The 57,671-nt window shown below is 53.5% G+C and carries 41 protein-coding genes (1 of these 41 running past the window's edge); 26 read left to right on the top strand and 15 right to left on the bottom strand.

Translation table 11 applies throughout. The features are described 5' to 3' along the window. The 10 genes from A6X21_RS12935 to A6X21_RS12885 all read left to right on the top strand — a co-directional run. Positions 1-281: the end of a GspE/PulE family protein gene (locus tag A6X21_RS12935; protein ID WP_068848521.1), read on the top strand. 1,417 nt of this gene lie to the left of the window's left edge; only the last 281 of its 1,698 coding nucleotides appear in the window; the start codon falls outside the window, past its left edge; it ends in the stop codon at positions 279-281. An 821-nt stretch (positions 282-1,102) separates the two neighbouring features. Beyond that, positions 1,103-2,215, top strand: a complete 1,113-nt coding sequence (locus tag A6X21_RS12930; RefSeq protein ID WP_068848519.1) for a type IV pilus twitching motility protein PilT — start codon at positions 1,103-1,105, stop codon at positions 2,213-2,215. Between the two features lie 185 nt (positions 2,216-2,400). Continuing rightward, positions 2,401-4,113: a GspE/PulE family protein gene (locus A6X21_RS12925; RefSeq protein WP_068848517.1), complete on the top strand. Its 1,713-nt coding sequence runs from the start codon at positions 2,401-2,403 to the stop codon at positions 4,111-4,113. Positions 4,114-4,265: 152 nt separating this feature from the next. Beyond that, the gene (locus A6X21_RS12920) at positions 4,266-5,525 is read left to right on the top strand and encodes a type II secretion system F family protein (protein ID WP_068848515.1); all 1,260 of its coding nucleotides are present in this window, start codon (positions 4,266-4,268) and stop codon (positions 5,523-5,525) included. Positions 5,526-5,712: 187 nt separating this feature from the next. Next, positions 5,713-6,771: a type II secretion system protein gene (locus A6X21_RS12915; RefSeq protein ID WP_068848513.1), complete on the top strand. Its 1,059-nt coding sequence runs from the start codon at positions 5,713-5,715 to the stop codon at positions 6,769-6,771. Between the two features lie 89 nt (positions 6,772-6,860). Beyond that, a complete protein-coding gene (locus A6X21_RS12910; protein WP_068848510.1) occupies positions 6,861-7,973 on the top strand; it encodes a hypothetical protein in 1,113 nt (370 codons plus the stop codon). Between the two features lie 24 nt (positions 7,974-7,997). Further along, positions 7,998-9,080: a pilus assembly FimT family protein gene (locus A6X21_RS12905; RefSeq protein WP_068848508.1), complete on the top strand. Its 1,083-nt coding sequence runs from the start codon at positions 7,998-8,000 to the stop codon at positions 9,078-9,080. Continuing rightward, positions 9,077-10,483 carry a type IV pilus modification PilV family protein gene (locus A6X21_RS12900; RefSeq protein ID WP_068848507.1) on the top strand — a complete coding sequence of 469 codons (1,407 nt, stop codon included), beginning with the start codon at positions 9,077-9,079 and terminating at the stop codon, positions 10,481-10,483. The genes A6X21_RS12905 and A6X21_RS12900 overlap by 4 nt, the downstream gene beginning before the upstream one ends. After that, a complete protein-coding gene (locus A6X21_RS12895; RefSeq protein ID WP_068848504.1) occupies positions 10,484-12,193 on the top strand; it encodes a prepilin-type N-terminal cleavage/methylation domain-containing protein in 1,710 nt (569 codons plus the stop codon). It begins immediately after the preceding gene. A 335-nt stretch (positions 12,194-12,528) separates the two neighbouring features. Next, the gene (locus A6X21_RS12885) at positions 12,529-17,328 is read left to right on the top strand and encodes a hypothetical protein (protein WP_131818326.1); all 4,800 of its coding nucleotides are present in this window, start codon (positions 12,529-12,531) and stop codon (positions 17,326-17,328) included. A 536-nt stretch (positions 17,329-17,864) separates the two neighbouring features. On the opposite strand, the gene A6X21_RS12875 is transcribed toward A6X21_RS12885, so the two are convergent. From A6X21_RS12875 to A6X21_RS12865, 3 genes are all read right to left on the bottom strand, one after another. Continuing rightward, positions 17,865-19,265 (bottom strand): DUF11 domain-containing protein, encoded by a 1,401-nt coding sequence (locus A6X21_RS12875; protein WP_068848496.1) that lies wholly within the window; start codon positions 19,263-19,265, stop codon positions 17,865-17,867. A 74-nt stretch (positions 19,266-19,339) separates the two neighbouring features. Beyond that, entirely contained in the window at positions 19,340-20,272 is a 933-nt protein-coding gene (locus A6X21_RS12870; RefSeq protein ID WP_240490257.1) for a hypothetical protein, read from the bottom strand. A 67-nt stretch (positions 20,273-20,339) separates the two neighbouring features. Continuing rightward, positions 20,340-21,596 (bottom strand): hypothetical protein, encoded by a 1,257-nt coding sequence (locus tag A6X21_RS12865; protein WP_068848495.1) that lies wholly within the window; start codon positions 21,594-21,596, stop codon positions 20,340-20,342. Between the two features lie 66 nt (positions 21,597-21,662). Here A6X21_RS12865 and A6X21_RS12860 point away from each other — a divergent pair, with 66 nt between their 5' ends. Further along, complete coding sequence (locus A6X21_RS12860) at positions 21,663-23,078, top strand: hypothetical protein (RefSeq protein ID WP_131818325.1); 1,416 nt, start codon at positions 21,663-21,665, stop codon at positions 23,076-23,078. Positions 23,079-23,141: 63 nt separating this feature from the next. Beyond that, complete coding sequence (locus A6X21_RS12855) at positions 23,142-24,014, top strand: NAD-dependent epimerase/dehydratase family protein (RefSeq protein WP_068848491.1); 873 nt, start codon at positions 23,142-23,144, stop codon at positions 24,012-24,014. Positions 24,015-24,850: 836 nt separating this feature from the next. On the opposite strand, the gene A6X21_RS24370 is transcribed toward A6X21_RS12855, so the two are convergent. From A6X21_RS24370 to A6X21_RS12845, 3 genes are all read right to left on the bottom strand, one after another. Then, on the bottom strand, positions 24,851-25,114 hold the full coding sequence (locus A6X21_RS24370) for a hypothetical protein (protein ID WP_131818324.1): 264 nt from the start codon (positions 25,112-25,114) through the stop codon (positions 24,851-24,853). 24 nt (positions 25,115-25,138) lie between these two features. Continuing rightward, on the bottom strand, positions 25,139-27,304 hold the full coding sequence (locus tag A6X21_RS12850; RefSeq protein WP_068848488.1) for a putative glycosyltransferase family protein: 2,166 nt from the start codon (positions 27,302-27,304) through the stop codon (positions 25,139-25,141). 66 nt (positions 27,305-27,370) lie between these two features. Next, positions 27,371-28,435, bottom strand: coding sequence for an Mrp/NBP35 family ATP-binding protein (locus tag A6X21_RS12845; protein WP_068848486.1), 1,065 nt, complete (start codon positions 28,433-28,435; stop codon positions 27,371-27,373). A gap of 193 nt (positions 28,436-28,628) precedes the next feature. Here A6X21_RS12845 and A6X21_RS12840 point away from each other — a divergent pair, with 193 nt between their 5' ends. Then, positions 28,629-29,645: a DUF1559 family PulG-like putative transporter gene (locus tag A6X21_RS12840; RefSeq protein ID WP_068848484.1), complete on the top strand. Its 1,017-nt coding sequence runs from the start codon at positions 28,629-28,631 to the stop codon at positions 29,643-29,645. A gap of 38 nt (positions 29,646-29,683) precedes the next feature. After that, positions 29,684-30,709 (top strand): DUF1559 family PulG-like putative transporter, encoded by a 1,026-nt coding sequence (locus A6X21_RS12835; RefSeq protein ID WP_068848482.1) that lies wholly within the window; start codon positions 29,684-29,686, stop codon positions 30,707-30,709. A gap of 73 nt (positions 30,710-30,782) precedes the next feature. Here the strand turns inward: A6X21_RS12835 and A6X21_RS12830 are convergent, their stop codons facing one another. Together A6X21_RS12830 and A6X21_RS12825 are read right to left on the bottom strand one after the other, a co-directional pair. Next, positions 30,783-31,622 carry a sugar phosphate isomerase/epimerase family protein gene (locus A6X21_RS12830; RefSeq protein ID WP_068848480.1) on the bottom strand — a complete coding sequence of 280 codons (840 nt, stop codon included), beginning with the start codon at positions 31,620-31,622 and terminating at the stop codon, positions 30,783-30,785. Positions 31,623-31,690: 68 nt separating this feature from the next. After that, the gene (locus A6X21_RS12825) at positions 31,691-32,641 is read right to left on the bottom strand and encodes a hypothetical protein (protein ID WP_083233589.1); all 951 of its coding nucleotides are present in this window, start codon (positions 32,639-32,641) and stop codon (positions 31,691-31,693) included. On the opposite strand from A6X21_RS12825, the gene A6X21_RS12820 reads away from it, so the two are divergent. After that, positions 32,599-33,771, top strand: coding sequence for a hypothetical protein (locus A6X21_RS12820; protein ID WP_131818322.1), 1,173 nt, complete (start codon positions 32,599-32,601; stop codon positions 33,769-33,771). The two genes, A6X21_RS12825 and A6X21_RS12820, sit on opposite strands and share 43 nt — an antisense overlap. 163 nt (positions 33,772-33,934) lie before the next feature. Beyond that, the gene (locus tag A6X21_RS12815) at positions 33,935-34,915 is read left to right on the top strand and encodes a hypothetical protein (protein WP_131818321.1); all 981 of its coding nucleotides are present in this window, start codon (positions 33,935-33,937) and stop codon (positions 34,913-34,915) included. Positions 34,916-34,941: 26 nt separating this feature from the next. Here the strand turns inward: A6X21_RS12815 and A6X21_RS12810 are convergent, their stop codons facing one another. From A6X21_RS12810 to A6X21_RS12800, 3 genes are all read right to left on the bottom strand, one after another. Further along, positions 34,942-35,274 carry a hypothetical protein gene (locus A6X21_RS12810; RefSeq protein ID WP_068848474.1) on the bottom strand — a complete coding sequence of 111 codons (333 nt, stop codon included), beginning with the start codon at positions 35,272-35,274 and terminating at the stop codon, positions 34,942-34,944. A 26-nt stretch (positions 35,275-35,300) separates the two neighbouring features. Then, positions 35,301-36,608, bottom strand: coding sequence for an outer membrane beta-barrel protein (locus tag A6X21_RS12805; RefSeq protein ID WP_165603789.1), 1,308 nt, complete (start codon positions 36,606-36,608; stop codon positions 35,301-35,303). A 386-nt stretch (positions 36,609-36,994) separates the two neighbouring features. Further along, positions 36,995-37,597, bottom strand: a complete 603-nt coding sequence (locus A6X21_RS12800) for a hypothetical protein (protein ID WP_131818320.1) — start codon at positions 37,595-37,597, stop codon at positions 36,995-36,997. Positions 37,598-37,934: 337 nt separating this feature from the next. Here A6X21_RS12800 and A6X21_RS12795 point away from each other — a divergent pair, with 337 nt between their 5' ends. From A6X21_RS12795 to A6X21_RS12780, 3 genes are all read left to right on the top strand, one after another. Then, complete coding sequence (locus A6X21_RS12795; RefSeq protein ID WP_068848468.1) at positions 37,935-38,810, top strand: deoxyribonuclease IV; 876 nt, start codon at positions 37,935-37,937, stop codon at positions 38,808-38,810. Between the two features lie 120 nt (positions 38,811-38,930). Continuing rightward, positions 38,931-39,380 carry a GNAT family N-acetyltransferase gene (locus A6X21_RS12790; RefSeq protein WP_013108664.1) on the top strand — a complete coding sequence of 150 codons (450 nt, stop codon included), beginning with the start codon at positions 38,931-38,933 and terminating at the stop codon, positions 39,378-39,380. Between the two features lie 680 nt (positions 39,381-40,060). Further along, positions 40,061-41,722: a sigma-70 family RNA polymerase sigma factor gene (locus tag A6X21_RS12780; RefSeq protein ID WP_240490256.1), complete on the top strand. Its 1,662-nt coding sequence runs from the start codon at positions 40,061-40,063 to the stop codon at positions 41,720-41,722. 184 nt (positions 41,723-41,906) lie between these two features. Here the strand turns inward: A6X21_RS12780 and pnp are convergent, their stop codons facing one another. Both pnp and rpsO read right to left on the bottom strand, forming a co-directional pair. Then, the gene (gene pnp, locus A6X21_RS12775; RefSeq protein WP_068848461.1) at positions 41,907-44,018 is read right to left on the bottom strand and encodes a polyribonucleotide nucleotidyltransferase; all 2,112 of its coding nucleotides are present in this window, start codon (positions 44,016-44,018) and stop codon (positions 41,907-41,909) included. A gap of 886 nt (positions 44,019-44,904) precedes the next feature. Continuing rightward, entirely contained in the window at positions 44,905-45,174 is a 270-nt protein-coding gene (gene rpsO, locus A6X21_RS12765) for a 30S ribosomal protein S15 (RefSeq protein ID WP_013108661.1), read from the bottom strand. A 444-nt stretch (positions 45,175-45,618) separates the two neighbouring features. Here rpsO and A6X21_RS12760 point away from each other — a divergent pair, with 444 nt between their 5' ends. Beyond that, positions 45,619-48,825, top strand: coding sequence for a DUF1553 domain-containing protein (locus A6X21_RS12760; RefSeq protein WP_068848457.1), 3,207 nt, complete (start codon positions 45,619-45,621; stop codon positions 48,823-48,825). A 211-nt stretch (positions 48,826-49,036) separates the two neighbouring features. After that, positions 49,037-50,086, top strand: coding sequence for a DUF1559 domain-containing protein (locus A6X21_RS12755; RefSeq protein ID WP_068848455.1), 1,050 nt, complete (start codon positions 49,037-49,039; stop codon positions 50,084-50,086). A gap of 157 nt (positions 50,087-50,243) precedes the next feature. On the opposite strand, the gene A6X21_RS12750 is transcribed toward A6X21_RS12755, so the two are convergent. Beyond that, entirely contained in the window at positions 50,244-50,675 is a 432-nt protein-coding gene (locus A6X21_RS12750; protein WP_131818319.1) for a hypothetical protein, read from the bottom strand. Between the two features lie 249 nt (positions 50,676-50,924). Then, on the bottom strand, positions 50,925-51,911 hold the full coding sequence (locus A6X21_RS12745; protein WP_013108657.1) for a DUF1559 domain-containing protein: 987 nt from the start codon (positions 51,909-51,911) through the stop codon (positions 50,925-50,927). 184 nt (positions 51,912-52,095) lie between these two features. Here A6X21_RS12745 and A6X21_RS12740 point away from each other — a divergent pair, with 184 nt between their 5' ends. From A6X21_RS12740 to A6X21_RS12715, 5 genes are all read left to right on the top strand, one after another. Next, positions 52,096-54,207 (top strand): histidine kinase, encoded by a 2,112-nt coding sequence (locus A6X21_RS12740; RefSeq protein WP_068848452.1) that lies wholly within the window; start codon positions 52,096-52,098, stop codon positions 54,205-54,207. A 30-nt stretch (positions 54,208-54,237) separates the two neighbouring features. Further along, positions 54,238-54,900, top strand: coding sequence for a response regulator (locus tag A6X21_RS12735; RefSeq protein ID WP_068848450.1), 663 nt, complete (start codon positions 54,238-54,240; stop codon positions 54,898-54,900). A 535-nt stretch (positions 54,901-55,435) separates the two neighbouring features. Further along, positions 55,436-55,858, top strand: a complete 423-nt coding sequence (locus A6X21_RS12725) for a hypothetical protein (protein ID WP_131818318.1) — start codon at positions 55,436-55,438, stop codon at positions 55,856-55,858. Positions 55,859-55,980: 122 nt separating this feature from the next. Then, entirely contained in the window at positions 55,981-56,289 is a 309-nt protein-coding gene (locus A6X21_RS12720; RefSeq protein WP_068848444.1) for a hypothetical protein, read from the top strand. A 350-nt stretch (positions 56,290-56,639) separates the two neighbouring features. Further along, complete coding sequence (locus A6X21_RS12715) at positions 56,640-57,431, top strand: phosphoadenylyl-sulfate reductase (RefSeq protein WP_068848442.1); 792 nt, start codon at positions 56,640-56,642, stop codon at positions 57,429-57,431. Positions 57,432-57,671: the final 240 nt, after the last annotated feature.

The raw sequence follows: 57,671 nt of genomic DNA, 5'->3' as shown, positions 1-57,671 counted from the left end.
TGACGCCAGAACAAGTTGCGGCGGCAAACTTTATGCGAGGCAAGGGGTGCAATCACTGCCAGCAATCGGGTTATCGAGGTCGTGCCGCTGTGTTCGAGCTCATGATGATGAACTCCACATTGCGTGAAATGACATTCAAGGGAGAACCTTCCCAGTCACTGCGGAGACAGGCACGTCTGTTTGGTATGAAGACCCTTGTTGAAGATGCTGTCGATAAGGCATTAATCGGAAAGTCAACCCTGCTTGAGGCTTACAAACTCGACAAGGGGAGTGGCCACTAGACGAAACGGGGAGATTTCGGCGCCGAAAATAGCGCTGTTACAGATTTACACTGCACGCGAAGTAAATTTCTGTGGCTTGGGGTTTGGTGGGGAGTCCCCACGACTGAACCTGACGGGAACTGACACCTCAGTCCCAACCTTAAAGTCAAAAGTGAACACACGATCTCCCTGGAGTTGCCTGCCGACTTCCCTCCCATGCAACGACTTGAGTGTTGCAAAAATGAGCACATACTTTGGAGGAACTGCTCATACTGCAACACTCGCGTGGGCGTGACCGGAGATTGACAGAACAGTCAACTTGCCTGATGGGAGATCCAGATCGGCGGAAGCGTGCCGACTGTGTGCTGATGCTTCCCCATGAACTTGAATGCAAAATCAGGGGCTTTTGATGCGATGGCTTGAGATCGCCAGGAAGCGATGAATAATGTGTCCAGCGGGCCATCGATCCATCGCAGTTTATTCACAATCTTTGTTCGATTGTTCGCAACAGAATTTTGACCTGGTTCGCAGGTCGCTCTCAGTCATTCAAATCATTTTGCTTTTCAGGCGCCAGTTCGACATTCCTTTCGTCTTGTTTTCCTTCTGATTCGATCTTCACCGAAAACTGATACGGATTCACGGAAATCTGGCAGAGAGATCTCATAGTACTGATTTCACTTTCACATTATTTCTGGCCACACGAAGCCTTCCGGAAAGGCCCAGTGAGTTCCGCCAATTTGTGTGGTTGATCAGACAATTGAACAGCATTTGATCTCCAAAATCTGTAATTTCTCCGTGTGCGATTTCTTGATCTGTGAACTATCGACGGAAACTTGGGTGCCATGGCTTTTCTGCAAATCGACAAACTGTTGGAGACAGTGGTTCGCGAGCGCGTCAGCGACCTGCACATCACGACTGGTCAGCCTCCCGTGGTGCGTGTCAGTGGTCACATGGTGCGACTCGACACCAAATCGCTGGAGCCTGAAGATACAGTCGCTCTGATGAAAAGTATCACTCCTGAGCGTAATCAGCAGGAACTCCAGGAGGTTGGTGGAACTGACTTCGGGTTTGCGTTTGGCGATAAGGCTCGATTTCGTGTGGCGGTATTCAAGCAGCGCGGCCACATCGGCATGGTGCTGCGACGAATTCCCAATGAGTTCCTCTCGTTCGAACAACTTGGATTGCCCCCGATCATTCGTGATCTGATCCGCAGGCCGCGAGGTTTGTTTCTGGTGACCGGGCCCACTGGTTCCGGCAAAACCACCTCATTGGCGAGTATGATTAACTTCCTGAATGACAACGATGATGCGCACATCATCACGCTGGAAGATCCGATCGAGTATTACCATCAGCATAAAAAAGCGACGATCAATCAGCGCGAAATCGGTGTCGATGTGCCTGATTTTCCAGAAGCACTCCGACGTGCGCTGCGTATGGATCCGGACATTATTCTCGTGGGTGAAATGCGTGACCTGGCGACGATTTCTTCTGCGATTACCGCAGCCGAAACAGGCCACGTGGTTTTTGGAACTTTGCACACCACGGGTGCCCAGGGGACGGTGGATCGAATTATCGACGTGTTCCCGACGAACCAGCAGGAACAGATTCGCACCCAGCTCTCGACTTCGATTATCGGGATTCTTTCACAAGCGCTGTTGCCGCGAAAACCCAAGGGTGTGGTGGCTGCTTATGAGCTTCTTGTGGTGACTCCTGCCATTGCGAACCTGATTCGTGAAGCAAAGACTTACCGTATTAACTCAGCCATTCAGACAGGGCGCAAGTTCGGGATGCAGCTCCTGGACGATGCACTCTTCAATCTGTGGAAGAACCAGATCTGCGAAGAGGACGACGTGGTGGTTCGTTCGAATCAGCCGGGCGAATTGAAAGCCCGTATTGCCCGGGCCAAGAAGGGTTTACTGGATGATGAACCTGAAGACGAAGAGGAAGAGGAATAATCTTTCCTGGCGGGAGACGGCTTTTTCGCTCAAGGGATGTGCCAACTTCAGTTGACCAGGTCCTGGACGTCTGCATGTCGTGATGCTCACCTCGAGCGACTGGGTGCTGAGTGCGGGTTTAAGTTTGAGAGTTCGTTTCAACGGCAAACAAATCTGTTGGCCAGTTGTTAGATAAAGTTGGATGTATGGCACAGCGTAAACTCGGACAGATTCTGGTCGACCTGGGGTACATTTCAGAGGATCAGCTCTGGGATGTGCTGGAGGAGCAGAAGCGCAGTCCGGGCGAGATTATCGGCCAGGTAGCAATCCGCATGGGTCTGGTGACCGAAGCACAGGTCACGGAAGCTCTGGCGGAACAATGGGGGATGCCAGTCGTCAATCTGGGAGAAACAACAATCCCACCCCGCGCCATTGAAATGGTGCCCCAGACGATGGCTGAACTTTACAAGATCATGCCCATTTCCCTGAAGGACAATGTGCTGACAGTCGCCATGGCCGACCCCCAGAATGTGGCGGCTCTGGATGATTTGCGGAACTTTCTGGGAGCCGAAGTCCGCGGTGCGATTTCGAACTTGAAGGATGTCGAAGCGGCGATTGCCCGCTACTACGCGGATAAGCAGGATAGTATTGAAGATCTGATTACCTCGATGGAGGAATCTTATGGAGAGTCCGGCAGCCTGAATAGCCGTGAATACAATCTCGACGAAGCCGAACTGGCCGATGCCGCACCCATTCGTAAGCTGCTGAATATGATTCTGCTGCTGGCCATTAAGGATCAGGCCAGCGACATTCACTTTGAGCCGTTTGAAGACGAGTTCAAGGTGCGTGTGAAAGCGGACGGGATGCTCTATGAAATGGTGCCTCCTCCGCGTCACCTGGCCAATGCCATTGTCAGTCGTATCAAGATTATGAGTGATCTGGATATTGCTGAACGTCGGCTCCCCCAGGACGGTCGAATTGAATTGAACGTGGGTGGAAACAGTGTGGACTTGCGAGTCAGTATTCTACCCACACTCTTTGGTGAGGCAGTCGTTATGCGAGTGCTCGACCGCACCGTCGTGCAGCTCGATCTGAATAAAATCGGGATGGACGCCAATACGCTGACTCGCTTTCGCAGCATGATCAAGCGGCCGAACGGAATTGTGCTGGTGACGGGGCCGACAGGTTCTGGCAAAACAACCACACTGTATTCGGCCTTGAATGAACTCAATGACGTTGAAACCAAGATCATTACGACAGAAGACCCGATTGAATATGAAATTGAGGGTCTGCTGCAGGTCCCTGTGAACCATGATATTGGAGTAACTTTCGCGACAGTGCTGCGGGCAATTTTGCGTCACGATCCTGACACGATTCTCGTGGGTGAGATTCGCGACTACGAAACGGCTGAAGTTTCTGTTCAATCAGCACTGACTGGGCACCTGGTCTTCAGTACGCTGCATACCAACGATGCTCCATCGGCGATTACTCGATTGCGAGATATGGGTGTCCCACCCTTCCTGATTACGGCCTGCGTTGAAGCGGTACTGGCACAGCGACTGGTGCGGCGAATCTGTACAGAATGCCGTACGAAGTTTGATCCGAGCGATGAATTGCTGATGGAATTACAACTGCCGATTCAGCAGGCTCGTAAATATAATTTTTACTACGGCAAAGGTTGCCAGCGATGTAACAACTCGGGCTATAAAGGCCGTTGTGGAATTTACGAACTGCTGGATGTCACCGACGATATTCGCGATCTGATTGCGGCGAATGCTTCTGTCGACGACATCCGTAATTTTGCCCGCTCGCAGGGGATGACCACTCTGCGAGAAGCGGGATTAAAGCTGATTTTTGACGGTGTAACGACGATTGATGAAATTGTGAGGGAAACCATTACGGAAGATGGTGAAGGCTAAAGATCATTGGCTCTTCGCTGGTTTTTCATGATTCCCTCGACGGGATTTGATGACGTTCTGGACACTTCACGATCAATCGATCGATTGAAACAGGTTTGTTTGAGCTCGTAGAGTCGACTACTTCTGCATCTTTTTCAGATAAGGAACTGATAATGCCCACCTTCATGTACGAAGCGATGGACAACAAGGGCATGGAAGTCAAGGATACGATTGAAGCCGCCACCGAACAGGAGGCTCAATCGAAGATCCGTGAGCGTGGCTTCTATGTCACCAAGATCTCTGAAAAAGGTCGCACCAAGAAGAAAAAAGACACAAGTCCTGCTAAGGATGGGAAGAAAAAACCCAACGCCCGCAAGAAGGGAACCTTCACGATTGGCGGGGTCGGTGCCAAGCAGCTTTGCACCTTTACACGGCAATTGTCGACACTTCAGGATGCAGGCCTACCCATTCTTCGAAGTCTGCGAATTCTGGAAGTGCAGGCCAAGCCTGGTGCCCTGAAGAACTCCCTGATGGGTGTTATTGAAGATATTGAATCTGGTAGCACTCTATCGGAAGCCATGGGTAAGCAACCCAAAGCTTTTGATAATCTCTACGTCAACATGGTGCGGGCCGGTGAAGCCGGTGGTGCACTGGAAGTGATTCTCCAGCGTCTCGCAGAGTTCAAAGAGCGGCAGCAAAGTCTGAAGCGTAAAGTTCAGGGGGCCATGATCTATCCGGCGGCGGTGATCACCGTGGCCACGCTGATCGTGGGCTTCATTATGTACTGGATTATCCCGAAGTTCAAAAAGATCTTCGACGACTTCGGTACCAAACTGCCACTTATGACGACTGTCCTCATCGATACAAGCAGTGCCGTCGTCAACTACTGGTACCTGGGGCCCGTCATTCCGATTTCGATCTGGCTGCTGATCAAGATTATCAAAAAGAACAAAACCGGCGCGTTCGTTATCGACTGGATCTCACTCCGCATTCCGATGTTGGGGCTGATCTTGAAAAAGTCGATTATCGCGAGAACGTGCCGTACGCTGGGAACACTCGTGGCCTCAGGTGTACCCATTCTGGAAGCGCTTTCGATTACGCGTGATACCGCTGGAAACGCTGTGTTCGTGAAGGCTTTCGAGCATGTCAATGCGGCGATTCGCGAAGGGGAATCGATGGCTGTTCCTCTCCGAGAAACAAAAATTTACGACGAGATCGTCGTCAATATGGTCGACGTCGGTGAAGAGACGGGAGCACTCGACAACATGCTCTACAAAGTCGCTGATGTTTATGACGAAGAAGTGGGCGTGCTGGTCGAAGGTCTGATCAACATGCTCGAGCCACTCATGGTCGTGGTGCTGGGCTTGATTGTGGGTTTCATTGTGATTGCCCTCTTCATGCCTCTGATTCAGTTGCTCAACGACCTGTCCTGAACCTTGTGGAAACTGACACAGGTGCCACTCGCCCGTCTGGATAAATCAGAGAAATCTCTGATTTCGCGGGCGAGGTGTTTCCAGAGTCTGAGCAGAGCACCGCGACCTTCGCCTCGAACGATTTGTTGACAACCCGAGAAATTCATCCATCGACAACCGGCTCTCATCGCTGCGACTGGAGTTCATCATGTTCCTGAAAACTAGCCCCTACAGCCTTCGTTATGCCGGGCGCGGATGCGATTCCAGTACACAGCCAGAAGGTGCCTCTTCAGGGCCTCGTGCGGGCTTCACACTGATTGAATTGCTCGCTGTCATTGTGGTGATCTCGATACTGATCGCTCTCTTACTACCAGCCATCAACGGCGCCCGCCGTAGAGCAACCATTGCTCAGGTACGTACTGAAATCAGCGCGATCGAATCGGCCTGCGTCGCCTTTGAGAAAGAGTATGGTATCCATCCTCCCAGCCGTATTGTGATTCCACAGACAGCGGCACTCTGGGCCACTCCGGCGGATGGTGGGGTGGCACCGAATTTGTACACGGCTCAAGAGATTCGTGAATCCAAAGCCATAATCCGCCAGTTCTGGCCACAATTTGACTTTGCCTATACTGCGGGTGCTCCAGATATCGATGGCGATGGGACTGCTGGTGGGAGCGCAATCGTACTCTCCAATGCCGAATGCCTGGCCTTCTTCCTCGGTGGTTTACACGAAAAAACCGTTGAAGGTTCGACCACTTTATGGCGGGCCATTGGTTTTTCCAAAGACCCTGCTGCTCCATTCCGACGTGGAGCAGGCCCACGCACTACTCCTTTTTACGAACATCCAGCAAGTCGCTATACCGATCTTGATGGCGATAATCTGCCAGAATTTGTCGATCCCATTTCAGGGCAGGGGACTCCCTATTTTTACGCAGCCACCACGAACGGTAAGTATGGCATTTTAACTTACGGACCTCAGGGGAACTCAGCGAATTACCCCATCCTCCCCTATGCACAAGATAAAGGCAATAAATCCGCCTGGAACGCCAAGTCATTCCAGATCATCTCCCCTGGGTATGACCAGACTTTCGGGCCGGGCGGACCATTCCAGCCGGAAGTCGCGACACCATTGCCAGGTTACGCTTCCACCGATATTCCTTCGGCTGTCTGGGCACCGGGAATCACCGGGGCTGTGAGTGTGGCAGACCGCGAGGCGGAATTTGATAACATTACTAACTTTTATTCAGGAACGCTGGGTGGTCGCTAGGCGTTTAGTAGAACCTCTCTCTATTAAGTTCAAGATTGATATTTAGCTTGCTTCTAGTCATAGCCACGGGGCGATCGCGGGATGCTCAGATGATCCATCCGTTTCACCAATTCGATTTTCGTAGTTCGCCAACTGGCGCTATTGCCCGTTGCGCGAACAGAATTTCGTCGAATTCCAGCTTCCCGCCTCGTCGTCGCGATTCGCAAAATCGCCGGGCAGGTTTTACCGTCATTGAATTGCTGGTGGTGATTGGCCTGATTCTGCTGATGATTTCGATATTTGCGGCTGTTTTTGGGAATACGATTCTCACAGCACGTGAGCGGGCGACTCAGGCCACAATTCTCAAGATTGATGGCCTCCTGCAACAGCGGCTGGAATCGTTTAATCGCGCGGTTGATAAAGCACTCGAACAGGGAACGAATAACCAGAGATACTTCCGGCAGGTACGGGCTGATCTGGGGATCAGTAATGCGAACACCAACAACTACATCCCGGCGATGAAAGTCCTGGCCCGGAAGATGCTGCTGAAACAAACGTTTCCCCAGTCGTTCAGCGAATTGCCCTCGAGTCATCCCCTGTTGACATCAACAGCCTATATCAGTGCCAACCATAAGGTCGAAACCGAATCATCAGCACTCCTTTATTACGCCCTCACTCAAGCCCAGGTCTTTGGATTACCACCTGTCAGTCCCGATAATTTTTCGAGTAACGAAATCCGGGATACCGACGGCGATGGTCACCTGGAGTTTATTGATGCCTGGGGAGAACCATTGCGGTTCTATCGCTGGCCAACGGCTCTGGTCCGCAATACGACCAGTGGCACGACAGCCACCTTGGCAACAGCCAGCAATTCCAACCCGCCACTCACTTACCCCAACGGCACAATCGATCGCCAGTATGGCCTTGTATTGATTCCTGATCTGCCGGCATCGACCGGCACAAATCTCGATCCCTTAGGTGTTGATCCTGATGATGGCTACGGCCGAATTCAGTCGATGCTAGTGGGGCTGAGTCAAAGCGATACTGCCTTTCGTAATAACTACCACCAGCTCGACACGTTCTTTACACCTCTCATCGTTTCCGCAGGGCCAGGGAAAGTCCTGGGATTGCAGGAACCACATACCACCACAGGGCGACTTGGCTTGCCGGCATCTCGCGATGATTTACTGGATGATATTTCGAACTTCAACAACCGTCGCTGATTCAAGGGCGGGAGATTGACTCTCATGTCTGTTAAACACCTGATATTGACGATCGGACGAAAGCCGGTTCAGAGAATCTCTGAGCGACGCGGCTTTACGCTGATCGAACTGCTGGTTGTGATCTCGATTCTGGTCACGCTCCTGGTCATCACTGCGACCATGGTGCGACTGAGCCTCGATGGTGACAAAGTCCGCGCAGGGGCCAGGCAGATCCAGTCATTCCTGAATGGTGCCCGAGACCGGGCCATTTATGCCAAATCGCCCGTGGGTGTGCGTTTCATCAAAAGCCCCAATAACGACCGTACGATTACCAGCATGGTCTATATTCAGCCCGGCGAGTTATGGTCGGATGGAACCATTGAATTGCGACGGGATGAGTCGAATCTGACTTCAACGGATGTTCGAGTCGTTGCTGAAGCGGCAGGAACGAACTGGGCCAATCTGATTGCCCGCCAGCGATTTCCTAATGACATTCGCATTCGAATTCCTAAAGGAAGTCAGGGAACGTGGTATCGAGCCACCTTGGATACCAGTGCCGGCCAGATTCGGTTACGACTCACGACTCCCTTCCGGCTCCCGGCAGAAACACCTTCTGGAACACTTCAAGCCTTCGCTGCAGGTCGGGATGGCGTGACAACCTATGATCTGCAACTCGATCCGGTTCCGTTTGTGGGCCAGAAGCCTGTCTTTCTACCAGCAGGTGTGGTCGTACATCTGGATCGATGTTCGCGGAATATCGATGCCCTGAGTGCTCCTGCTGTCCGGGGTAATATTCTTCCAACCGCTTGGCGCGATGGTTCCGTCAATCCACCTCGCTACAGCAATCAGCTTGACATCATGTTCTCACCCAGTGGCACAGTCATTGGTCAGGCTGCCACCGCGGGCTTACTCCACCTGTATGTCGGAACACAAAAAGATGCCGACCTCGATCGTCTGGCCTGGGAAGGCGGCACAACTGCCGAAACAGAAGATAGTGAGAATCGAGGCGATAAGTATTTCGTCAGTGTGGCAACTCGCACGGGCGCAGTTTCTGTGCATGAAGTGGGATTCGGAGCAGGGAGTGATCGCTTGCTGTATGCCGAAACTGGTGAAGGAGCCGGTAAATGAAAACATTACTTCCGCTCCCTCGGTCGGCCCGCACTTTCTATCGGCCAAACAGAACACACGGTTCAAGAGCCCGTGCGGGTGTGACGCTGAGTGAAGTCCTCATCTCGCTGATGATTATGGGGATTGGCATCGTCGGGCTGGCCTCGCTATTTCCGATCAGCGTGCTGAAGTCGGTCGCAGCGACCAATATGACCAACTCGGCCATCCTGAGTTACAACGTCCGCGGAATGCGGAATGCACTCAGCCAGGTCAACACCGGTGCTGCACTCTGGCAACCCGGCCTCACGGCGACATCCATAACCGATAATCCCGCGCGCCCTACATTTATATTGCCCAGTAACCCCATCACCCGTTCACAATTTCCACGTCTGGTCTTTGGTTGCAGCACCAGTGGTGTGCTGGGAAATACGGAACCCGTCTGGGCCAGTACCGGGCCGATTACAGCGGCTGATGGGACGATCTGGCAGCCAGTTTCCATTGCGAATGGCTATGTGGTTGATCCCCTGGGTTCCTTCCGCATGGCGGATGTCCTGGCACCGAATGCTGGTCGCTTTTTTGGAAATGATGGAACCAACGCACTGACTGTCGTACCGCGTTTTACAGGCGGCGCCACGACATTACTGCAGGCAAGCCAGATTGCGACATTGCCCGATAGCTGGCTCCTGCAGGTGGAATCAGTCGATTTCGCAGCTCCCGCCGATAATGGAGACGGCACCTTTACGATCACCTTTGCCGATCAGACCGGATTGAATCAGATCGTCAACCCGGCTGTCACTTCGAGCCGGATGGTGATGTTCGATGCCGATATGCGTCGCGTCGAAATTCGTCCGATCAGCGGGACACCTGCACCGACATCCACGAGTTTGTCGTTTGTCGGATCACTTGGCTTTTCACCCGTCAAGATCCGTATCGAAACGCAGGAGTTGCGATACACCTGGCTCACGACAACGCGCGTAAAAGCTGATGGGACACGCAATTCGGATGCGGTGGTCTTCTTCCGCCGGCAATTCGGCGTTAATGACGAACGGATCCAGGGAGCCTTCTTCGCCTCGTACGTCGACACCTCTGGCGCAGCATCGTCGGTGATCGTTGTCAAATACGATGAAAACGATCCTCCCAAGTGGAAGAAGGGTGGCTATATCCTCGATGCCGGCCGCATGCGGTGGTATCGCATTTCCCAACTGGAAGAAAGTTTCACTAGTCTGGCGGCAGCGAAACCGACGGATTTTCCAGCGGCTTCTTTTTACCCCACGGGTCTTTCATCCGGCTCAGGGACCAGCTATGCCCGCATACGTATTGAGGGCCGCGTGTTTGAAAATGCGAATGATGGATCGGCAGTCATCATGCCCAATGTGGTGGATGTCTTTCCGCTCAATCCAGTCTCTATTCGAGATGTACAATAAATGAACTCTTTAACCAAACACCCAAGACCACAAGGCCATCGAAAGGGGCATTCCGCCGGTTTTACACTGGTCGAAATGCTCGTTTCGGTCGCACTCGTTCTGTTGATGATGACGCTCTTTGCGCAGGTTTTTCAAATTGCTGCGGGGACAGTCTCAACCCAACGCGGCATCATGGAGAACGACCAGCGGGCGCGATCGATCCAGACGATCATCACTAAAGATTTGAATAACCGCACCTATCGCTATGTCTGGCCCTGGGCCGCCAGGCCCACGGGATATACAGATACCGTGAATACAGAAGAGAGCGATATGCTCGGCTACTTCTATATTTCGGAAAATAATCCGTTCGATGATACTGATGATGTCTTGCAGTTCACGGGCAAGATCACTGCGACAGTCAACTCATTGGCTGATACGGACAGCTACTCCGGGCGAGCCCTGCAGGTGGGCAACAGTCTGAATCAACCCGATTATGATGATGGCGACCTGGGTAACCTTTCGTCACTCAGTTCGACAGCCGAGATTTCGCTGTTTATGCGGCGTGGTACCACCGGTCGCCCCGGTGCTCTCTACAGGCGAGTCATGCTGGTTCGTGAACCTGCTGATTCAACAGCCGAGATTGATCCTCACAATGACGGAAACACAACTCATAGGATCTTCGATCCCAATTCATCGACTACAACACCCTATTACCCGACATCAACATCATCATTCTGGAAGGACTTTGACTTTTCCTCCAGACCGATCATAAGTCGAGTCTTTGGCTCAGCAACGCCTCCCGATGCAGGCGGAGTTCGTTTCAACACTCTGGATGACCTGCGACTGCCAACAAGTCGTTTCGGCTTTGAGTTTGCTGATGGCACTGCCAACGCCGGTAAGCCCAAAGAGTTTTTGTCGAATGTTTTCTTCGGTCGCTACACCATGGAGGAAACATCGAGCAATAACTTTCAGTATCCGTTCGGTGCCACGACAGCAACAAGTCCTATGAATCAATCAAACACGACATTCCCTGCGGTTGTAAATCCGCAAACGAACGTTGTTGATGGACTGCAGCACGACTCGGCCAATGGCAGTCGGCGTGGTGAAGATCTGCTGCTGGCGAATGTGGTATCGTTCGACGTGAAAGTCTGGGATGACTTTGCCAATGGTGGTTTAGGAGCCTTTGTTGATATCGGCGGTCCTGGAAGTGTGCTCTATAGTGCCAACCCTGCCGTGAGTGGCAATATCGACCGTCGCCTCAACGTTAACTTTGGCCCAGGTGCCGCCAACAACAACAACGTATTCGACACCTGGGGACCGGCTGTTCGACTGGCGACCATCGCTTCAGACCCAGCGGAGAATCCACCGTTTCTCCCCAGACGCTACATTGCGGCGGCGACTGCTTCGGCCTACGAATTGCCTCGATTCACCAGCGGTACGACAGCGGGTGCTGTATTGCCGGAGCTCGTGGGGGGTGTCTCCAGCATTCCTGGCGATCCCGTCTTCTTTGTTCGCTCAGGAGCCAGTGCCGGGACGAACAATGCCGCCGGAGCCACTATTCCACTGACACTACCCATCGTCTATGGCACGCCGATTTTTGATGGATCGGTCGAATGGACACCTGTCGATAACCGTCGCCCGATTCGCCTAATACAGATCACGGTTCGATTTTTAGACCCGACATCCCAGCAACTACGAACAGTCACCATGCAATGTGACCTGACTCCTTAACGACAGACCATTTAGAAGCCTATCGTCAGCAATGCAATGATATTCATCCCAAGGAAAACAATACGCTGTCTATGAAATGATCACACTCTGTGTGCCATGCTTGCCGCTCTGGGCAAGCATGTCTTCCAGGACAGACCACACGAAGTGATTTCCTGCAATAAGTTTAAATCGCCAATGCAGGCAACTGCAGTAGGCGTGATCAACAAAATCTACCAGAAGTACTGATCCATTCCTTTCGAGATTGCGGGCCGAAGCAACTCGTGAACGAAGTGTTCGAGCACCGTCGATGGGCATCTTGATTGATGCCTCTGCCAATTCTGGCAGGAGAGAACATTATGAAAAACATGATTCATGCAAAATCGGCTCAGCAGGTTTTCCGGCCTGGTAAGGATCGAAAGCCAAAAATCGCTGCAGATCCTCGCCAGGGATCGACATTGCTGATCGTCCTCGTGCTGCTGGGATTGCTCTCGATCCTGGGGGTAATCTTTTTCACCTTCGCCCGGCAGGAGCAAAGTAACGCCGAATATTTTTCGGAAGCGGCCAAAGCTCCCCAGGAACTGGGACTGACTGGCGAAGTTCTATTCGACTTCGCTTTGGAACAGATCGTCGTTGGCACCCGGCCCGAATATCGCAGCAGTGCATTGTGGTCGAGCACTCACTCGATGGTGACCAACGCCATGGGGAATGTGCAACGCGTTGATTCAGCCGGGACAGGTCGTGTCGTTTACCAGTATCCCGACCGGCATCCGTTTGATGGCGGATCGATGCGTCTGTCGTGGAATGCCGGGACTCTGGTCATTGATGACTATCTGATTGCCGATGTAGCGGCTCCTGTCCGTGTCAGTAATTTTAACCTCCTCGCAGGAACTGGAGATCGCATCAATGTTTCCACTGGAGCGACCGTTTCGACTATCACTGCCGGGCAAACCGAGTACAATCCGCTGTCACTGAATGTCTCACCGGCGGCCAATAACTGGCGAAGTGCCGACCCACTGCTCCTTCCCCGCCGTGGTGGTGATTACACAGCCCCTGATATTAATACCGCGTTTCTGGCATATCGGGGATATATTCCACATCCGACCAATCCCGCATTGTCTGTCCCGGTCATCGTGCCTTCTTATCACAGACCTCAGTACATGCGGCGGCCAGGTACCAACGATCCATTATTAGCAACAGACCCGGCTGGTCAGCGCTGGTATGACTATAGCGGATGGGGTAGCCGATCCTTGAGGCCGCACCCTGATCATCGAATCCAGGTGCAGGGTTCTCCTGCCGTCAGCCGTTTTCTGACAAATGCAGAGGCGGCGAGTCCCTCACTGAATCCACCGATGACGCAAGGCTTCCCCATGCAGCCGATGGACGGGACCTATACCACATCGGTTCCAGTATTTAAGACGGGGCGTCAGGGCATCTGGGAACGAATCGCGACTTCTTCCGGTACGTTCCTCACCGATGCTGCCACTTATGAATATGACGTTGATAATGACCAGGATGGCATTCCGGAAGGGATCTGGCTCGACCTCGACTACCCTGTCCAAGAAGATGCCAATGGGAATCCGTTCGTACCACTCTTTTCCGCCACGATCTATGATCTGGACAGTCTGATCAATCTGAATGTGCATGGTAATCTGGCCTTGAATCAGGCATTGGGGGTGCCCGCGTTGGGAACAAATCCCAATGGTGCGACGGGAGCAGTCCCTGCAGGAATTCTCGGTGCAGCCGCTTCGCTCGAATTCTTTTCGCGATCCAATCAAGGCTTAGGGCCTGCCGAAGTGAACCCGTCGTGGGTCTTCAACTCCCGACCGGGAACTGCTGACGTGGCAGGTGGTGTGGACTGGTCACCTTACACCCAGATGTTCACAACACAGCCTGCAAGCTACCCAGGGCCCACCACGAATCCACCGATCACATCGGTCGTCAATACCTGGAAGGAAGCGTCCAATATGGAATTGGCGATGATCCTGCTGGGCCGGGTGAAATTCAGTGCTCCTTCGGTGATTGAAACGATCTATCCAGGTCGCCATGGCGAGCAATCGCTCTTGCAGAGTGTTGCCACAGGGACGGGAACTGTGCTCCCTCGGGCAGGCCTGACGAACAGCGACGATAACAATGATTCTGCGAATGGTGGCACTGGTTATCCCACATCATGGCCTTATCCGGTTGCTGCGAATGTGCTGAATTCGACATTCGCGTGGCCACTCGATTTCATGGGAGTTGGATCTTATGTCTTATCAACGAATGTGAAAAATCTGGATCTCTTCAACAACCAGTTCCGCTTCAGCCGGATGGTCGGGCAGGACACGAATTCCTTCGTGAAATGGAACACCACAAACGCACCTCGTTTGGCGGGTGTCTTTACGTTAGGTGATGATCCTTACGAGACGGCCTACTACCGAGACACCCCCGATCTGAACGACAGCCTGTTCGATGCTTTTGATAGCGCTGTCCTGCAGATGCGCCAGGCCAAGGCCACAGAATTTAATGTCTCCACTCGATTGACTGATCTGGCTCCTTTCAATCTGAACACAGGTAACAGCACTCGTGCCGATGATATTCGCACGAAGCTGACGACAGTGAGCTCGGATCGTAAGCAGTTCTCGTGGCCACGAAGCATCAATCGATCCTGGGAGTATACAGCCAGTGGCGGGCGATATGTATTTCCTCCCCAGTTTGGTGCGGTCGCCCTTTATTCAGCGGCAGATCCCTTGCGCGGCCCAGTGCGGAAGTGGCTGGAAATCATCGAAAATGACAACAACACAGCACGCATCCACCGCCGCATTCCTCTCAACAGTGTCATCGATGGTACAGCAGCCAGTCCGTCAGTCCGCCCACTGGTGCAGCATGAAGTGAATGCCGGTGCCAATATCGCGACAAGCACTCAAGAGCGGCAGGCGCGGCTGGATCGACAGCGATTAGCTCGCGATATCTATGTCCTGCTCTATCTCTTTGGTGGAGCGGCGGACAATCTCAATGCTGCCACCCAGCCGGCTTCTGCACTTTATTCGCCAGATCAACTCCGGGAGATGGCACAGTTTGCCGTCAACTATGTTGATGCCATGGATCGCGATGAAGTGATCACCCGTTTTGTCTACGACATCGACCTTTCTGATGGCTGGAACGTCGACGATGCCAACCTCCCCACATCTGCGACGGTTTCTGGCAGCTCTGTCTATGCTCAGGTCTATGGCATTGAGCGGCAGCGTCTGGCGATCAACGAAGTGCTGGCCATTAAAGCCAACAAAGTCGAAGATGCCTCCATGGTCCCTGTCGATCATCAGGCCACACAGTGGGATGACACAACCGATCAATATCTGATGTACATCGAACTGGCCAACACCGGCCATGATAACATTGACTTTACTAATGGTGACTATCAGATCGTCGTCCAGCCTCGAATTGCAATGACTTTACCCGATCTTTCCAAAGCCAGAGCACTGACGATGCAGTTAGGCACAATTGCTCCGAATGGCCGGTATACGATTGGAGGAACGAGCTTTGATGTCGGCGCTTCTGCACAGCCGACGGATATGCAGAGCGTGATGAAGGTCGATTTTGAGTGGACGAGCGGGACACCAGATTTCACGATCAATCGAACCTGGATTGCACCTCGCAACGGAGTGCTTGATCTCGATGTCGTCAGGCGGGAATCAACAAACGGCACCACGCACCGGCTCATGGCAGGAGATGCCAACGAATACGGAGCAGTGACCGCTGGTATCCGGCTTCTCGAAGACAGCATGATTACCAATGCCAACGACCCACTGGATGTGATTTTGTACCGCCGACAGTACCTGGGGCGAACCCGTCCCGCTGATGCGACGGCAGCGACTGACAACGAATGGGTCGAAGTGGATCGATTGCGAGTGACTGGATTGCGAGAGTTCGATCTTCAGCCATCGACGGCTTATCCGAATATTGATACGGAACTGAATAAGCTGCGCTCCTTTGAGCGAAACCAGCCACTCGACGCAACTGCTGCCAGCCTGACTCAACATCCCGATGGCACACCACCAACTCCGCCTGATGGTACCGAAACAGCGCCACTCGATCCTTATGTCAACTCGATTGGAGCAGCCAACCCGGGAGCGCTGGTGACATGGACAGCACTGCAAAGGCATTTTGACCGCGATCTGGCAAACATGGGCGAGCTGTTTTTGATCCCGCTGTTTGGTCCGAAGCACTTGACGTTACGACTGGTCGATACACGAAAGAGTTATGCCGCCGGTCAGCAGAACCTCGAAGAGCAATACGACTCAAACAACGATGGAGCGATCGATTTCATCGAGTACTCGCGAACTGCGGGAGCCAAGTTCCTGGCGCCGTTGTATCAATCTCCTGTGAGTACCACACCTCCAGCCGGGAATAACCATAACCGCTGGCACCGCGTCCTTGAGCTTCTAGAAGTCCCCTCCAGGGTCAATAAAAATCTCAGCAATGAGACCGCTATGAACTCCATCAATCGAGTACCAGGCAAACTGAATCCGAACACGATCCGGCATCCCGAAGTGCTGGCGGCATGGCTGGATGATGAACGCGTGGTGAATGTCGATCTCACGACTAATGTTTCTGCGCCACCACTCAACACAATTGATGGTCTCGACTGGTGGAATGAGTTTCTGTTCAACCGAGATTACTCAGAAGCTGATCCCTGGTATGGAGATCTGGGCCAACAATTTGGATTACCTGGCTTGCCCGGCAGCCGCCCTTTCCGCAGCTTCAGTGCCACTCCGACAGTGGGAGGCGGGAATCCTGCACTGCCTTCACTGATTCGCAGTGTCGATCCTTTGGATCAGAATACCCGGTTGCTATTCGAAGTTGGTTCAGATACGGACCATAGTAACGGCGCACTCGATCCGATGACTCGGGAGCGTCTGATTGCGAAGATGTCGCAGAATGCGACGACTCGCAGTAATACGTTTGTGGTCTTTTTGACCTGCAAGTTCTTCCGGGCGACGTACGATACAGCAAATGGCAATGCCGTCCGGATTGGAGCACCACTCAACGACTTGTACGAGCCTGAGTTCCGCGGTGCATACGTGGTGGATCGTTCGAAGCTGGAAGCGGCCTATGATGCCAGCCAGGGGACGTTCGACTTCCGCAAGTTTATCGAGGCAGGTCAGGTTCTGGAGAAGTAGGGGCAGAGCTACTGGCGAAGAGGTCGTCCCGATTGATCGCAATTCGTTGCGGTGTGACACGCCATCGGACGACATCAAAGTCTTTTTCCCCTTCTCCCGTTCTGACGGGAGAAGGCTGGGATGAGGGTGAGTCCGAATATCTTGGGCGCGTGTTCAACAACCGGCTTCAACGCGTGATGCTCTTCATCCTCGCTCTCTGACAGTCAATCGCCGCCCCGGCGGATAGCTCGCTGGCTGTTACATACCCAGCGGCAAGACCCTCACCCGGCACTCCGTGCCACCCTCTCCCACGCAGACGCGGGCGAGGGTTTTTACCCCTTCTCCCGTTCTGACGGGAGAAGGCCGGGATGAGGGCGAGCTCAAACGTATTGGGCGTTCCATTAACATCCGGCTTCATCGCGTGATGCTCTTCATCCTCGCTCTCTGACAGTCAATCGCCGCCTCTGCGGATAGCTCGCTGGCTGTTATGCACCCAGCGGCAAGACCCTCACCCGGCACTCCGTGCCACCCTCTCCCACGCAGACGCGGGCGAGGGTTTATCGGACGCGGGCCTTGAAGGTGATGACGCCACCTTTGCGGGCTTCGAGAGAGTTTTCGAGTTCCCAGATCAGGATCTCACTCCCGACGCCGTTGGGTGTGACCACCAGTTGGCCTGGCAACGTGCAGGTAGCACTGTCAGGAATGTATGACAATCGTGGCGTGAGGTTATCAATCAACCGCACTCCCGAGACCGCATTCGGGCCAAGGTTGTCGAAGCGAATGACGAATTCAATCACATCACCACTGACGGCATCCTGCTTGTCGGCCAGCTTGACGACACGAAGTTCGCCGGGCTCGTTGTTTTTGGCATCATCGATCAATGTGATCACAGCGGCGTGCACATCGCTGCGGCCTTCAATCGGCACATCGAGTTTGGCGGCAATGATTGGCGACTGCTCGCGGCTCCAGGCCATCGAAGCCTGCATCCCCTGCTGAATGGCAGCCACGTCATCCACTTCCATCAAACCTGTTCGCAGAAAGCCAATGTCTTGGAAGAGATTGATCAACTTCTCATGAGCAGCGAGCCGGGTAATCGATGCAAAATCTCCCTGGCCGGAAGTCGATTCCAGACCGCTGGAGCGAGAACGCATTCGCAAGCCACCGGTCGGAGTCTGCTGAGCCGATTGATCGATTTTGGTCTGAGCTCGCATGCTGCGATCGCCCGTTGAGCCGGCAACATTCGCCAGCTCACTCACCGCTTCACCGACGGCAGGGACACTGACGGATCGAACGGCGGCAAATCGAGGTGCATAGACACACACGCGGCTCGATGGCTTGACTCGCTCTTTCCCTGTGTGATCAACGAACTCGGCAACAGTGTCTTCCGTTTCGAGACCTTGAATACCCACAGAATCGTAATGCACCGGCAGACCACGATCGCCGCCATCACAAATGTATTCGTCGGGATAACGCTTTTTGCATTCCATCAGGTAGCACTCAGCCATGGTAAAGCCAGGTGCAAAGGGTGGCGGGCAGATTTTGGGATCAGGACAACCAGCCACAACTCGTCGATCCGGGGGACAGACTTCGATCTTCATCCCCACGGGAAGTGCTTCGATGGCCGGAGTATGGCTGACGGTTTGAACCTGTTGGCCATTCGCAGATTTCGAACCCAGCTTGACCCGACCAGCCATGTTGCCGGTATCGTCGGGCGATTGCCCGCGAACTGTGATTTCGTCATTCACGATGATCAGATAAGCGGGAGGCTCAGAAATCTGCCGCATGGCTGTGACAGCCCGTTGAGTGGTGCAGCCTGTCGAACTGGTCGCTGCCAACATCAGACCACCCAGAATCAGACGACCTGGCAGCAGACGATGCCCCTGCAGATGATTCGTGAGCATCGCAGGGAGCCCGAAGGATAACGGGCGAGTCGCAGTTGTGAGGAGTTTCCGAGTCATAAGGACACTCTCAATCATGAACCCAGAATGGGTAAAAACTCGAACTGAAGATGAGACCGAAGGTCGATCCGGAATTAGCGACCACCTGTTTGCTGAATGGAAGCCGAGGCTCGCACTCCACCTGGTCGAGTCCGCGCCTGTGGAGTTTCGTTCTGGATCGGAGTGGGATTGGCCGGTTGACCGTTTTCAGGCGTTGCCGTTGCGGGAGAAGGTTGCACTGGCGGGCAGAATCCAAAGAAGGTCGGATCCAGCGGATTGTGGCTATCGGGTGTGCGTCCACCCAGCCTGACAATGGCGACCGGTCGTCCCAAAAGATCAGCTTCGGCCAGCGCGTTCTGTTGCGGAGGGACTTCTGTCACACGGAGATCAGCATCCAGAACTGAGAGTGGAATTCGGTCGGGCTGTTCCAGATAAATAACCTTCGTTACCAATCGGCCCTGGGCGGCAAACTCGAAATCATCTTCGCTGAACTGGACTTCAACAGGGAATCGATCAGCCAGTCCTTCAGGGGGATGCAGGCGATCGATGAGTTCAATCGTGGGATAAAATTCCTGATTCGGGAACTCGGGCAGGCCAGTTAAACGCACCCGATATGTCTGGCCAACCAGGAGCCCCGCCTGCCCTGGTGCGGCCATCGACACGGGCCGAGCTGGTGAGCCATCGAAGAAGTCAACTCGGCCCTGTGTGGGAACCGTAATCCGCACTGGCTGGAAGTAGGCCGGATGGGCTTTGCCATTGGCGACGGCCCACGCGGCAGCTGTGCCGGGTGAGGTCATGTGATTCAATGGGAAGTGGCGACGGTCAGTCGACGGATACTGCTGCGCTGAAGCCACCATAGGCAGACAGCCCCACAGGAGCATCCAAAGGACAGTTTTCCATCCAAGAGCCACAACTTTCGAGTTTGCCTGGGGGGCTAGGCATCGCATGGCAGGAAACTCTTTTCGAGAAGAGGAAACCATCGAATTGAACAGCACGACGGGAGAAAACGAGAGCAGAAATTCAATCATCAGGAACGCCTGAACCCCGGAGAACCGACATAAGCTAGTTCTCCGGGGTAGGCGAATCTCCATTCAATTATCGTTGCATACCTGGTGGGCAGTAAGCACCGTCCCCACCAGCTCCAGCACCGGGAGCATTCCAGGCTGGGTTGCTCAGCTCGCCGGGTGAGTACACAGGATGAGTTTCCTTGTACTCGACATAGCGAACTGGTTTGGGCAGGCTCAGACCTGGGGCATGCTCAACATCGATCAGCATATGGTCCACAGGTTCTGGAATATCCATTTTGGTACGGTTACGAATGGTGTGGCTCTTGAGACCGGCAGGACCACCATAAGGCAGGTGGGGAGGGCCGGCGAGTCCGATAGGTGTCCCTGTGATCGGTTGACCCCACATTGGCATACCAACGCCACTCACATAAGGGCTGCCTGCTGGCTGTCCGGGCATACCATAACCGGCGACCATCATCGCATCGGGAACACCTGGGCCATACCCGGGCATAATGCTCATGGGCATCGGAGGGACATGCTGACCTTTGTCACCATCGACCACGTTGTAAGCGACCTGATTCACACCACCGTTCGGACCACCGACTGTTGCGCCGGGAGCACCTGGGGCACCGGGCATTTCGAGATCCATGTTGCCTAAGCGAAGGATCGCCATGATCGTACCACGCTTGTCAGCTTCCTGGACGGGATCCACACCTGGGTCGAGCCGAGTCGAAACGAGCGTTTCCACGTTGGCAATCGCCAGTTCCTGATACTTGGCATCGGGCAGGTAGATCACCTTGGTGACAAAGTTGTTGCTTTCGACCTGATCGAGATCTTCAACGGTAATCTGCAGTGGCACGCTGTTGTGAGACAGGTAACCAACTGTATTCGGGTGGCTGGGGTAGACCTGCAAGGTCGGATACAGGTTCAAACCAGCACGACCAGGAATATTGGTCAGCTTGAGGCGATAAGTTGCAGCCTGCTGGAAGTTGAATCGAGCAGGAGCCACGAGCTGGTTCTCAGCATAACCATCGGGAATCTGCCAGCCGACGTGCATACCGTCAGGCCCGACAAAGCGAACCTGAGTCGTGGTGGGAATCCCGGGAGGAATCATCCCACCAGCAGGACCACCCATCATCGGGCCGCCCATCATGGGGCCACCCATACCTGTCGGAAGTGCTGGCATCACGCCAGGTCCCGGGCCATCGACCATGGGGCCCGGCCGCATCATCATCGCGGCAGGGGGAGCATGGTACTCGCCCTTGTTCATCACTTGCTGTCCGTCCATGGCGCAGCCGACGCACACGACGACGACCGTCCCCAATGCCAGGAAGTAAAACTTCATCGCGACCCCTCTTTGCTATCCAACGCACCGCCTGGGGACGCCGGGCTGCCAAATAGGACAGACCTCGTGTCCGAACATATGACGCGCACATGCCTTTACCTACGGATGAACTTCCCGTTCACCTCGCGGCCTCAATTGCATACCATCCCCAGACCGGCATTCCAGAAGGAATGTCTGCTGTTCGGGATTGCCTCTGAAGGCCACGCGCAAAAGCACTTGACACACCTGTTTTCGGAACTCCGGGGCATGCAGCTTTGGAAAATCCGTCAATTTGGGAACGAAATGCATAATCAGCAAACTCGACCAACCCCAACAAACACGCAGAAACAGACAAGAGCCTCAGGGCTCAGGTATGCGGCTCTGTTTGTCGCCGGCTTCGTGGTCATGGGAGGAATCTGGACGGTAACGCCTCAACTTCGGAAGATCGCGTTTGCCTCGCAAGTTGATACCCAAGAAAATGTTACGTCAAAAAAAGACCCCATCGAACAGGCCGCTTTTACAAAAACAGCCGAGCCGCAAATCCTCCCAGGATCTGCCCCGGGCACAGGCCAAACTCCTGCTCTGCTGAGTGGAGCGACTGGTTCTGTTCAACCTCTCCCGCCTGCAAAGAGTGCCGATCAATCCGCATCCAGCTCCAAGACGACATTAGACACGACAACTTCCAGCGAACTTGCTCCACATGCACTCGCACCGTCTGAGGCATCGATCCGAGTGCTGGCACTGGTCCAGGAGGCCCAGGTTTCGCTGGCCCGGCGGAAATCGATTCAGGCGAATGTGAAAACACTCGTCCAGTTCGGAGAGCAGACAATCATTTCCACGGGTCGGTATGAAGCCGAGGGGCTGAAGCTGCGACTGACAACCCAGCTCAAACTCAAATCCGGAATCACAGGGGAAACGCTCGAAGTCTGCGATGGTGAAACCCTCTGGAATCGCACGGTGATTGATGACATCAAACGCTATACACGCCGGGATGTGCGGCAGATTCTCAATGCGGGAGCAGCGGGTGGCACTGCAGAAACATTGATGCTTTCCGAGCTGGGGCTGGGTGGTCTCCCTGGGATCATGGCCTCCATCCAGCGATGCATGAACTTTACTGCACTCAAACCCGAGGAAACCGAACAAGGCAAAGTCTTCCATGTTCAGGGGGAATGGAAACCTGAATTTCCTGCCAAATGGTTTCCTTCCAAACCTCTCTCCACACTTCCCTTCTTTCCTGAGGTCGTTCGAATCACCTACTCAGCCGAGACACTTTTCCCACACCGCCTGCTCTATCTGAAGCGTACGACCGGCCCCGAGAAATCTTTGCGTCCTATTTTCTCGATGGAGTTCTCCCAGGTCGTTCTCGACGAACCACTTGATGACCAGACGTTTGAGTTCATTCCCACAGATGGTGTGATCCCCGAAGATGTCACCAAACAGTATCTCGAACGAATTTTCGCTGCGAAACCGAAACCTGCTCTTGCCTCTGAAGAGAGCAGATAAATCCATTCGTAATGTTCATGCTTGCGATCGCTGAACAAACCGAAATTGAATGCCAGGCTCGTTATGACGAATTCCCCCAGGGTTGATGTGTTGATTTTTGGCTGTGGCTATGTGGGATTGCAGGTTGCTCGCCAGTTTGTCTCTGCAGGGCTCCATTGTGCTGCCGTGACACGCAGCCAGGAAAAAGCGGCTTTTTTGAAAAGCCAGTCAATCGAACCAGTTCTGGCGGAAGTCACCGATGCCGCATCACTCGCAGTGCTTCCTGCGGCAAGGCGCATCCTCTGGGCCGTTGGTTACGATCGCAATTCCACCGCCAGTAAGCGTGAGGTCTATGTTAATGGCTTACGAAATGCATTGCTCGCGACGGCTCCTGCCGCTGAGTCTGTTGTATCCATTTCCAGTACGAGTGTCTGGGGGTTTGATGATGGAAGCTGGGTCGATGAACTGACGCCAGTCGCACCAACAACCGAAGGTGGCGAAATCTGTGCGACAGCCGAAGAGGTTGTGAGAACTCTCTGCCCTGCTGGCAAGTCGACCATTCTGCGATTAGCGGGAATTTACGGCCCGGGACGTTTACTGGCGAAAGTGGAGGCACTGCAACAAAAGCAGCCGATTGCCGGTTCAGGAGAGGCATGGCTCAACCTCATCCATCAGGCCGATGCGGCTGCTTTAGCCTATCGATTACTCTGTGAAGGAGGGCCAGAAGTTGTGGTGGGGGTTGATCGAGAACCTGTTCGGCGGATTGACTATTACAGCGAACTGGCACGTCGAATTGGATCGGCACCACCAGTATTCGATGAAGCCTCTCTTCCCAAACGAGGCTCGGGCGGGCTCAATAAGCGAGTTCGTTCCCAATTTTCCGATCAATTCGAATTTCGCTATGAAAGTTATCGCTCAGGCCTCGCACAAGCATTGGAATCACCTCCAGCCGTATGAAGACAAACGAACGCTGTGCGATCGCTGACCAGGGCTAAGCTGCTATCTTTTCACTTAACTGTGCTGGTGTTCTGGTGTGCTGACTTGATGTGTGGCTGGAGTCAAACGTCTTCGTTTGCCCCCAGATAATGCGACTCTGAATGTTGATGGCGAAGATATGCTCAAGCCGCAAAGCATGTTGTCAGATGCATTTGCCCTCTCCCACGCAGACGCGGGCGAGGGTTTTTTACCCCTTCTCCCGTTCTGACGGGAGAAGGCCGGGATGAGGGCGAGTCCAAACGTATTTGGTGTTCTATTAACAACCGGCTTCAACGCATGATGCTCTTTATCTTCGCTCTCTGACAGTCGATCGCCGCCCCTGCGGATAGCTCGCTGGCTGTTATGCACCCAGCGGCAAGACCCTCACCCGGCACTTCGTGCCACCCTCTCCCACGCAGACGCGGGCGAGGGTTTTTTACCCCTTCTCCCGTTCCGACGGGAGAAGGCCGGGATGAGGGTGAGTCCGAACATCTTGGGCGCGTGATCAACAACCGGCTTCAACGCGTGATGCTCTTCATCCTCGCTCTCTGACAGTCAATCGCCGCCCCGGCGGATAGCTCACTGGCTGTTACATACCCAGCGGCAAGACCCTCACCCGGCACTCCGTGCCACCCTCTCCCACGCAGACGCGGGCGAGGGTTTTTTACCCCTTCTCCCGTTCTGACGGGAGAAGGCTGGGATGAGGGTGAGTCCGAACATTTTTGGGCGCGTGATCAACAACCGGCTTCAACGCATGATGCTGTTCATCATCGCTCTCTGACAGTCAATCGGCGCCCCTGCGGATGGCTCGCTGGCTGTTACATACCCAGCGGCAAGACCCTCACCCGGCACTTCGTGCCACCCTCTCCCACGAAGACGCGGGCGAGGGTTCCAGAGACACACGCATAGCGCGGCTTCTTGTCGTCATACGGAGTACGACGACCCGGCCACGAGTTGGCCGGGCCACCCTTGCACGCGATGCTCAAAGGCTGTGAGTCATGGAAAAAGCTGAGTTCTGAGGCCTTCTCGCCTGAAAGACGCTCCTGCATGGTCAGGAGAAGTTCGACCTGAAGTTCTGGCACAGCAGGCAGACCGATTTACGGTGCTTACGGCAACCACCAGCGTGTCCATTGAGGATGCCAGAAACGGATATGGCCGATCGTCGCGAGTATCAGTAAGACGAACAGGCTGATTCCCGCACCCCACCCGAGTGACCAAGGCTGGTAACTCCAGACAAGAAGCGTCTCACCTTCTGGCACTTCAACCTTTCGGGAAAGCCCAGTTGCTTCCCAGGATGCGGGCTGACCGTTGATAGTCAGCTTCCAGTCGCGGTCAGCGAGTTCCGTCAGTACCAGCGTCTGTCGGGGGCCGGCCTCGACCTGAACTTCAATTCTCTGGGGGCCATGCTCCACGATGGTCACTTTTCGGGCTGGCTGGGAACCGACGCCTTCAACGTAACAGCGACCAGGGGCCGCAGGCAGGCTGTAGAGATAAAGCGGCTGATCAAAACGACCCCAGGCCCGATTGAGGAATTCATCAAAACCACTCCAGACCAGTCGTACCGATTCCTCATTTGTTGGTTCGCCTGTCAAAGAGTCTTTGCTTCCAGCAGCAGGGACACTTAAAGGATCCATCGTCAACCAGTGCGTGACGCCTTGTTTCGAGAGAAACTCGATCTGTTGAGAGAGTGGGGCTTCTGCGGGAAATCTGGCAGCAGGCGAGAAGTAAGCCGCCGGTCCAATCCCGAGAAACTCCGGCGTTGTCGAAACGCCCAGCAGGTTCGGCAGGTTGGCTCCAGGAGCGTAAACCCGCACGGGTTGCCTGGCATCGGCGAGGAGAATGCGGCGAACTTCGCTTTTCGAAATCATCGAGTAAGGAGACTTCTCAATGATCACTCCATACGTGGCCTGCATGCTCACAATCTGCAGATCGAACCACGTGAACCCAATCACAAGACACCACAAGATCCAGCGATATCTCGCACTGATGTGACTCAGTAACTGATCCCACGCCAATCCCCCGGCGACCGCCAGGCAGAACGTGGCCACTATTCCAAATCGACCCGGGCCCGTGAAATACGAGAAGCCGGGAAGTGAGGCAGTAATGAAAAGTGGTAACCCGGTTGCAAACAAGATCGCCACCAGACTGCCGACGAGAAAAATGCCGATCCAGCGAAAGAGGATCAAGTTCCCGGAACTTCGATAGGCCAGCCACCCTGCACCCACGAGTCCCATCCAGACAGCCAGCCCCGCATACAAATGAGCTTCAACACGGTTTGTTCCTGCGCCGGTGGGTGTCCACATCTGCGACAGTTCTTCGTCAATATTGTGATTCGCTGGATTCCACCAGGTGGGCGCAAATAACTGGCCCAGAAACTGTGGGGGAATGTGGCCATATCCCGGCTGAAAGTCCTGCCCGGTCTCAGCTCGTTGAGATTGTCCCTTCAGTTCCCAGGTTGGCAATAACTGAACAGCACCTAGACCAAATCCAAAACCAATGGCCACAACGAGGGGTATCGCTACAGGCAGACGTGCTCTTGCCGAGAATTCCGTCGTTTGTGGCGAATGTACCAGCGAGGGCAACAGCCATAGACGAACAGGAATGTAAACCAGCCACACCAGGACTTCGATAAAGGCGAGGTTGTAATGCCCTGCCAGCAGATGCAACCCCAACACACCGGCCAGTGCCATCGCGTACTTCCAGCTTTTTCGCTGCAGAAATCGTTCGATCAGCCACAAGCCTAACGGCAGGTAAACACCACCAATGATGGCCCACTCGAGTATGATCCGTGTCGGAAACCAGCCGTAGACATAGACGACACAACCAAAAATCGTGCCCGGTATGGAAACACCAATTTGCCTTAAATAAAGCCACATACAAAAAAATGCAGCCACATAATGGGCAAGTTGTTCAGCGGTGTAAGCGTGGTCTGCCGGCAGGAGGCTCAGCGATATGACGCGTGGCGGGTAGAAGACTGCCGTCTGGCTTTCGGCAAGTACCGGGTAGCCATGACCTGTGAGATTGTTCCAGAGTGGCCAGCGGCCAGCAGCCAGTTCATGCTGGAAGAATGCCTTCTGTGGAAGCAGATACGTGTAAAGATCGCCACCAATGAGCGTAGAACCTTCGTAGAACGACGCCCATGCCAGCCAAGAGGCCAGGATCGCTGCACCCAGAGCCCAGAGCCACTCTGGAATCAGGAATGATGAGGCCCGCTTCCCACTTTCAGAAGTTGATCGTTCGGCAACAGCTTTGGCGGCAGAACGTGGTGGCATCTTGGGAGGAATCTGAACCTGATGGAAAACGAGCTGGAGCGACCCTGGTTGAACCTGCGTATCGGACTACAGAATCTCAAGTGTCGGCATCGATGGAGCACTGAGGAGGCTTTTGGCAATCTGCTCGGCCACATTTTCGCAGATCGTCAGCAGGGCATCCCGCGAGGGATTCTCTTCCCGGACAAGGCGGGCAATTTCACCAGCATCCCCAGCGACTCGAATCCCGGCATCCATGGGTAATTCACCCAGGAATGGAATTCCGAGTTCTGCGGCTTTCGACTGCGCACCGCCGCGCCCAAAAATCTCACCCGACATGTTCTCTACCATCCCCAGAACGGGGATCTTCACCTGCCGGAACATACTCACAGCCTTCACGGCATCCAGGAGTGCCACCTGCTGAGGACTGCAGACAACCACCGCACCCGCCAGGCCTAAAAGCTGCGATAGCGTTAATGAGACGTCGCCGGTTCCTGGAGGCATGTCGATAATCAGATAGTCGAGCGGGCCCCAGTCGACCTGCTGCAAAAACTGGGAAATTGCCTGATGCAGCATTGGCCCACGCCAGATGACCGCCTGATCGGCCTGGACAAAAAAACCCATCGAAATCGTTGGTAAGCCACTGGCCAGCACTGGCTGGATTCGCATCATCTTCTTGCCATCGGGGGCTGTTCTCTCCAGAGCGACAGGTTGCTCATTCACGCCCACCAGATGCGGCACACTCGGGCCATACACATCGGCATCCATCAACCCGACATTGGCACCCAGTTCCTGCAGGCCATAAGCCAACGTGGCAGCGACGGTGCTCTTACCAACACCACCCTTCCCACTACCGACGGCAATCACGTTTTTCACACTCAGACCAATCGATCCCCCCGAGTTTTTCCCCTTGATGTTCAATTCGAGATCAAACTCAACGGGGGTGCCCTGCGCCAGTTCGTGGGTAGCACTGCGGACATGTTCTTTCAGGGCGTTGGCTTTGACAAAGCCAGGGAAAGGGACATCGAGCGAGACGATGATTTTGTCGCTCCCCAGCGAGACTCCGCGAACGAGCTTCAATTCCCCCAGAGTTCGCCCGAGGTGAGGTTCTTTTAAACGTGAAAGTGTCGAAAGCCAGGTCTGTTCATCAGCCATAGGAAGTATCTTTGATCTGCCAGTGAATGTTGATGTCGGAGTGAATGGAAACGCCTTGGCGATCCCTGTTGGATTCTATGGAGAGCCTCCACAGATACCCGCAATTCTCGCAGCCCACCTGATGATTTGCCAGTCGCAGAGGTGTACTGTTGATTGCAGCGGACGAGTCGCATCCTGCAGTGAAAGGGACCACATGCTTGTTTCTATTTTGTTGCACCTGATTCTGCTGGGCTTGGCAGTCGTGATCGTGGTGGCACCGTTTCGCAGTCAGAAGAATGAACCCGCAAGCTATCGTGATCTCTGGTGGTGGCTGGCCGTTTCCGTGATCCCCCTGTTCATTCTGCCATTCCTTTCGTTTTATCCACTGGAGAATCACTTCTTCGCATATGCGCTGGCATTCTTTTGTCTGGTCATGGGAATTCTGGGGGCGATCTCAACGATCTGGCGAACAGAATCGCAACGGCCACGGGCACGTCCTGTGGGTGCGGTGATTGCCACATCCATTCTCTCACCGCTCTTGGCGTTTCTTTTCCTCTCCACAATGACATCCGCTCGCGAGATTCTCGCGCGCACTGCTTGCCGACATCATTTGAACTCCATTGGTCTCGGAATCCACAGGTACTATAACGCACATGGCGTTTTCCCCATGCCCAGTTCGGGGCAAGGAGAACTTGCCGTGAGCTGGCGAGTGACTATGGAGCCTTATCTGGATGTTCATCAACTCGATCAGAAATACAGCGATCAATTCGCCTGGAATGCCGAACCCAATTGGGCATTCAGTAAACGCCGCAGGCCTGTCTATGAATGCCCTTCGGCTGGTTATAGGCGGGCCGATCCCAAGGATGGCTTTGGCCTCACAGACTACGTGGTTCTCGTGGGAGACGAGACCGCTTTTCCACAGGGCAAAATGCTTTTGATCCAGAATATCGAAGATGGACTTAGCAATACGGCTTTTGTGGTCGAGGCAATCGACACGGGTATTCGTTGGGCAGAACCTAAAGACCTTGATGTGAATCAGGTGGAATTGGTTGTCAAAAGCTCAAATACAAACCAGCAGGCCACTCATCCGATCATGTCTTCAGCCCATAGCCACGGGTCGCATATCCTCTTAGGTGACGGCAGCGTTCGATTCATCTCATCACAAATTTCACCCGAGACACTGAGGATGCTAACAACAGCAAGTGCTGGTGATGTCATCAGGGACGAATAGATCGCACTGCCGTGTTGCCGCGATACAGGGGACTTCTTATGTACGACATCTCCGATAACTTTGCGATTCTGCTGTTGATATTTTCACTCTTTGTGACATTCCTGCTGGTTTACCCGGCCTGCTTCCAAAAGGATGCTCACTGGAGTCATTTCATCCGGTGGCTGCTCGTCCCCTGGATTCCTTACCTTTACTTATCGAGCATTCGCTTTTTCCATAAACAGCTCTTTGCGAATGTTGAATTCTATGTGTTTGGCAGCTTATGGGTCGTCATGCTGTGTGGCTTATTCAGCACAATTGATCGATTATTTCTTGGCAACGCTAAAGATTACCGAGGTAGAGCATTCGTATGCATATTTCTCGCGGTGATTTCGTTTATCATGCTGCAGCCGACGCTGATACACCCCGCCTGGATGGCGGGTGCTACCGAATGCCGAAGCAACTTAAAAAGTCTGGGTTTGGCTGTCTATAATTATCATGACGCAACATTCATGTTTCCTATGCGCATGCCGACGTCCGAGAAGAATGAAATGAGCTGGCGCGTGGAGATTCTACCCTATGTCGAAGATAGTCCGATTTTTAATCGCTACCGCCAGGATCAAGCCTGGGACTCTACGGCGAATCTACCCGTCTCGTCGATGCAGTTAAGAGTCTATGAATGCCCACTGGCATCCAGGAAAAGACGCGGCCAGCCAGCTCCGCTTGGTATGACGGATTATGCGGCCCTTGTCGGTGAAGAGACCATGGCTCCCCCAGGGAAACTTCTGGCAGCGAAAGATGTCGCCGACGGGACCTCGAATACGATCGCGATTGTCGAAGCGGTTGGTCGGGGTATTCGCTGGGCAGAGCCGAAAGATATCTATGCCCCTTTTGCACAAATGGCGATCAAAGCCGCAGACACGAATGAAGATCTTATCAACCCGCTGATTTCATCTGCTCATCCCGGTGGCGGGCTCGTCTTGCTCGCCGATGGAACTGTGAGACGACTTTCGACAAACATCGACCCCGCCGTATTAAAGGCATTAACCACACCATCGGGTGGCGAAACTATTTCCCATGACTATTGAACAATAAAACCCCGACACAAGATCGTGCCGGGGTTTTATTGTTTGGTCATAACACTGCACGTTGCGGTGAATGTTAAGCCATGCCTTGCTTCATGAACTTGAGGGCATTGGTCGCGAGATAGGTTTCATCGGGGAACATGCGGCGCCAGATTTTGGTGGCGGCGGCAATTGCCGGGAGTGCGAGGCCAAAGGCTTCGACCATCAGCCAGCCGTCGTATTTAAGTTCCTTGAGCATCTTGAAGGTTGTGTCAAAGTCGACGTGACCTTCACCGGGTGTCGAGCGATCGTTTTCGGAAATATGAACGTGAACGACCTGATCCCAGCAGCCCTTCATGGCGGCTGCCAGATCTTTTTCTTCAATGTTGGCGTGGAAGGTATCGTACATCATCTTCAGATTGGGATGATTGACTTCGCGACAGAAGCGGGCATCGTCAGCAGCACAGGTGAGGAAATAGCACTCAAAACGATTGAGGTATTCGCAAACCAAAGTGACGTTGTTTTGTTGAGCGTAATCAGCCGCCTTCGAGAGCGTTTCTTTGGCCCAGTTCCACTCGTCAGGAGTAGCCCCCTGGCCACTGAATGAACCAATCGCGGAGTGAATGGGCCCGCACAAGTGAGAGACCCCAGCGGCGGCACAGCAATCAATGGCCTTCTTCAAGCGAGCCAGTGCGGCTGCACGAATCGCCGCATCAGGTGAAATCGGGTTCTCGGTGTCTGTGCAGATTGTGACAGCAGTACGCCCCAGTTCGAGGCGGGAAAGTTCTTTGCCCACTTTTTCGAAGCGGGCGACATCCATATCGAAAATCGGCAATTCGACGCCGTCGTAACCAATCGTCTTTAACTGCTCAAGAAGAGGAAAGTGCTCTTCGTTCACATCGGAAGTCCACAGGAGCATGTTCATGCCGTACTTCATTGCAATTTCTCTCCGGGAGTTGTTCAGGTGAGGGGATGATTCAGGTTCATGACAATTGACGCTGCCATTCAGCGAATGGGCCAAGCGTACAAATGTTCGGGCAAGAGTTCATCAGTTCGGTGCCTGACGAGTTTGCGTGCTGCAGGAATGGCTTGTTCCAGTTGCTCGGGCATGTGATCGAGACCGATCCGTTTCCAGACTTGCCGAAGTCGCCACGAGAGCAGCGTATCATCGAGATAATCCGGAAGAAACCGTTCTTCCAGAAATGCGGGAATGAACCAGTCGAAGACGGTCGTCGGATGTTTGGACGCCAGGTTGACTGCCAGTTCCACGACCTCCGCATCCACCAGTTTGAGGGATTCGTAATACTGATCGATCTTGCCGGGATACCGCTCCATCAAGCTGGCATCGAGCAGAAGTTCAAGTGACAAATGGGCGAGAAACCCACCGCGAAATCCATCCTGTGCACCGAAGGCCTGCCGAAAATCGAGTGTGAGCTGGGCCTGCACTTCCTGAAAGGCGGCTGTTCGATGGAACCAGTCGTCATCCTGATGATGCTGCACGATCCCTGACAGAATGGATTGAACCTGCTGCCGGGCGGGCGCTTGGGGAAATGCGTTGGTGATGGTCTCTGGCAATAGCTTTTCGGGTCGCGGACGAGTTCGCCTGGCCACAGCTCCCAGCCAGTCAGGGACCGCCGTCCCCGCGACAAACCACGGGTCGACCAGATGAGGAAGTGCATGGGCAAAATAGTTCAACCGGTTCTCCAGCGGTTCAGAATTCAATGTCCACAGAGACTCATACGAGACCAATGCGGTGAATTCCTGTTGCCTGATTGCGAATTTCTCGCGTAAGTTCAAGGGGATCTCAAGGAATTTTGAGATTTCGGGCATCATCAGATTCTGGTCTTTCGCATCCTCACTTGCCAGAGACAAGACCGGCAGGACGGAAGGTCGTTGATGAAGGAGATTAGGCCATGAGGCGACGATTCGATCATCGGCAGCGATTCGCTTTCCCATCGGGCCTGATCCTTATGGGGAGTCTGGTGCTGTTCGTAATGCATGACCAGAGCTGCTACGGGCAGGCAAACGCCAAACCAAAAACGGCAGGTGGGCCGACGGCTCCACGCAACGAAAAAGTTCCCACGACGTTGATCGGGATGGAACTGTTGACTTCGGATCCGGCTGCTGCGGTTCATGCTCATGCCTGGCGAACAACGCTCGAAGAGCTGGACGTCACCTTGAGCACCCGCAAACCGATTCTCGACGATAAGCCGCGCATTGAGCAGCAAATGCTGGGGACACTGCGGAAAATCACCATTATGGCGATTTTGACCAGAGATGGCTCAATCAAGACAGATCGCCGGACATTCGCCCAGAAGGATGTTGCTGCTCTGAAAGAGTGGATTGATGAACTTCGTGTCTATGGTGCCCAGGGAGCCCCTCAGGGCCAGCCGCTCTGGGGTTTGAGTGAACTGCAGTTCAACCCATTATACGACACGCTCAGCCAGCCACTGGGAGTGGAATTGAAAGGGAAAACTCTCTCTGAAGTATTGCCGCTGATTCCGGGAAAAGAGCGTTACCAGTGGCGCGTCGCTGAGGCGGCGGCGCTCGCGATCTCCAAACGGCCCGAGGATCGTCGCGTCGTGCGGCAAAGCGTCGGCAGGTTCACGATCGGGACGGGACTTGCCATGGCCCTGCGTGATCTGGAATTGGGGTTTCACCCGCGCCGCACTCCCGCGGGAGAGATTGAACTTCTGATCGAGCCTTTGCCTGAAAAATTGCAGACACCCCAGATGGAGACTGCCGACTTCTGGCCGGTCGGCTGGGCGGTCAAAGTGGCACCGCAAAAGCTGGCACCAGGTTTGTTTGATATTCAGGCCATGATGCTGGACGGCATGCCCCTGGGTGAGGTGCTGATCAAAGCTCAAACAGAAAGCAAAGTTCCCATTCACTTTGATTTTGCAGCCATTGATCGCGGGAACATCGACATTGTGGATCTACTTGTGAAGTACCCTGCCCGTAAAACGAGCTGGAGTGTGGCCATTCGAGGTGCCGTTTCTCAAGTGGGACTTTCGCGAGAGTTACTGCAGGATGAAGGCGGCCATGCGTTTGTCTGGATCTATCGAAACCCCGCCTCGATCAATTGATGGCTGACAAAGATGTTTGAAATCTCAGCGACGGCGATTCCTGCCGGTGGGAGATCTGTTCAGCAATTGCGATGTTTCGCATAGATTCCAACAAGCACAAACGAAGCGATCTCTCGGTGTGCATGCCCGCATCGACCAAAACCCGCTGATACAGGGTGGAATCATGGATGACAACACACAACGGCCACTCTCTGAAGAAGCGATCACCTTCGAAGCTGCCGTTCCCCATCCTTCGATTGAAGTGACAGCTTTGGAACAGCGCTGGGCACCGCTGATGTTTTTTGCCTCAGTGGCTTCGCTGGTCTGTTTCAGCGGTGTGCTTCATCTTCACGATCGCCCCGAGTTCCTGCCGATTTTCGTGGGCTGTTTAGCGGGCTCGCTGGCAGTTTATCCGTTGTACTGGGCCGAATTGCTCACGCGCTGGGCAGCAGGTGATCCCCGCTGGACTCGATTCTTCCTGTATTGCCTTTTACCCCCTTTACGGCTGACTGCCCGAAATCAATCACGCAATGCCGTCTGGTTTCCGAAGATCGGCTGGACGCCTGTGGGCCCCACTTCATTTGTGGCGATGCAGGGGCGGCTTTCAGGTCCGCTGTTCGTCGTCGCCCTGGCGGTTCTGCCACTGATCGGGATTGAGTTTGCCTACCACGAACGGATTGCTGCCGATGCCCGGCTGGATGCGGCCATTCGCTGTGGTACCGCTTTTGTGTGGCTCGCCTTTACGCTCGAATTCTTCACGATGATCAGCCTGACTGAGCGGCAGACCAAGTATATCCGTACGAACTGGCTCGATCTGGCCATTATTCTCATGCCGCTGGCGATGTTCGCCCAGGCTGCTCAGATCAGCGGCCTCTTGCGACTGCAGCAGCTTTCAAAACTTGGCAGAGCCTACCGGCTGCGCGGCGTGGCCATGCGCATGTTTCGAGTGCTGTTGCTGATGAAGGCCATTCAGAAACTGATGGCACCAGCAACCGAAGGGCGGCTGTCGCAGTTAAAGGAAGAAGCGATCGAAACCGCACAAAAGCTGGAATCGCTGCACCAGCAGATCGCCGAACTGGAACGCGTGCTTCACGAGAAAAACATGGCTCGATTGAACAAGGGCAGGGCTGGAGTCGCTCAATCGTCCTTGCGAGATGCCGCTTGAGAAATGATGAGCTGAGTCGGCGGATCTCAGTGCTGCTGGAACTTCCAGCCATCGAGTGAGTCGTCTTCTTGGAATTGCTTATCGCTCGGGTCGTTCATGACCCAGGTGCCATCTACCTGGCGGTGGAGCTGGCGGCGTTCTGTTCCAACGTGTGAAGTCAACACGATCTGGTCATGACTCTCCAAGTATCGCCGCGTTTCACTCATCAACCAACTACCAACAACCATCAACTTCCCACCCATAAAAACAGACACGGGGACGAGATAAATTCTCGTCCCCGCGGCTCGCAGGACATCCGTGAACGCGATGAGGCCAAATACGCTGCCGGAAGACCGCAATTCTTCCGGCAGCAGTATCAAGTCAGATCATTCCCGCCGTCTTCAGATTAGAACTTGAAGATAGCGTCGACGCCGAAGATGAATTCTTCGTAGCTGATTCCAGGAGACCACTGGTAGCGGACTTCAGGACGCAGAACAAAGTTTTGTGTTGGTTTGTAGTTCACACCGTAGGTCATTTCGTAGTACGAAACACCATCGGGTTTGTACCATTCCCAACGAGCACCAGTCTTCCACTGATCGTTGATCGTGTAGAACAGGTAGTTGATCAAACCACCGGAGTCGCGGGCGACGCCGTCAGTCTGGAAATCAACATCGTTGTTGGTACCGAGCACGTCGTACTGGCCAACGTACTGGAGCTTTTCGGTAATCATGTAGGAGAGAATGAAGCTGTTGATCGCCCCTGTCCCACGGGCACCGAAATCACCCAGTGCTGTGGTGTAGATGAAGCTCAGCTTGTCAGTAGCAGCGTAGTTAAAGCCACCAAGGAAGTTGCTACCGCCATTGAACTGAGCAAAGCCGGTATCCCAGCCAGCAGTCCAGCCGCCCCAGACCGTCAGCTTGTCGCTGGCTTTCCATGTGGCAAGAGCACCGGTATGAGTGAAAGGCTCACTGTTCCAGAATGTGAGCTGACGGCTGTAGAAGAAGTTATCAGGAGAGGTCACGACTTCGTAGCCAACGATGGTATAGAAGTGACCCATCTTGACCGAGACATCGCCCACAGCGATTTCGCCGTAGAGCTGTGGCAAGGCCCACTCGTAGATCCCGTGATCAAACGTCGCGGAGTTATCATAAGTAGGTTTTGGGTTACCAAACGACTGAGCGTCGTTACCGTCGGTACCGTAAAGGGCGTCGAAGCGGAAACCCCAATCGATCCCTTTGGAGCCGTCAGCTTCCTTCTTGACGAACATGTAAAGCTGGCTCATGTTCACGTTGTCGTCTTCGCCTGCATCTGTGAATGACAGATCAGGATTGCTGGAGTAGCCGAGATCGGCCCACCCACCAAAGACGATGCCCTTATCGGCCAGACCAGAGCCCATCACGCTCTGGAGTGTCCAGGGGCCAGCTTCTTCAGTTTCTGCTGGAGCAGCATAACCAGGATCCACGAAAATCTGGTCTGGTTGACCAACGTTCGCACCGGGAGCAGGTGGGGGCACCTGCTCCTGCATGGCGCTGACCTGGTAAATCGGTGAGGCAGGGGCTGCCACCACTTCGCCGTTCAAACGCTTTTTGGCCTGTTCGGCAATCGTGGTTGCATCCTCAGCAAACACCGGCATTGCCATCGCGCCAAAAGCACCCAGCAGCACACCGGCGCGAGCCAGTGACGTCCGCCAGGACTTTGGGAGAGAAAACTGCATCATGCGCTCCTCAATCACACGTTCCATGTGTTCGGAAAATCCCGAGCCTGGCGATATCCCACCGCCAAACTCCCTGCGAGCCTTGCAGAGTCAAGGGGATGATGCCGACCGGCATCCATTCCGAAATTCGCGACTGGCAGGCCTCTTGAGCGCGAGCGTCTGCCATGGTCTCGTCGAACGTATCGGAATCGTTAACCGCATCAACACATGGTCCAATGCTCAGGGCGTCAGGTTTACTGATTCCGCAACATCGATACAGGCCATACAGATTCACATCAAAGTCGTGCGTTTCGTGCCGCTTTTATCGCTTGTAGGCACAATTGCTCGATCACACCAAGACGAACTTTCTGACGAGCCTCGCCAATGGCAACTTCTGCCGAAACAAGTCAACGATCAGGGCGTAGGATTTTTGCTTGAAGACGGTAGTCCAGCCGCTCAACCGCCTCTTGAGGGGCGAGATTCATGAGCAATCGACCGGCAAATCGCCACCGCAATGATTCAGCTCTTAAGGAATTCGAGCGGAGAGGTGAGGCCTGATCGGAAGCTGGATCCGCCACAGATGGCAGATCAAAAGTTCCAGTTTTTGAATCTGTATTCTGGTGGGGGAGAGGATGATTGGGGCGATGAAACTGCGGTTCCATGGGCTCCGATATATCGATGGCCGCATAGTGAAACAGCAAACTGGCCTGCTTGATCTGATCGGCACCAGGAGCATCGAGCAGATCTTCGTTGCGGGTAAGATCGGGCAGCAACTCGATTCCGGCCAGAGCCCACACGCCCATGGTGGAAGAAGCTGTCGCCAGCACGATCTCCGGTTGCCAAACCATGATCTGCCAGCAAATGCCGCGATGGCCACCATTATGTAAATAGTCTTCTGCAGTTCGGGCCAGGCTGTTCCAATGCAGAAGGATCTCGTGTTCGGCTGCAATCAGAGTTTCGGCATCAACCTGCTGTTCGGCCCCGCGATGCTGATCCGAATCTGGCGTCATGGTGATATCAGAAAACTCACTCGACGCAGCACCAACAGTTGGCGACTGATGCGAAACATCTCGACCAACAGGAGATGTCTCGTTTTCTGAATATGAAGGAGTGGACGTTGAGCCTCCCCGATTTTTTGTGCGGGCTCGCTTTCTGGAGACACTTGCGACTGCGATCCCGAGGAGCATGAACCCTATCGCCAGACCAATGATCAGAACCTGGTACCACTGCGTCACTGTCGATTCACTTTCCACAGGCAAAGCCAGACCTCGATGATTATCGAGTCATTCAATGTGAGTCCCAAGAGCGTTAAGGTATTCTGTCAGAAAATTTGAATCCGTCCGGAGAATGCCAGTGTCGATCCTTGGTGCGCATATGTCGATTGCGGGGGGCTATTACAAAGCCCTCGAAGCGGGTCATCGCCTGGGGATGGGCTGCGTTCAGCTCTTCACCAAGAATAACAATCAATGGCGGGGGAAACCGCTGACAGAGGACGACATTCGCCAATTCCAGGCGACGTGGAAATCGACCGGGATTCAGGCCACCTGCGCTCATGCGAGTTATTTGATCAACTTAGCCAGTCCTGATGACGTGCTATGGAATAAATCCTGTGATGCCCTGCGTGATGAACTGGAGCGGGCCGAAGCGCTCGGGATTCCCGGCGTCGTTTTGCATCCCGGCAGTGCCGTTAAATCGACACCCGAAGCCGGGATTACCCGCGTGATAGAAGCCCTGGACGATGTCCATTCGACGTGTAAAGGATTTAAAACTCAGGTCTGGCTCGAAACAACGGCCGGACAGGGAAGTTGCCTTGGCGCCCGGTTTGAAGAGTTGTCTCAGATGCTCGACGGTGTGCGGGAACCCGATCGGATTGGAATCTGTATCGACACCTGTCACATTTTCGCCGCTGGTTATCCACTGAATACGGCTGATGAATACGCCGACACTTTGGAGCAGTTTTCACAAAAGATTGGCTTCGACCGCGTGCGTGCGTTTCATCTTAATGACAGTATGAAAGGGCTGGGCAGCCGGGTGGATCGACATGCCCATATTGGCGAAGGGCAGTTGGGTCGTATCCCTTTTTCACGATTGCTGCATGACGGTCGGTTGACCCACATCCCCAAGTATCTGGAGACCGAAAAAGGGGAGCGGGATGGCGTGGATCTCGATCTGATCAATCTGCAGACACTCCAGCAACTCATCGCGAATCCTGAACACGACTGACGATTGAGAGCTGAAGACAATTGCCGGCCCGAAGTTTTTTGACGATAAAACAGTTCTCGCTTTCAAGACTTTCGGCTGATGCGGAATAGAGGGTATTCATACGTCATGAATGAAACAGGAATGTCCGAACTGACTGTCCGGCAGGCACTGCCGGCCGATGTGCCAGCTCTGGCTGAGTTTCTGACACCCTTTGTCGCCGTCGGCCGACTTTTGCCGCGAACTCACGATGAACTTGAGATCCTTACCAAGCATGGCTTTATCGCAGAGATTGGCGGCAGAATTGCCGGTTTTGCCGCCTTAGAAATTTATTCGCCCAAACTCGGAGAGCTGCGAAGTCTGGCAGTCAGTCCTATCTATCAAGGGCGCGGCGTCGGTCGTGCCGTCGTACAGGCCGTGATTGATCGAGCACGGGAACAGAACGTTTTCGAAGTTCTGGCAATTACTTCGACCGAGGATTTCTTCAGAAAGTGTGGTTTTGATTTCACACTTCCTGGCGAAAGAAAAGCCTTGTTCTATCAGACGCGCCCTTCTTACCTCGAAAAGCCCGGCGAAGTCCTTGCAGAAGATTAAAGTCGATCCACCTCCACAGATGACGGCTTTGTCAGCAAACTGCAGTCAATTGTATTTGCGCCAGTTGAGATCTGATGATGATCTCCGCGAACCTCTCTGCGCGTTACGTGTCAAAAGTGAGGCTTATTTCCCGGATTGGAAACGTCGCAAACCATTTGTTGTGTCTGTGATGTGGCCACGACTCGGATAACTCACTGATCTGCCGTTTCGTCGTTACGGACGGAAACTCTTTTCTGACTTCAGAATTCTTTCTCAGCGCGAAAGATGATCCAGTAATGTCAGGTATTCGTTCGTAGAGAAGGGAAGAGCGTTTGAAGACCTGTCGCTTTGAGTCAGACAATCAACTCAGCTTCAAGCATAGTTTTCAGACTGGTGGGGTTCTCAGATGTGACGGAATGCTGCTTTTCCGGCCTGAAATCTGCACTCGATCAGGTGAGGAGCCGGAAGAACGAGTTTCTGTCGCAATCTTTCAGCAAAAATTGAACGGAGTGAGACAGTTTGCAACGTTCATCGGTTCATAATGGAACAATTGTCTTGATGGACGACCGTCCCGAAGAAAACCTCCATGAAATGTCTTACCTGAGGCCCATTGACAATCGCTGTTGTTGAATACTTTTTGTGTGAACGAATTCCAGGTTTTTGAATCCAATTTCCTCAGGCCAGAAATGAAAGGGCCGATCATGTCGAATTACCGCCATCCGGCCTTGAGACTTCTGGCCGAACAGCAGATGCGTTATTCACCACGGGATGTCCGCCTGCAGCAACTTGAACGTGCTGAACGGCTGGCTCATCGTGTCGATCCGCAGATTGAATATCCGTGGCAGAAAGTCTGCCAGGAAGTGACTTCGTATCGACCGGAGTCATACCCGGATCTGCTCATCACCGGGTCCGATCTGCTGCATGATCTGCGGGTCTTCATTGAAGACCTTTCAGAGTCGATCGAACTGCGTCCGGAGCAGATGACGGAAGATGTGCTGACCGTCGAAGATGTCAGCCGACAGTACAATGTGAGCACAAAAACCGTTGATCGCTGGCGTGATCGTGGCTTGATCAGTCGCAAGTTCCTCTTTGGTGGTCGTAAGCGCGTGGCCTTTCTCAGGTCATCTGTTGATCAATTTGTGGAAGCCAATCACGAAGACATCGGCCGCGTGGGGAATTTTCGCCATGTCACGGAGGATGAACGACGAATGATTCTCAGTCGTGCCAGGCGTTTGGCACGCTTTGGTGCAGGCCCGACAGAAATCAATCGTCGGCTGGCCAGGAAGTTCCATCGTTCTCCCGAAACGATTCGCCTGATGTTGAAAGACTTTGATCGAGAACAGCCGGAGATTGCATTGTTCCCCGATGACTCCGATGTGCTTTCATTGTCCGAACGCGAAGAAGTTTACGAGGCCTACCACCAGGGTGTGGCCGTCGAGGATCTTGCCACGAAATTCAAGCGGACCAAGTCGAGTCTTTACCGAACGATTGCCGAAGTGAGAGCCCGCCATCTCCTGAGTCGCTCGATTGATTACATGGATGCGCCTGAATTTCACAAGGAAGCCGCTCAAGCGATCGAGTCTGAAGAACCACCCGCAGCCATCGATCAGGGCGTCACCAAGGCGCCGCCTGGTTTGCCTCCTTATCTGGCGAGCCTGTATGCCACTCCACTGCTGACCAGGGAGCAGGAGCATCATTACTTCCGCAAAATGAATTACCTGAAGTTTGCCGCTGACAATCTGCGGAAAACCATTTCGTTAGCGCAGCCTCGTGTGAAGCTCATGGATGAAATTGAATCGCTGCTCGCCAGAGCAACCGAAATCAAGAACTTCCTGATTCGCAGCAATTTGCGATTGGTTGTGTCGATTGCCAAAAAGCACTCGCATCCGACAGCCAATTTTTTTGAGATGATCAGTGATGGGAATATGTCTCTCATCAAGGCGATTGAAAAGTTTGATTACACACGCGGCTTCAAGTTCTCCACTTACGCCTCGTGGGCGATCATGAAGAACTTCGCCCGATCGATTCCCGCTGAGAACACTCGGCTCGATCGTTTCCGAACAGGAAGCGAAGAAGTCTTTGTGCAGTCCATGGATCCGCGCACCGATCAGTTCCGCGACGAAATCGTGAACTATCGTCAGCGGGAAGCCCTCATGGGAATTCTGGGACAGCTCGAGTTGCGAGAACGCGACATCATCATGCATCGCTACGGCCTGGAAACTGGCCAGCAACCGCAAACACTCGAACAGGTGGGGCATCGCTTAGGTGTCACCAAAGAACGAATTCGACAAATCGAGGCCCGCGCTTTGAAAAAGTTGAAGCGTATTGCCACCGATGAACGTCTCGACATCCCCGGGATCTAAACCGCTGTCACTCATCGCGTGGTCGTCAGTCCTGACCCCACCGATTCACTCGCAAGACCTTGTCACAGAATGACAGTGCTCAAGTAACAAAGCCCGGCAAACACAACTTGTGCTTGCCGGGCTTTGTCATTTTCAAGGAAACCCGTGGGTTAACCTGTTCAGCCAAAGATCACTCAGCCAAAGATTATTCAGCGGCTGGCTTCTCGGCTTCATCAGCCAATACAGCCTTCCGCGAAAGCTTGACACGGTTCTGTTCATCGATGGCGATGACCTTCACCTGAATCTTCTCGCCCACCTGGACAACTTCGTTCACATTCTTCACGAAGCCGTCTGAGAGTTCGCTGATATGGCAGAGCCCATCTTTGCCCGGAGCGATTTCGATAAAGGCACCGAAGTCCTTGATCGAGCTGACCGTCCCGTTATAGATCCGGCCAACCTTGATTTCTTCAGCAATCGCTTCGACTCGAGCCAGTGCGTCTTCAGCACCAACGCTCGAGCTGCTGGCAATCACGACTGTACCATCATCTTCGATGTCGATTGTCGCACCAGTCTGTTCCTGAATGGCTCGAATGTTCTTGCCGCCAGGCCCGATCAGCAGGCCGATCTTGCTGGGGTCGATCTTGGTGCGAAGCAGTCTCGGTGCGTGTGTCGAAATCTCGGAGCGAGGCCGACGAATGGCACTGAGCATGGTCTTGAGCAGTTCAATACGGGCTTTCTTAGCCTGCTCGAGTGTCGCACGTACGATTTCTTCACTGATGCCATCGATCTTCAGGTCGAGCTGGATACCAGTGACACCCTTCTGAGTACCGGCCACCTTGAAGTCCATATCACCAAAATGATCTTCATCACCCATGATGTCTGTCAGCAGAATGAATCGATCAGCAGATTTCACCAGGCCAATCGAAATCCCGGCCACTGGCTGGCTGATGGGCACACCGGCGTCCATCAGTGCCAGAGTTGCACTGCAGACGGAAGCCATCGAACTCGATCCGTTTGATTCGAGAATGTCCGAGATCACTCGAATCGTGTACGGGAACTTTTCCTGTGAGGGCAGCACACTGGCAACGGATCGTTCAGCCAATGCCCCGTGACCCAGTTCGCGACGACCAGGGCCACGCAAAGGCTTACATTCACCGACTGAGTAAGGCGGGAAATAGTAGTCGAGCATAAAGGCTTTGGCTTCTTCACCAAAGAGCCCTTCGACACGCTGGACATCGCGAATCGTTCCCAATGTCACTGTGGCCAGCGATTGAGTTTCACCCCGTGTGAAGAGCGATGAGCCGTGGACTCGTGGCAAGACACTGGCAGCACAACTGACGGCGCGCAGATCGTCGTGCTTACGTCCATCCAGACGCACGCCATCGAGAATCAGATCGCGCACAGCCTTGGTTTCGATGGCAGAGAAAGCGGCAAAGAACTGAGCCTTCGTCAAACCAGCGGCTGTTGTCTCAGCATCTTCCGGGAAGAATTCCGCCAGAAGTTCTTTTTTGTAAGCCGATGTCTGGCTGCTGCGTTCTTTCTTGACGCTCGATTGCTTGACTTCACGCAGTTTAGCATAAGCCTTTTCGAGCAGAATCGCTTCGAAAGGATTCGCTTCGGGAGCGGGGAGCACAAATCGTTCGCGGCCCGACTTTGCAACCAGTTCCAGTTGCAACTGGCACAATTCAACAATGGTCCGGTGCCCGAACATAATGGCATCGGCCATCTGATCTTCGGGAAGTTGCTTACCGAAACCTTCAATCATCAGCACTGATTTCTCAGTACCGGCCACCACCAGATCCAGTTCGGAATCGGCAATCTGTTCCTGAGTCGGGAAGAGAATGAATTCACCATCGATCAAGCCCACCCGCACAGCGGCCAGTGGCCCCTGGAAGGGAACAGGAGCCAGGCAAAGAGCGGCACTGGCACCAATAATCGACAACACATCGGGATCGTTCACGCCATCTGAAGCGAGAACGTTCGACATGACCTGGACTTCTTCGATGTACCCTTCCGGAAAGAGTGGCCGAATCGGACGATCTGTCAGCCGACTGGTCAGCACTTCGCGAAGTGTCGGGCGACCTTCTCGTTTAATAAATCCACCAGGAAACTTCCCAGCGGCAGCCAGACGCTCCCGATAGTCGCAGGTCAACGGGAAGAAATCGGTCCCCGGACGGGAAGGGCCATTCTGAGCAGCGACGAAAACCATGGTTTCGCCATATTGAATTGTCACAGCACCAGCAGCCTGCTTGGCTAACTCGCCGGTAGTGATGGATAAGGTGCGACCTGCAAACTGACGCTCTACAGTAACTTTCATACGTTTCAATCCTTCAACAACAAACACTTTTCAACAAACAACTTTTGTATTCATACACACAGGCTCTGGAGCGAGACTTGAGCCATGGCTGTGGCTGCAGATTCACCCCTGGTTTTGAGCCAGATGGTCTTTGACGGGAAATGACTTATTACCTTCAGACGAGTGACATCACTCTCTCTGCAGGTTTTTGTCTGGTTGGAAAAGCCAATCACCTGGAACTGGTGATATGGCTGGAAACCGCCACTGCCGAGAAATCGACAAGTCGAAGATTTGGAAAACTTCCAGCCGACGTTTGTCTTCCACAAGCTGGTTGGCATGCCCATCGAGAGACAAGTCAGACTGGCAATAGAGCCTGTTGATACCTGGCTTGGACTCGATTGGCTGAACCAGAGGCTCTGAGCCAATGGCTGAATCTTCGTGCGAAATGCCAGGGAATGTTGTGGCAGTGAGCATCGATACCGTGAGCGTCGAGATAAAGAGCCTGGCGCGAATCTCCGCTCATCAGACGAGAAGACACTTGAGCTCGCCAGCCCTGATTGCTGGTGCTGCGGCATCAATCGCACAATCGAACAGGAGGTCTGACTCTGCTGCAAAACCGGAATGCCCATACCCTGACTGTCGACCTAAGAAACGAGACACCCCAGACAGGCATATCGTTTTCATGGGTTGCAAATCTTCGCAAGCAACCAGACAGTACTTCTTACTGCAATCGCTTAGAGGCATCAGTCACTACTGACCAATGCAACTTCGCTAGAAACTAAACTCTACTGAGAACCTGAACTCGCAAGCCCTGCAAGTTTTCCTGCAAGGCTCAATCATTCTGCAAAACCACCCGTCTCAACAGAAACCGCCTCGAACTCCGGATGAGTCGAGGCGGATGTTGAAACTACTTGCGGAGGCTCAGTCGTTCGAGCAGTTCAAAATACTTGGCTGGAGACTTCGCCTTCACATAATCGAGCTGCCGTCGTCTCTTGCTCACCAGCATCAACAAACCACGTCGACTGGCGTGATCTTTCTTGTGGCTGCGCAGATGCTCGGTCAGTTCGGCAATTCGTGAAGACAGCACAGCAATCTGAACTTCAGGCGAGCCAGTATCTGACTCTGATCGCTGGAAGTCCTTGATAACCTGTGTTTTACGCTCTTTTGTGATCGACATTTCTGTTCCTCTTCGCTCCACCCGATACTTCTCGGGACATCCAGCCGTCGCGACGAACTGGGGAGCAATCCTAGTTTTTCCCAATCATTGATGATGAATAGTCTAACTTTCTGTCACAGACTTTCAATCGTAACGACCTGAAAATCTGATCAAAAAGACACCATTGCTTTTGGACAGACGTTTTCGATTGAATAAATATGTCCATATGGTTCCGTTGAGAGTGTTGTCCGAATGTTCCTGCGAAGCTGGCATGGAATCTGTCGCCAGCCACACCCGTTTTTTCACAACGTCAATCATCACAGGTAGATACACTCAGGCAACACATCATCTCTTACTTGAGTTTCGAACATTGACGGACTCTGCCACCCGCCTTCAGATTCGAATCGAACCGCCGGTACTGAATTGCCTCCCTCCATCGAATGCCATCCCTCTCGCGAGCTTGCCATGCCCTTTATCGATCGTTTTTTGATCGGCCCCATGACCACACTGCTGATTGCGACAGTGATTTTCTCCAGCAACCTGGAAGTCCAGAAGGCACAGGGCCAGGATGCAAAAAAACCTCCCAAGCCTCCTGCACACGTTCAGACGTCTCACAACTTACAGTTCAATCGCGATATTCGCCCGATTCTTTCTGACCGATGTTTTCATTGCCATGGGCCGGATAGTGCCACCCGGGCCGCCGGCTTGAGACTCGATCAACGAGAGGAAGCTGTCCGGGCGAAAGCCATTCAACTCGATCAACTGGACCAGAGCGAGTTGCTGGCACGGATCTCATCCGATGATCCCGATCTGGTCATGCCTCCCCCCTCACTGAAGAAACCTCTCTCAGCGACTCAAAAGGCCACCTTGAAACAATGGGTCCTCGAAGGAGCCGAGTATCAGCCGCATTGGTCCTTTATTCCCGTCCCCAAAACAATCTCGACACCTGCCGAAACACAATCGAGATTTCGTGAGAAGCAGCCCATTGACCAGTTCGTTGAAGCCCGCCTGGCAGAAGTCGGCTGGCAACCATCTCAACCGGCATCACGACTGACCTGGCTGCGTCGCGTCACGCTGGACCTCACAGGACTCCCCCCATCAACCGCCGAAATCGAGCAGTTTCTCTCGCTGGCCGATTCTCCTGAAACTCGCCGAGCTGTCGTCGATCGCCTGTTGACAACGCCCGCCTACGCCGAACGGATGACGAACGATTGGCTCGATCTTGCCCGCTATGCCGACACCTTCGGCTATCAGGCCGACCGGGAGATGCATGTCTGGCCCTGGCGTGACTGGGTAATTCGCGCCTTCTCAAAGAATCTTTCTTACCGCGATTTTCTCACGTGGCAGGTCGCAGGAGATCTCCTTCCCCAGGCCACGCAAGAACAAAAGCTGGCCACGGCCTTCAATCGCCTCCACCGACAGACCAACGAAGGGGGAAGTGTCGAAGAAGAGTTTCGCATCGAATATGTCTCAGATCGCGTGCGAACCATCGGGACGGCGGCACTCGGCCTCACCATGGAATGTTGCCGCTGTCATGATCACAAATACGACCCGATTTCCCAAAAGGAGTTTTACGCCCTCAGTGCTTTCTTCGCGAATATCGACGAGCACGGCCTGTACTCGCATTTCACAGAAACTGCCCCCACACCCGCCCTGCCACTCTATGCGGATGGGCAGCAGGCACAGCACGAAAAACTGCTGCAAGAAATCGACCAGGCTGCCACAGCTTTGAAAGACATCGAAAGCCGGTTGCTCGCTCAGCGTGAGCAGTCACAGGCCAACAGCAAAGAGGAACTCACGCCAATACAACCAGTTGAACCGGTCGCCCAGTTTGATTTTGAGGGGATTTCGCCCGGCGGCACTAACAGACTGGTCGACAGCCGCAAGACCGCGAGCGGACAAGATCGTGGCCACGCGATCGAGTTCAGTGGCGACGACGAATACAAACTTAAAGAAGTGGGGAACTTTGCCAGGACTTCCCCGTTCAGCCTTTCCCTGTGGCTGAAGCCCACTGAGCATAAGCCCCGTATGGTTGTTGCACACTGTTCACAAGCGGCTGAAGACTCTGCCTTCCGAGGATATGCGTTGACACTCGATGAAGGCAGACCGACGTTTGCACTCATTCATTTCTGGCCAGGAAATGCCATTCGAGTTCAGGCTCCGAACGTATTACCGCTGGGTCAATGGTCACATGTGGCCGTCACTTACGATGGTTCCAGCAAAGCCTCCGGTGTGCAGATCTATCTTGATGGCCAGCCACTTTCGCTGGTTGTCGAGCGCGACAAACTTACACGCGATATCCGCCATCGATCCGAATGGGGCGATTCGGCTGCTGGAAGTTTATCTCTCTCACTAGGTGCCCGCTTTCGAGACATCGGCTTCTCCCAAGGGCAGCTTGATGACCTCAAGGTCTTTGAGGTGGAATTGTCACAGGCCGAAGTCGCTCAATTGGCCGAATCGACAGCAGAAAGTCTTTCCCCCGCAAAAAGCTCCTCGCGACCACTTCACTGGCTCAGGGCTCAACCTGAATGGAAGGAGGCCTTTTCCAAACTCGCCTCCGCTCGAGTAGCAGAAGACAACTTCATCACTCGAGTCAAACAGATCATGGTGATGGAAGAGCTTCCCGGCATGAGACCGACCCATCTGCTCAAGCGAGGTGAGTATCTTCAACCGGCCGAAGTCGTGCAGCCGGATGTCCCGCAGGCAATTGGTTCGTTGAGAGCCGAATGGCCACGCAATCGACTGGGCTTAGCCAACTGGCTGGTCGATGATGCGAATCCACTGACAGCTCGTGTAGCCGTAAATCGTTTGTGGCAGATGGCTTTCGGTCGCGGGCTGGTCGCCACGCCGGAAGATTATGGCAGCCAGGGAGCATTACCCAGTCATCCTGAACTCCTGGACTGGCTGGCCCGCGATTTCATGGATCACGGTTGGGACCTGCAGCACACTCTCCGGCAGATTGTCCTTTCGGATGCCTATGCGCGATCGGCAACCCCGGTCGATATCGCCTACTATTCGGCAGATCCTGAAAATCGATTACTGGCTCGTGGGCCAAGGTTTCGTCTTTCCTCAGAAATGTTGCGCGATCAGGCACTTGCGGTGAGTGGCCTCCTGATCACAAAAGTGGGGGGGCCCAGCGTCTACCCTTATCAACCGGCTGGACTTTGGGAAGAAGCGGGAACAGGAAAAAGCTATCCTAAGGCAGGAGGAGAGCATCTTTACCGCCGGAGTATGTACACATTCTGGCGGAGAATTCTGCCGCCACCATCCATGAGCACCTTTGACGCCCCCAGCCGAGAAAGCTGCATTGCGAAGCGAGAGCGCACCAGCACGCCGCTCCAGGCACTGGTGTTGATGAATGACCCCCAGTTCATCGAGGCCGCGAGAGTTTATGCCGAGAATCTCAGCCTAGCACATGCAGCACCTGCTGAGCAGGTGAAAGTCGCTTACACGGCACTCCTCACGCGCGAACCAGGTTCACGCGAGCTGGAACTGCTGCTGGCATTCTATGAGCAGCAGGTGGTCACTTATCAATCTCAACCAGAGACCACTGCCGAGTTGTTAAAGATCGGCGAAAAGCCAGTCTCTGGCAAAGTCTCGCCCGCTCAGCACGCCGCTCTCACCCAGGTCATCCTGCTGCTGTTCAGCCACGATGATGGCGTTTCGAGATAAATTTCTCGTGACGTTGGGAATACGTTCTCTCACCCTGACTGCTTTGATTATCCGTTGGAATAATCTCAAGTTCTCAACGATGCAAATCCGCCTCGATTAAGCGTTCGTTCAACAATTATTGACATATTGATGGTTGCCATCCCCACCAATGATGTCGATAATGCCTATCGATTTGTCGATTTGTTCAATTGTCCACAATTGGAGAGAACGTATGCGGAAGAAGCACGGCTTCACATTGATCGAATTACTGGTCGTGATTGCGATTATCGCCATCTTGATCGCTTTGCTGTTACCTGCTGTTCAACAGGCACGCGAAGCAGCCCGAAGGTCAGCCTGCAAAAACAACCTGAAGCAGTTTGGACTGGCAATCCATAATTATCACGATGTTTATAACATGTTTCCGCGTGCGAATTTTGAAACTCGCAGTACCGGTGACAACTCGTACTGGGGTTGGAGCGCCCACTCGATGCTGTTGCCTTATTTTGAGCAGGCGAACATTACTGGTGACCTCGATTTTTCACTAGCAGTGAATGAATCCGGAGCAGGAACTCCCAACTGGCAAATGATCACTCGTCGCATTCCCGTCTTCCTGTGCCCATCAGATCAAGGGCCAAGTGATCCTCGTGGTGGCGGAAACAGCTATGTGATGAGTGCCGGCCCTACGCTTTATTGGGGGCATAGTGGAGCACTACGGGGCGGGGTTCCACTCAGCGAGCAGGTGGGTGTCTTTAACTTCCGCGCTCGCGTTCGAATTGGTGACATTACAGATGGCACATCAAACACTATTGCTGCCAGTGAACAGATTGCTTCCGGTAGCGGATCTCCCGATTCCAAACTTGCGGAAAGCTGGGGACCTAGTGACTTCAGCACCATCAATTTGTCATTCCCCACTCAGACCCAAATGCAGGCTCTGGGGACGGCTTGCAAAGCACTTTCTGATGCCGCTTCAGCGACGGGGTCTGTCCATCGCCGATCAGGAAGTTTGAAGGAGCAGATTCACTGGGCCCTCGGAATCGGCGGCCAAACAGTTTTTAACACGGTTTATAATCCTAACTCGCCATTTCCGAACTGTGTGGCCTGTAGCGGTTGCTGGTCAACTGACAACATTGGAGTTTATACCGCTCGCAGCAGGCATACTGGTGGTGTCCATGTTCTCATGGCGGACGGAGCTGTCCGTTTTGTGAGTGATAACGTGGACAACACCACGTGGCAACGACTCGGTGGAAGGAGCGATGGCCAGATTGCTTCACTCGACAATTAAATTCTGATCACGAACTTGATGCAGTCATCTTCCGACGACTCGCAAACAGATTCTGACACGCTAACCAAATCTCATGAGGGGCTGGATTGCATCAATCAATTCAGCCCCTTTATTTATGGAGACGTCCCCTATTCCGTCATCAATGAATAAGAGATACCTACTTTGACTTCAACGAAAACTCAAACGTGTTATCACTCACATTGCGGCTGGGTTTTACTTCGGCAGTCAACGTTGAGGCTGAGTTATACTTCTTGGGAATTAATGTTACATAGTCGGGCATCCCTCCGGGAGAAGCGGGCGGAATCTCCTTCGTAGAAGTAATCTCCACGCGCTTCGAACCTTCGGTACAATCAAACGAAAACTCTCCATTCTTGATTGTCCCGGCATCGGGCCGACCCTTCCCATCCGCTGGAAGAATCAGTACTTCGCCGCTTTCCAGTGGATTGCCATCCAAAGTGACCCGCCCCAAGATCGGATACCGCTGAGGTGCATCACTGCCCCCTCCGCACCCGGCTAACGCTGTCAGCAGCCATCCGGCACTCAAAGCCATGAACGGCAGATAGCTCTTGCAAATTGTATTTATGAACATTCGTATTGATCCTGCTGATTGCTAACGAGCTATTGACGAGAGATATCAATGAATTCCAGTATTTGACTGCAAGACCTGCTATGGGTGGCTGGGAGTTCAATGGCTCAACACCAGCTACCCGCCGCGATACCCCTGATCGATTCAAGACGCACAACTTCGCAACATGACTGATACTCGAAAATCAGGCGACAACATCCATGCTGTCGCCTGGTGATCGTAGTGAAAGCGATGAATTGAACAGGAGTCGGTCTAGAATTCCGAAACCACCTCACCACCGGCCCGGGTTCCTAATGCACGCCAGACACCCAGGTCAATGTTCTCGCTGATGAATCGCATCGATCCATCGGCTAAAGCCATGTGGACACCACCGGTATGCCGACTGCGGGCATAAATCACTTGAGGATCTGTTGAGGCGGTACAAGGCGCGTATGTCGGACTGACTGGAGAACCTTCACACGTCCGGCAGCGGTCGGATGCGGTCGTATTCGGCGGAAGGTTGGTGCTGAAAATGCTGCTCAAATGGTCGGCTCGCCAGTAACGACCACGCCAGTCACGACTCACGTTGGGTGTCACTTCCGGAACCAGATTCACTTCTGCCAGCATAACGGTGTTCGACGTCCCGTCGATGATGTCACGCATACGCACTGATGAACGATAGAAAAACATACCGTCCATGGCTCGCGAATTGGCGACCGTCACTTCTGTGCTGCCGTTACAGGCGAGATAGTTCCCACAGAAACCATCGTTACGGTCGATTGTAGCACCGTGAAACTCGGTCAACTTCGAACCATTCGGATCCGATGGGCACACGAAAGCCGGAATGACCTTGTTGATCAAATTGCTCGGAAAATCACGCGAATTCGTCGTCACAAAGTAGGGCGAGACGGAATTGTAAAGCGGAGCCTGATCGATGTATGGCAGCGTCATCGGCATCCACGAGATGTCGGTCGGTGGCAGCGACGCTCCGGTGGCTGTCGTCGAAGGTGTCGCACCTCCACCACCAGAGTTATTCAGCGCATTCGAAATACTTCCGAATGGAAAGCACTGCATCACATCGTGATAATTGTGTAACGCCAGACCAATCTGCTTGAGATTATTGCGGCACTGCGTTCTGCGAGCTGCTTCCCGGGCCTGCTGAACGGCAGGTAAAAGCAGTGCAATCAGAATCGCAATAATCGCGATCACCACAAGGAGTTCAATCAGCGTAAAACCTCGTCTGGCGCTGGAGAGATGCATCATTCAGTCCTGTTCGAAACGGAGAGAAGGAGAAAGGGAATTGAGAGACTTCTTAACTTCCGCCTGGTGACTTCCTCGACAATGTCACATTGGCCGGGTTTGATGTGAATGATGAGATTAGATTCGAGGTTCAGTTCCCGCCTCACGCATTCGCGTGATTTCGTTCACAAAATGAGGAAATGTTGTGGCCAGGTATGCACCGGAAGTTTTCGCTCCTCTGAAGCTCCGGCCGTGGCGAGTGCTGGCGATCCTTCTTGTGGGCTTACTTTCGACTTCAAATCTGCGGGCCGAAGAGAAAACTCCCTGGTTTGATCAACTCGCTCGCATCCTCAGCCCTCAAGTTGCTCAGTTATCGCGCTCGGAGCAGGATCTGAAGAGCCGGTTGGCATCGTTACCCCTCTACACGCCACAAGAAGTCTTACGAGCTGGATATCATTCACAATTCCAACCTTCACCCAATGATCAGGAATGGATCGAGGTCGATCTGGGGGCCATTCGCACGTTCGATTCCATTGTGCTGGCTCCTGTCCTGCTGAGGTTGAATGATCAGCAAATCCCGGGCTATGGCTTTCCCAAAAGGTTTCGAGTGGAAGTTGCCGATCAGTTGGATTTTCAGAATCCGAGAATACTGGCCGATTTCACCGCCGAAGATTTTCCCGCACCAGGTTACTTCCCGGTTCAAATTGCGACGCCGGGAGCCATTGGTCGATATGTACGGATCACCTTCACACGACTGGCAACGCTGGATGGAAATCACTTTGTGGCGATTGGCGAACTGCTCGTCATCTCGGGCCTGCGGAACATTGCCTTCTGGCGGCCGGTCGATGCCAAGAGTTCCATCGAGGCCGACTTACGCTGGTCGACCGAATACCTTGTCGATGAGTTCTCAGTCATGCCCGCTCCCGTCGGCTTGCAGAAAAGCCCATCTGATGGATTTCAGCAGAAAGGGCCTAAGGCCACTCAGCTCACGATCACCATCGATCTGGGCGAAACCTACCCCATCGACGAAGTGCGGCTCTACCCGGCTCAACCCACCGATTCACCCAGTTCTCCCGGATGGGGATTCCCCACCAGTTTCCAAGTTCTCTTAAGCAATTCGCCCGAATTTGAAGATGCCGAAGCGATCCTCGATTTCAGTCGTTTTGAACTGCGCCACTGGACAGATCGGCCGCTGATTATCCCTGTCGCCTCACGCAGGTTATTCAGGCAACAGTTACCTCAACTTCACGATATGCGGGGCGAGATCGATTTACCCATTGATCCACTCCCAGCCCGATATGTGCGATTGATCGTCGATGTGCCTGATGAACGACAATCGCCCTCCGTCGCAGCGCTGGCCGAGATGCAGGTCTACGCCGGCGATCAGAATGTCGCCCTCAAAAAAAAGGTGACGATCACTCACTCTGACACTTCCGCTACTAAGTCCGATACGTCAGAGGCGGTTTCCTCTCGCTGGTTTCCCGCGGCGATCGTTGATGATTTCACCAGTCGCTACGACATTATCGAACTGGCCAACTGGCTGAAACAGATCGATTTACGCCGGCAATACGAAGCCCAGCTCTCCAGTGTGCAGGAAAGGCTTGCACAGAGCCGCAGTTCGTTCTGGGTGAATGCCGGTGTGGGAGGTGGCGGCATTCTCATTTTGTCACTGAGTTTCTTACTGACTGCCATCATCTGGCAGAAAGGTCGGATTCACCGCGAGACGACGAAACTTCGCGAACGAATTGCCAGTGACCTGCATGATGACATTGGCAGCAATCTCGGAACGATTGCCCTCATGAGCCGAAATCTCGCGACCGAGACAGGTATCCCGCAGGAATCGACATACGACTTGATTGAGATTTCCAAGATTGCCACCGAAACCAGCCAGGCAATGCGGGATATGCTCTGGATTATTAAACCTGCACCCCTCACTCTGGAAGAGTTCATCAGCCAGGTCCGTCAGTCCGCGACGCGAATGCTCGGGAATCTGGATCTCAGGATCGAGACACCGAAAGAGACACCACAGGTCACGGTCGACATCGCCTGGCGCAGGAGTTTATTTCTTTCGATCAAAGAAATCTTTCATAATTTAAGTCGCCATAGCCAGGCGACGGCTGTCTCGATCACGATTGTTCTTGGTCGCAAATCATTCCTGTTGGAAATCGTGGATAATGGCGTTGGTTTTGATTCACAAAAGGTGCTGACCGGGGATGGTCTGCCGAACATTCGCAAACGAATCGGCGAACTTCACGGCTCCATCGAGTTCTTGACGGGAACTCTGCACACGACCACCTTGAAAGTGCCACTCCCGTAAAATCTGGCTTTCTCAGGAAACTGATGGGCGATGACGAAGACGAACGAACGCCGCAACATCTGGCTGATTGAAGACAATCAGTCATTCCGCCGGGCATTATCGAAAACGATTGATGCCATGCCGGCCTATCATTGTGCCGCGAATTTCTCGACCGCCGAGGAAGCGTTAGCAGCTCTTGAAGTTCAACCCGCCCCCGAGCTGATTCTGCTGGATATTGGTTTACCGGGCATGAATGGCATCTCGGCCATGAAACCATTACGGGCAGTGTCACCGGCACTCAAAATCATCATTTTGACAGTCTTCGATGACCATAACCGGATTTTTGGAGCCATTTGTGCCGGGGCCGATGGATATCTGCTGAAGACCTCTTCGTCGGAAGAAATCGCCCGGGCGATTGAGGAAGTTTTGTCAGGCGGTGCTTCGATGACCCCTCAGATTGCGCGTAAAGTACTGGAGTTAATGTCGAACACGCCACCCAAGGCGACGGCGCCTAAATCACCCAGTGATCTCAGTCTGCGAGAGCAGGATGTGTTGAAACAGGTCGTACGCGGCCTGACGAAAGACGAAATCGCCCGCAGCTTAAAACTCAGCCCCCATACGATTGATACCCATCTCAGAAACATCTATCAGAAGCTCCACGTCCACAACCGCGCCGGTGCCGTCGCGATTGCCATACGGGATGGTCTGGTGTGAGATATTGTAAGTCGCCGAGTGCATTTTTGGCCTCATGCGGCAATCGCTCAGTTTGAATGATTTTGTTTCGGAGATTATTGCTTGAATCAAAAGCACGGTATTCATCGCTTCTGGACGGAGCCTATCGAAGTCAACTGTAAAGCGGGTAACACAACTCTCCGCCTGTATAGAGAAACGGAGAACAGAGTCACAGTTGCGGCAGAGGTTGTCTTTTGGGACGCAGTAGGGCAGTACTATCTGGAGACGTTAAACGGAGACTTACCCCTCGAAATCATCGAAGAGTTGATTATCGAAGCGAAAAATGTGATCACGCATAAGTAACTCCACAAGGTGGTGCAGGTTTCTTGTTCCTAGAACCCTAGAGTGCCGCAGGCCGAAAAGTTTATGGTACGAAACAGAAAGCCACACTTTTGTTTCATCACATCAGGCTGAATCCGAACTGCAACTCAGGGAAACAGCGCCTCTCTCAGCATTGTCTCTTTGTGAGAAATCAGTATTTAGAAGGCGGCCAGCCTGCGACATGGAGGTTCGATTCATGAGTTCTGACGAGTTAAACCTCACTGAAGGCGTCTGGTGCGTTGTCGCAAACATCAAACGAGAACACCCGTTTGGTGAAGGTGGCATTGAAACAAAATCGGGAACCAAACAATTCCGTGGCGGAACAAAGGTCTACATTGGCGGCTGTTATGCTGGAACTTGTGGCGGGGTGACTTGCATTGGGCTTCACCGCAAGAGTCGTCGCTTCATCACCTGTATCGTTTCGGTGACACATCTGGAAAACTTTCGAACTAAGGTGGCCTATCACCCGAAAGTCGTACGCCGTTTAAAGGATGATGAACGCTGTTGGTTCAAAACGATGGAGGATGCGGAGAGATGGGCTTCTGCATTTCCCGAATGGCAAGAGATTTGGAAACGAGCGAAGAAACCTGATACAGACGAACAGTCGCAAGGCTTATAAGGCGAAAACGTCACATGCAGAAAAGTGTGGAATAAAAAACGTTGTCTCATAACCGTGAGGCAATACTGGATTTAGAATTCATTGTCGTTAATCGTGTTTGCCTGTAAGTGGCCTCAGATAACATGACAATTTCTCATCAGAAATTTTTGGGCTACCTCCTCGCCGTGGTGGGATTGCTTGTCGCTGTTTTCAGCCAGCAAATTGTCTTTCCAGGTTTGGAGTACTTTATTGGCATTGAGGCTATGGTGGGACGTGAGAATGTGGTCTATCAGCCGGAGGGTGGTTATCTCTTTACAAATCCCGGTGCAATGGTGCTGTGGAACAGCACTGTGGCCGCAACTGGATTAGTCGTCGCATTTGCCGGGTCGTGGATGATTTTCCGAACTCGTCGAGAGAACAGAGATCCACAGACTTACGACACTTCCCGTTAACCCGGTGCCCCTATCGACTCAGGTGTGTCGAATGGTTTTCACCAACGACAAGATCCCCCCGCGTATGGAAGCCGAGCCGACGCGCGATTAACATTCACCTGCAAAGATTGATTGGAAGCTGCCCGTCCACAACCGCGCCGGTGCCGTCGCGATTGCAATTCGAGATGGTCTGGTGTGAAGCGGTTTCATTCTGCGGGATGTTGAGGGGTTCGTCATTTCACTGGCAATCGACAGTAGGAAAACCACGAATTCAGCCCGGACAGGCTCGCATTGCCGATTCTTGAAGCCGTTTGCTAAACTCGCCGCCCGTGGATGGTGATAAGGCAATCCCTTAGCTGAAAATCGTTTGTATGGCGAAGCTTTCGCAGGCCGATCTGACTGAACTCAATCGCAACTTCGAGGAGCGGACTCCCGAAGAACTGCTGCGCTGGGCCACAGAAATGTTTGGCACCCGAGTGGCTGCGATTTCCGCCATGCAGATGGCGGGCAGTGTCCTTTGCCACATCATCAGCCGGCAAAAACTCAGCCTGCCAGTCCTGTTTGTCGATACCGGCGTCAACTTCCAGGAAACTCTCGATACGCGTGACCGGATTGCGGCTGAATATGGAGTCGAAGTCCGGACGCTCGTTCCCTCAATGTCCATGGAAGAACAGACCCGGGAACTGGGTGTGCTCTACCTGACTCCTGATGGCCAGGAGCGTTGCTGCCACCTGCGAAAGACACTCCCACTGGCCAGAACTAAAGGACAGTTCGACTGCCTGGTCAGCAGCTTGCGACGTGCGGAAGGGGGCAAACGCGATAATGTGCCCATCCTTTCGGTCGACCCGCCGATGAACTCACTCCGGCTCAATCCTCTGGCGAATCTCAAAGATGACGAAATGGATGCGTACATCGCGACGCATCACGTGATTATCAATCCATTGCACTATCAAGGTTATTCCACCATTGGCTGTAACCGTTGCACCACGCCAGTCTTGCCGAATGAACCCAAGCGCGCTGGCCGCTGGCGACATCTGGGCCCCTGGGCCATGTATTGTGGCATCAACGCGACCGATGTTGATGGCGGCATCTCGCCTTCGATCGACTTGAGTCAGGAGGTTGTCGATCGGATCCTCGGTCGTTCAACCGACTTCACCATCTGATTTAGATGTTATGGCTTGGTGATCACATGGGTGGTTGGGGTCGGATGTCTGCTTCCGCCCCCAGTGAAATCACTCTGCCAGCACTATTGCATCCGTATCTGCATCCGTGACAAGACTCAGGCTTTCTCATCGCGATGGCCATTAGCATTCTGCGTCCCATGATCTGGGGGCAAACGAAGACGTTTGACCCATACGCATCAAGTTAAGGGCTGAAGGCGTAGTTGAGCAGTTCGGGATTGC

It is taken from the genome of Planctopirus hydrillae (assembly GCF_001707835.1).
Taxonomy (GTDB): domain Bacteria; phylum Planctomycetota; class Planctomycetia; order Planctomycetales; family Planctomycetaceae; genus Planctopirus; species Planctopirus hydrillae.
This window is presented reverse-complemented; position numbering and strand designations above follow the sequence as displayed.

Coding starts and splice junctions, on each gene's coding strand:
- A6X21_RS12930 (WP_068848519.1), top strand. CDS start 1,103: ATGGCTTTTCTGCAAATCGACAAACTGTTGGAGACAGTGGTTCGCGAG.
- A6X21_RS12925 (WP_068848517.1), top strand. CDS start 2,401: ATGGCACAGCGTAAACTCGGACAGATTCTGGTCGACCTGGGGTACATT.
- A6X21_RS12920 (WP_068848515.1), top strand. CDS start 4,266: ATGCCCACCTTCATGTACGAAGCGATGGACAACAAGGGCATGGAAGTC.
- A6X21_RS12915 (WP_068848513.1), top strand. CDS start 5,713: ATGTTCCTGAAAACTAGCCCCTACAGCCTTCGTTATGCCGGGCGCGGA.
- A6X21_RS12910 (WP_068848510.1), top strand. CDS start 6,861: ATGATCCATCCGTTTCACCAATTCGATTTTCGTAGTTCGCCAACTGGC.
- A6X21_RS12905 (WP_068848508.1), top strand. CDS start 7,998: ATGTCTGTTAAACACCTGATATTGACGATCGGACGAAAGCCGGTTCAG.
- A6X21_RS12900 (WP_068848507.1), top strand. CDS start 9,077: ATGAAAACATTACTTCCGCTCCCTCGGTCGGCCCGCACTTTCTATCGG.
- A6X21_RS12895 (WP_068848504.1), top strand. CDS start 10,484: ATGAACTCTTTAACCAAACACCCAAGACCACAAGGCCATCGAAAGGGG.
- A6X21_RS12885 (WP_131818326.1), top strand. CDS start 12,529: ATGAAAAACATGATTCATGCAAAATCGGCTCAGCAGGTTTTCCGGCCT.
- A6X21_RS12875 (WP_068848496.1), bottom strand. CDS start 19,265: ATGACTCGGAAACTCCTCACAACTGCGACTCGCCCGTTATCCTTCGGG.
- A6X21_RS12870 (WP_240490257.1), bottom strand. CDS start 20,272: ATGATTGAATTTCTGCTCTCGTTTTCTCCCGTCGTGCTGTTCAATTCG.
- A6X21_RS12865 (WP_068848495.1), bottom strand. CDS start 21,596: ATGAAGTTTTACTTCCTGGCATTGGGGACGGTCGTCGTCGTGTGCGTC.
- A6X21_RS12855 (WP_068848491.1), top strand. CDS start 23,142: ATGACGAATTCCCCCAGGGTTGATGTGTTGATTTTTGGCTGTGGCTAT.
- A6X21_RS12850 (WP_068848488.1), bottom strand. CDS start 27,304: ATGCCACCACGTTCTGCCGCCAAAGCTGTTGCCGAACGATCAACTTCT.
- A6X21_RS12845 (WP_068848486.1), bottom strand. CDS start 28,435: ATGGCTGATGAACAGACCTGGCTTTCGACACTTTCACGTTTAAAAGAA.
- A6X21_RS12840 (WP_068848484.1), top strand. CDS start 28,629: ATGCTTGTTTCTATTTTGTTGCACCTGATTCTGCTGGGCTTGGCAGTC.
- A6X21_RS12835 (WP_068848482.1), top strand. CDS start 29,684: ATGTACGACATCTCCGATAACTTTGCGATTCTGCTGTTGATATTTTCA.
- A6X21_RS12830 (WP_068848480.1), bottom strand. CDS start 31,622: ATGAAGTACGGCATGAACATGCTCCTGTGGACTTCCGATGTGAACGAA.
- A6X21_RS12820 (WP_131818322.1), top strand. CDS start 32,599: ATGAGGCGACGATTCGATCATCGGCAGCGATTCGCTTTCCCATCGGGC.
- A6X21_RS12825 (WP_083233589.1), bottom strand. CDS start 32,641: ATGGGAAAGCGAATCGCTGCCGATGATCGAATCGTCGCCTCATGGCCT.
- A6X21_RS12815 (WP_131818321.1), top strand. CDS start 33,935: ATGGATGACAACACACAACGGCCACTCTCTGAAGAAGCGATCACCTTC.
- A6X21_RS12805 (WP_165603789.1), bottom strand. CDS start 36,608: ATGCAGTTTTCTCTCCCAAAGTCCTGGCGGACGTCACTGGCTCGCGCC.
- A6X21_RS12800 (WP_131818320.1), bottom strand. CDS start 37,597: ATGACGCCAGATTCGGATCAGCATCGCGGGGCCGAACAGCAGGTTGAT.
- A6X21_RS12795 (WP_068848468.1), top strand. CDS start 37,935: ATGCCAGTGTCGATCCTTGGTGCGCATATGTCGATTGCGGGGGGCTAT.
- A6X21_RS12790 (WP_013108664.1), top strand. CDS start 38,931: ATGTCCGAACTGACTGTCCGGCAGGCACTGCCGGCCGATGTGCCAGCT.
- A6X21_RS12780 (WP_240490256.1), top strand. CDS start 40,061: ATGTCGAATTACCGCCATCCGGCCTTGAGACTTCTGGCCGAACAGCAG.
- pnp (WP_068848461.1), bottom strand. CDS start 44,018: ATGAAAGTTACTGTAGAGCGTCAGTTTGCAGGTCGCACCTTATCCATC.
- rpsO (WP_013108661.1), bottom strand. CDS start 45,174: ATGTCGATCACAAAAGAGCGTAAAACACAGGTTATCAAGGACTTCCAG.
- A6X21_RS12760 (WP_068848457.1), top strand. CDS start 45,619: ATGCCCTTTATCGATCGTTTTTTGATCGGCCCCATGACCACACTGCTG.
- A6X21_RS12755 (WP_068848455.1), top strand. CDS start 49,037: ATGCGGAAGAAGCACGGCTTCACATTGATCGAATTACTGGTCGTGATT.
- A6X21_RS12750 (WP_131818319.1), bottom strand. CDS start 50,675: ATGTTCATAAATACAATTTGCAAGAGCTATCTGCCGTTCATGGCTTTG.
- A6X21_RS12745 (WP_013108657.1), bottom strand. CDS start 51,911: ATGCATCTCTCCAGCGCCAGACGAGGTTTTACGCTGATTGAACTCCTT.
- A6X21_RS12735 (WP_068848450.1), top strand. CDS start 54,238: ATGACGAAGACGAACGAACGCCGCAACATCTGGCTGATTGAAGACAAT.
- A6X21_RS12725 (WP_131818318.1), top strand. CDS start 55,436: ATGAGTTCTGACGAGTTAAACCTCACTGAAGGCGTCTGGTGCGTTGTC.
- A6X21_RS12720 (WP_068848444.1), top strand. CDS start 55,981: ATGACAATTTCTCATCAGAAATTTTTGGGCTACCTCCTCGCCGTGGTG.
- A6X21_RS12715 (WP_068848442.1), top strand. CDS start 56,640: ATGGCGAAGCTTTCGCAGGCCGATCTGACTGAACTCAATCGCAACTTC.